Annotated in this window: 46 protein-coding genes (2 of these 46 running past the window's edge); 32 read left to right on the forward strand and 14 right to left on the reverse strand. The window is 39.2% G+C overall.

The genetic code is table 11. From position 1 onward, the window contains the following. The 15 genes from rfbB to ACLCDV_RS00825 all read left to right on the forward strand — a co-directional run. Nucleotides 1-473, forward strand: the 3' portion of a protein-coding gene (rfbB, locus tag ACLCDV_RS00755; RefSeq protein WP_411973957.1) for a dTDP-glucose 4,6-dehydratase. It extends 580 nt beyond the left edge of the window; only the last 473 of its 1,053 coding nucleotides appear in the window; its start codon lies off the left edge, out of view; the stop codon is at nt 471-473. A 13-nt stretch (nt 474-486) separates the two neighbouring features. Then, nucleotides 487-1,365 carry a glucose-1-phosphate thymidylyltransferase RfbA gene (gene rfbA / locus ACLCDV_RS00760; RefSeq protein ID WP_411972648.1) on the forward strand — a complete coding sequence of 293 codons (879 nt, stop codon included), beginning with the start codon at nt 487-489 and terminating at the stop codon, nt 1,363-1,365. After that, nucleotides 1,362-2,801 carry a lipopolysaccharide biosynthesis protein gene (locus ACLCDV_RS00765; protein WP_411972649.1) on the forward strand — a complete coding sequence of 480 codons (1,440 nt, stop codon included), beginning with the start codon at nt 1,362-1,364 and terminating at the stop codon, nt 2,799-2,801. Before rfbA ends, ACLCDV_RS00765 begins: the two co-directional genes overlap by 4 nt. After that, complete coding sequence (locus tag ACLCDV_RS00770) at nt 2,798-3,880, forward strand: DegT/DnrJ/EryC1/StrS family aminotransferase (RefSeq protein ID WP_411972650.1); 1,083 nt, start codon at nt 2,798-2,800, stop codon at nt 3,878-3,880. The genes ACLCDV_RS00765 and ACLCDV_RS00770 overlap by 4 nt, the downstream gene beginning before the upstream one ends. Before the next feature lie 153 nt (nt 3,881-4,033). Further along, nucleotides 4,034-4,921: a glycosyltransferase family 2 protein gene (locus ACLCDV_RS00775; protein WP_411972651.1), complete on the forward strand. Its 888-nt coding sequence runs from the start codon at nt 4,034-4,036 to the stop codon at nt 4,919-4,921. Nucleotides 4,922-5,022: 101 nt separating this feature from the next. After that, on the forward strand, nt 5,023-6,225 hold the full coding sequence (locus ACLCDV_RS00780; RefSeq protein WP_411972652.1) for a hypothetical protein: 1,203 nt from the start codon (nt 5,023-5,025) through the stop codon (nt 6,223-6,225). Continuing rightward, nucleotides 6,209-6,745: an acyltransferase gene (locus ACLCDV_RS00785; RefSeq protein ID WP_411972653.1), complete on the forward strand. Its 537-nt coding sequence runs from the start codon at nt 6,209-6,211 to the stop codon at nt 6,743-6,745. The genes ACLCDV_RS00780 and ACLCDV_RS00785 overlap by 17 nt, the downstream gene beginning before the upstream one ends. Before the next feature lie 2 nt (nt 6,746-6,747). Next, the gene (asnB, locus tag ACLCDV_RS00790; RefSeq protein WP_411972654.1) at nt 6,748-8,562 is read left to right on the forward strand and encodes an asparagine synthase (glutamine-hydrolyzing); all 1,815 of its coding nucleotides are present in this window, start codon (nt 6,748-6,750) and stop codon (nt 8,560-8,562) included. Nucleotides 8,563-8,570: 8 nt separating this feature from the next. Next, a complete protein-coding gene (locus tag ACLCDV_RS00795) occupies nt 8,571-9,647 on the forward strand; it encodes a glycosyltransferase (protein WP_411972655.1) in 1,077 nt (358 codons plus the stop codon). Continuing rightward, nucleotides 9,634-10,704 carry a glycosyltransferase gene (locus ACLCDV_RS00800; RefSeq protein ID WP_411972656.1) on the forward strand — a complete coding sequence of 357 codons (1,071 nt, stop codon included), beginning with the start codon at nt 9,634-9,636 and terminating at the stop codon, nt 10,702-10,704. Before ACLCDV_RS00795 ends, ACLCDV_RS00800 begins: the two co-directional genes overlap by 14 nt. A gap of 74 nt (nt 10,705-10,778) precedes the next feature. After that, nucleotides 10,779-11,828 carry a hypothetical protein gene (locus ACLCDV_RS00805; protein ID WP_411972657.1) on the forward strand — a complete coding sequence of 350 codons (1,050 nt, stop codon included), beginning with the start codon at nt 10,779-10,781 and terminating at the stop codon, nt 11,826-11,828. Nucleotides 11,829-11,909: 81 nt separating this feature from the next. After that, complete coding sequence (locus ACLCDV_RS00810) at nt 11,910-13,079, forward strand: glycosyltransferase family 4 protein (protein WP_411972658.1); 1,170 nt, start codon at nt 11,910-11,912, stop codon at nt 13,077-13,079. Next, nucleotides 13,072-13,677 carry a sugar transferase gene (locus tag ACLCDV_RS00815; RefSeq protein WP_411972659.1) on the forward strand — a complete coding sequence of 202 codons (606 nt, stop codon included), beginning with the start codon at nt 13,072-13,074 and terminating at the stop codon, nt 13,675-13,677. The genes ACLCDV_RS00810 and ACLCDV_RS00815 overlap by 8 nt, the downstream gene beginning before the upstream one ends. A gap of 11 nt (nt 13,678-13,688) precedes the next feature. Next, the gene (locus ACLCDV_RS00820; RefSeq protein WP_411972660.1) at nt 13,689-14,291 is read left to right on the forward strand and encodes an acetyltransferase; all 603 of its coding nucleotides are present in this window, start codon (nt 13,689-13,691) and stop codon (nt 14,289-14,291) included. 17 nt (nt 14,292-14,308) lie between these two features. Continuing rightward, nucleotides 14,309-15,445, forward strand: coding sequence for a DegT/DnrJ/EryC1/StrS family aminotransferase (locus ACLCDV_RS00825; protein WP_411972661.1), 1,137 nt, complete (start codon nt 14,309-14,311; stop codon nt 15,443-15,445). Between the two features lie 42 nt (nt 15,446-15,487). Here ACLCDV_RS00825 and ACLCDV_RS00830 read toward each other — a convergent pair whose 3' ends face one another. Continuing rightward, nucleotides 15,488-16,591 (reverse strand): nucleotidyltransferase family protein, encoded by a 1,104-nt coding sequence (locus ACLCDV_RS00830; RefSeq protein ID WP_411972662.1) that lies wholly within the window; start codon nt 16,589-16,591, stop codon nt 15,488-15,490. A gap of 285 nt (nt 16,592-16,876) precedes the next feature. Between ACLCDV_RS00830 and ACLCDV_RS00835 the strand changes: the two genes are divergently transcribed. The 7 genes from ACLCDV_RS00835 (at nt 16,877) to ACLCDV_RS00865 (ending at nt 26,511) form a co-directional block, all read left to right on the forward strand. Beyond that, nucleotides 16,877-17,659 (forward strand): polysaccharide biosynthesis/export family protein, encoded by a 783-nt coding sequence (locus ACLCDV_RS00835; RefSeq protein ID WP_411972663.1) that lies wholly within the window; start codon nt 16,877-16,879, stop codon nt 17,657-17,659. 8 nt (nt 17,660-17,667) lie between these two features. Then, complete coding sequence (locus tag ACLCDV_RS00840; protein ID WP_411972664.1) at nt 17,668-20,067, forward strand: GumC family protein; 2,400 nt, start codon at nt 17,668-17,670, stop codon at nt 20,065-20,067. Nucleotides 20,068-20,280: 213 nt separating this feature from the next. Continuing rightward, the gene (locus tag ACLCDV_RS00845; RefSeq protein ID WP_411972665.1) at nt 20,281-20,973 is read left to right on the forward strand and encodes an outer membrane beta-barrel protein; all 693 of its coding nucleotides are present in this window, start codon (nt 20,281-20,283) and stop codon (nt 20,971-20,973) included. 26 nt (nt 20,974-20,999) lie between these two features. Then, on the forward strand, nt 21,000-22,298 hold the full coding sequence (locus tag ACLCDV_RS00850) for an SUMF1/EgtB/PvdO family nonheme iron enzyme (RefSeq protein WP_411972666.1): 1,299 nt from the start codon (nt 21,000-21,002) through the stop codon (nt 22,296-22,298). A gap of 32 nt (nt 22,299-22,330) precedes the next feature. Next, nucleotides 22,331-23,347 carry a gliding motility protein GldN gene (gene gldN, locus ACLCDV_RS00855; RefSeq protein ID WP_411972667.1) on the forward strand — a complete coding sequence of 339 codons (1,017 nt, stop codon included), beginning with the start codon at nt 22,331-22,333 and terminating at the stop codon, nt 23,345-23,347. Between the two features lie 158 nt (nt 23,348-23,505). Continuing rightward, nucleotides 23,506-24,468 carry an NDP-sugar synthase gene (locus ACLCDV_RS00860; RefSeq protein WP_411972668.1) on the forward strand — a complete coding sequence of 321 codons (963 nt, stop codon included), beginning with the start codon at nt 23,506-23,508 and terminating at the stop codon, nt 24,466-24,468. Nucleotides 24,469-24,597: 129 nt separating this feature from the next. Continuing rightward, complete coding sequence (locus ACLCDV_RS00865) at nt 24,598-26,511, forward strand: polysaccharide biosynthesis protein (RefSeq protein ID WP_411972669.1); 1,914 nt, start codon at nt 24,598-24,600, stop codon at nt 26,509-26,511. A 62-nt stretch (nt 26,512-26,573) separates the two neighbouring features. Here ACLCDV_RS00865 and ACLCDV_RS00870 read toward each other — a convergent pair whose 3' ends face one another. From ACLCDV_RS00870 to ACLCDV_RS00910, 9 genes are all read right to left on the reverse strand, one after another. Beyond that, nucleotides 26,574-28,256 carry a RagB/SusD family nutrient uptake outer membrane protein gene (locus ACLCDV_RS00870; RefSeq protein WP_411972670.1) on the reverse strand — a complete coding sequence of 561 codons (1,683 nt, stop codon included), beginning with the start codon at nt 28,254-28,256 and terminating at the stop codon, nt 26,574-26,576. Between the two features lie 11 nt (nt 28,257-28,267). Continuing rightward, complete coding sequence (locus tag ACLCDV_RS00875) at nt 28,268-31,246, reverse strand: SusC/RagA family TonB-linked outer membrane protein (protein ID WP_411972671.1); 2,979 nt, start codon at nt 31,244-31,246, stop codon at nt 28,268-28,270. Between the two features lie 336 nt (nt 31,247-31,582). Further along, nucleotides 31,583-32,125, reverse strand: coding sequence for a DUF3347 domain-containing protein (locus ACLCDV_RS00880; RefSeq protein WP_411972672.1), 543 nt, complete (start codon nt 32,123-32,125; stop codon nt 31,583-31,585). 3 nt (nt 32,126-32,128) lie between these two features. Then, nucleotides 32,129-34,591, reverse strand: a complete 2,463-nt coding sequence (locus ACLCDV_RS00885) for a zinc-dependent metalloprotease (protein WP_411972673.1) — start codon at nt 34,589-34,591, stop codon at nt 32,129-32,131. Between the two features lie 19 nt (nt 34,592-34,610). After that, entirely contained in the window at nt 34,611-36,035 is a 1,425-nt protein-coding gene (locus tag ACLCDV_RS00890; RefSeq protein ID WP_411972674.1) for a RagB/SusD family nutrient uptake outer membrane protein, read from the reverse strand. Between the two features lie 12 nt (nt 36,036-36,047). After that, entirely contained in the window at nt 36,048-39,653 is a 3,606-nt protein-coding gene (locus tag ACLCDV_RS00895; protein ID WP_411972675.1) for a SusC/RagA family TonB-linked outer membrane protein, read from the reverse strand. Nucleotides 39,654-39,687: 34 nt separating this feature from the next. Next, nucleotides 39,688-40,833, reverse strand: a complete 1,146-nt coding sequence (locus ACLCDV_RS00900) for a FecR family protein (RefSeq protein ID WP_411972676.1) — start codon at nt 40,831-40,833, stop codon at nt 39,688-39,690. Nucleotides 40,834-40,889: 56 nt separating this feature from the next. Then, complete coding sequence (locus ACLCDV_RS00905) at nt 40,890-41,474, reverse strand: RNA polymerase sigma factor (protein WP_411972677.1); 585 nt, start codon at nt 41,472-41,474, stop codon at nt 40,890-40,892. Between the two features lie 181 nt (nt 41,475-41,655). Next, the gene (locus ACLCDV_RS00910) at nt 41,656-41,985 is read right to left on the reverse strand and encodes a helix-turn-helix domain-containing protein (protein WP_411972678.1); all 330 of its coding nucleotides are present in this window, start codon (nt 41,983-41,985) and stop codon (nt 41,656-41,658) included. Between the two features lie 121 nt (nt 41,986-42,106). Between ACLCDV_RS00910 and ACLCDV_RS00915 the strand changes: the two genes are divergently transcribed. Further along, nucleotides 42,107-43,195 carry an ATP-binding protein gene (locus ACLCDV_RS00915; protein WP_411972679.1) on the forward strand — a complete coding sequence of 363 codons (1,089 nt, stop codon included), beginning with the start codon at nt 42,107-42,109 and terminating at the stop codon, nt 43,193-43,195. A gap of 11 nt (nt 43,196-43,206) precedes the next feature. Here the strand turns inward: ACLCDV_RS00915 and ACLCDV_RS00920 are convergent, their stop codons facing one another. Then, nucleotides 43,207-43,962: a hypothetical protein gene (locus tag ACLCDV_RS00920; RefSeq protein WP_411972680.1), complete on the reverse strand. Its 756-nt coding sequence runs from the start codon at nt 43,960-43,962 to the stop codon at nt 43,207-43,209. Nucleotides 43,963-44,264: 302 nt separating this feature from the next. On the opposite strand from ACLCDV_RS00920, the gene ACLCDV_RS00925 reads away from it, so the two are divergent. Both ACLCDV_RS00925 and ACLCDV_RS00930 read left to right on the forward strand, forming a co-directional pair. Beyond that, a complete protein-coding gene (locus ACLCDV_RS00925) occupies nt 44,265-45,875 on the forward strand; it encodes a TlpA family protein disulfide reductase (protein WP_411972681.1) in 1,611 nt (536 codons plus the stop codon). 119 nt (nt 45,876-45,994) lie between these two features. After that, the gene (locus ACLCDV_RS00930) at nt 45,995-46,915 is read left to right on the forward strand and encodes a hypothetical protein (RefSeq protein ID WP_411972682.1); all 921 of its coding nucleotides are present in this window, start codon (nt 45,995-45,997) and stop codon (nt 46,913-46,915) included. A 565-nt stretch (nt 46,916-47,480) separates the two neighbouring features. Here the strand turns inward: ACLCDV_RS00930 and ACLCDV_RS00935 are convergent. After that, nucleotides 47,481-47,861 (reverse strand): hypothetical protein, encoded by a 381-nt coding sequence (locus ACLCDV_RS00935; protein ID WP_411972683.1) that lies wholly within the window; start codon nt 47,859-47,861, stop codon nt 47,481-47,483. An 857-nt stretch (nt 47,862-48,718) separates the two neighbouring features. Here ACLCDV_RS00935 and ACLCDV_RS00940 point away from each other — a divergent pair. From ACLCDV_RS00940 to ACLCDV_RS00955, 4 genes are all read left to right on the forward strand, one after another. Next, nucleotides 48,719-49,096 carry a hypothetical protein gene (locus ACLCDV_RS00940; RefSeq protein WP_411972684.1) on the forward strand — a complete coding sequence of 126 codons (378 nt, stop codon included), beginning with the start codon at nt 48,719-48,721 and terminating at the stop codon, nt 49,094-49,096. 1 nt (nt 49,097) lies between these two features. Then, nucleotides 49,098-49,766 (forward strand): TlpA family protein disulfide reductase, encoded by a 669-nt coding sequence (locus ACLCDV_RS00945; protein ID WP_411972685.1) that lies wholly within the window; start codon nt 49,098-49,100, stop codon nt 49,764-49,766. 65 nt (nt 49,767-49,831) lie between these two features. Next, nucleotides 49,832-52,954 (forward strand): SusC/RagA family TonB-linked outer membrane protein, encoded by a 3,123-nt coding sequence (locus ACLCDV_RS00950; RefSeq protein WP_411972686.1) that lies wholly within the window; start codon nt 49,832-49,834, stop codon nt 52,952-52,954. A gap of 11 nt (nt 52,955-52,965) precedes the next feature. Beyond that, complete coding sequence (locus ACLCDV_RS00955) at nt 52,966-54,384, forward strand: RagB/SusD family nutrient uptake outer membrane protein (RefSeq protein ID WP_411972687.1); 1,419 nt, start codon at nt 52,966-52,968, stop codon at nt 54,382-54,384. 70 nt (nt 54,385-54,454) lie between these two features. Here ACLCDV_RS00955 and ACLCDV_RS00960 read toward each other — a convergent pair whose 3' ends face one another. Beyond that, on the reverse strand, nt 54,455-54,859 hold the full coding sequence (locus ACLCDV_RS00960; protein WP_411972688.1) for a hypothetical protein: 405 nt from the start codon (nt 54,857-54,859) through the stop codon (nt 54,455-54,457). A gap of 109 nt (nt 54,860-54,968) precedes the next feature. Further along, nucleotides 54,969-55,631 carry a hypothetical protein gene (locus ACLCDV_RS00965; protein WP_411972689.1) on the reverse strand — a complete coding sequence of 221 codons (663 nt, stop codon included), beginning with the start codon at nt 55,629-55,631 and terminating at the stop codon, nt 54,969-54,971. 153 nt (nt 55,632-55,784) lie between these two features. On the opposite strand from ACLCDV_RS00965, the gene ACLCDV_RS00970 reads away from it, so the two are divergent. From ACLCDV_RS00970 to ACLCDV_RS00980, 3 genes are all read left to right on the forward strand, one after another. Next, on the forward strand, nt 55,785-56,027 hold the full coding sequence (locus ACLCDV_RS00970) for a hypothetical protein (protein WP_411972690.1): 243 nt from the start codon (nt 55,785-55,787) through the stop codon (nt 56,025-56,027). An 83-nt stretch (nt 56,028-56,110) separates the two neighbouring features. Next, entirely contained in the window at nt 56,111-57,034 is a 924-nt protein-coding gene (locus ACLCDV_RS00975; protein ID WP_411972691.1) for a hypothetical protein, read from the forward strand. 72 nt (nt 57,035-57,106) lie between these two features. Next, on the forward strand, nt 57,107-57,671 hold the 5' portion of the coding sequence (locus ACLCDV_RS00980) for a histidine kinase (protein WP_411972692.1). The gene runs 494 nt beyond the window's last position; only the first 565 of its 1,059 coding nucleotides appear in the window; its start codon is at nt 57,107-57,109; the stop codon falls past the right edge of the window.

A 57,671-nucleotide genomic window follows, 5' to 3' on the forward strand; every position in this document is an offset into this window, starting at 1 on the left:
CGGAAAAGTTGATCCCATTATGTATTCACAATATCTTAAATAATAAACCATTGCCGATCTATGGTGATGGAAAATTTACTAGGGATTGGTTATTTGTGATAGATCACGCTCGAGCGATAGATTTGGTTTTCCATAAAGGTAAAAATGGAGATTCATATAACGTTGGGGGATTTAACGAATGGACGAATATTGACTTGGTGAAGGAATTGTGCCGACAAATGGATAAAAAACTAAATCGGTCAGAAGGAATTTCAGCAGAATTAATTTCCTTTGTAAAGGATCGTCCCGGACATGATCTACGTTATGCAATTGATGCTACAAAAATTAATGGTGAACTAGGATATAGCCCATCTGTTACATTTGAAGAGGGGTTATCTAAAACCATTGATTGGTATCTGAATAACCAAGATTGGTTAGATACAGTAACTTCGGGGGTGTATCAAGATTACTATGAAAAGCAATATCTAAAATAGATAGAGAAGGACTATGAAGGGCATAATTTTAGCTGGAGGATCTGGCACGCGGTTACATCCATTGACGATAGCAATTTCGAAACAATTGCTTCCGGTTCATGATAAACCAATGATATATTATCCATTATCTACATTGATGTTGGCTAATATTCGTGATATTTTGATTATTTCGACACCTCAAGATTTACCATTATTCCAAAAATTACTGGGAGATGGGAAACAATTTGGAATAAATTTAAGCTACGCTGAGCAGCCTAGCCCAGATGGATTGGCACAAGCATTTATTATTGGAGAGGAATTTATTGGTAATGATGATGTTTGTTTAGTGTTGGGGGATAATTTATTTTACGGGCAAGGTTTTCCAACGTTATTAGAGAGAGCCGTTCGAATTGTTGAAGAAAAAGGTAAGGCAGCTGTTTTCGGATATTATGTAAATGATCCAGAGCGATATGGTGTTGCTGAATTTGATGAAAATAGGAATGTAATTTCGGTTGAAGAGAAACCTTTGACACCTAAATCAAATTATGCAGTTGTTGGGTTATACTTTTATCCAAATAGTGTGGTCGAGATTGCTAAGAATGTGCGGGCTTCTGAGCGAGGGGAGCTGGAAATTACATCCGTTAATCAAGAATATTTGAATAGAGAGAAATTGACGATAGAACTTTTGGGAAGAGGATTTGCATGGCTTGATACAGGAACACATGAAGCTTTAAGTGAGGCTACGCAATTTGTACATGCTATAGAAAAACGGCAAGGGCTTAAAGTTTCTTGTTTGGAGGAAATAGCATGGCGGAAAAATTGGATAAGTAGTGATTTTGTTCTCCAACAAATTCAAGATAAAAAGGGGGATTACTTCAGTTATATTAAGAAATTGATAGGGAGGACATCGTGACATTAAAAAAACAGACTTTCTTAGGAACCTTTTGGGTTTTTGTAGAAACTTTTTTTCTGCGAGGAGTCACTTTTGTAGCTTCAATTTATTTAGCTCGTCTTTTGGGACCGAAGGAATACGGTCTTGTGGGGATGGTTGCGGTCTTTATTGCTATAGGAACAACATTGGTTGATAGTGGTTTAAGTTCCTCCTTGATCAGGACAAAAAATCCCAATGATGAGGACTTTTCTACTGTTTTTTACCTTAATTTAGGGATAAGTATTGCAATTTATGCCATAATGTATCTTATAGCACCATTAATTGCTTCCTTTTATAACCAAGATATTTTGGTTGATATATTAAGGGTTTATTGTCTCAGCTTTATTTTTTCGGCATTTTCAACGATCCAATTGGCGAAGCTTGATGCGGAAATGAACTTTAGAAGAAGTACGCTGCTGGGATTACCCGGAGCAATAATAGGTGTTATTATTGGTTGTGTAATGGGTAATTACGGATATGGGGTTTGGTCAATTGTTTATATGTTTCTAGTGACTCAAGTGGTTAAATCGTTATGTCTGTGGTTATTCTCTAGTTGGAAACCCAAACTGATTTTTTCTAAATCTAGAGCGAAATATCATTACAATTTTGGTTATAAATTATTATTGTCTGGACTACTAAATACAGGGTTTACATATATCTATAATATTCTTATTGGACGATTTTATCCAGTTCAGACATTAGGCTATTATGAAAGAGCACGCTATTTTAATGAATATCCTTCTACGCTATTAACTGGAATTGTTACTAGAGTAACATATCCCCTTCTATCCAAAATTCAAGATGATAAAGAAAGATTGTTGGAAATTTATAGACGACTAAATACTTTGTTGTTTTTTTGTATAGCTCCATGTATGATGGGAATCGCCGCTATTGCAAAACCTCTTTTTTTATTGGTGCTGGGCGAGGAATGGTTAGCAGCAGTGCCTATTTTTCAAGTCTTAGCATTAGGTTATATGCTCTTCCCTATTCACATACTTAACTTAAATATTATTAAAGTTCTTGGCCGCAGTGATTTATTCTTAAGTTTAGAGATAATAAAGAAGATAGTTGTTGTGGTAAGTATTGCTCTTCTTTTTAAGTTTGGAATTATGGGTTTAATGTGGAGTAGTGTAGTTTCTTCGGTTTTGGCTTTTTTTATTAATTCACATTTTAGTGGCGGCTTGATAAACTATAAAACAAAACGACAGGTGTTAGATATAATACCAACACTTGTTCTATCATGTGTCATGTTTCTAGTTGTCATGGAAGCTTTAAAATTAGCGGGGCAGTTTGGTCTCATGATCCAAATCTTTATAGGCTCAATATCGGGAATAGTTTTCTACATAGGCACTAGCTATATTTTAAAGATATCACCATTTTTATATTTTATACAAATTGTTAAAAAAAGAAAGATATGATACCAATAACAAAACCGTTTCTTCCTCCATGTGAGGAGTATTATAAACTATTAGAAGGTGTTTGGAAGAGGCAATGGTTAACTAATATGGGACCGCTTGCTAGTGAGTTGGAAATGAAACTTAAAAATTCTTTGAATGTCTCCCATCTGCTATATGTGACAAATGGAACAGTTGCTTTACAAATGGCAATCAAAGCACTAGGACTAAAAGATGAAATCATCACTACTCCATTTTCTTTTGTAGCTACAACAAGTTCAATTGTGTGGGAAAATTGTACTCCAGTTTTTGTTGATATCGATAAAGATACATTGAATATTGATGCATCAAAAATTGAGGCTGCTATCACGGAGAAAACGTCAGCAATCCTTGCTACACATGTATATGGAAATCCTTGCGATGTAGTTGCAATACAAAAGATTGCTGATAAATATAATCTCAGAGTGATATATGATGGTGCACATGCTTTTGGTGTTAATGTGAATGGAAAGTCTATTTTTGAGTATGGGGATATTACTACCTGTTCACTCCATGCTACCAAATTATATCACACGATTGAAGGAGGCCTTGTAATTACAAAGGATTCTAATCTTTTAAAAGAGCTGGCCTATATTCGTAATTTTGGTTTTGATGGTCCTGAGGCTTTTGCATGCCTAGGATTAAACGGTAAAAATTCTGAATTTCATGCCGCTATGGGCTTAGCTAACTTGAGACATATCGAAGCAATACATGAGAAAAGAAAAGAACTGACAGAACGTTATGATGAAAAGCTTAAAGGTTTAAAAGCGTATAAACCGAGATGGCATAAAGAAGCTAATCTTAATTATGCTTATTATCCTCTCGTTTTGGAAAGTGAGGAACTTTTATTGAAAATTAAATCAGTGTTAGAATTAAATGAGATTTTTGTAAGACGATACTTTTATCCATCTTTAGCAAGTACACTACCTTATTTGGAATCTAAACATCTGGAAGTCACGGATAGAGTTTCTAAATCGGTGGTATGTCTTCCTTTGTATTTCGATCTTACACTTGAAGAAATTGATTTAATTGCTAGACTTATTTTAAGAACACAAAATAATTAAAATGCAAGGTGCAATGCGTACCATATCTAGTGATCTCGATTTATATCAAAACACTTGTATGTATAACGCCAAGATACATTTGAATATTTATTTGAAAACGGAATTGAGCATTTTTTTTGAATTTAAACTGGAGGAAAATATTACATCAAAATTATGGTAAAGCCTTTAGTAAGCGTTGTAATGATTACATACGGACACGAGGAATTTATAATTGAAGCTATTAATGGGGTCTTATTACAACAATATGACGGCGCTATTGAGTTGATAATCGCTAATGATAGATCCCCAGACAATACAGATGAGATTATAAAGTCTTTTCTTCAAAAAATAGAAATTCCGAAGAATATTGATGTGAAATATGTTTTACATGAGAAAAATAAAGGTATGCTGGCTAATTTCCTCTGGACGATTGAACAGGGGCGAGGGAAATATATCGCTATTTGTGAAGGGGATGACTTTTGGATCGACCCCTTAAAAATTCAGAAGCAGGTTGAGGTTTTAGAAAAAAATTCGGAGTATAACCTATGTGTTCATAATACAGTTGTTTTAAAAGGTAATATCGAGGAAAAAGAAGATTGGCGCTGGGATACGAAAAGACAGATTTTCGATTTGAGAGATTATATCTATAGATTATTTTTCCATACTAGTTCTGCTCTTTTTCGAAAAATGGATAATTTACCTAGTTATATATTTAGAGAGGGGACAATGCAAGCAGATATAGCTCTGTTTTTAGCTGTAATTGATGCGAAAAAGGTCTTTTTTATTTCTGAGTATATGTCCACTTATCGTATTCACACAGGAGGCATTACGAATTCCTCCTTACATAAAAATCAAAGAAAGGCTTATCAATCATTATTGTCTATATTTGAGGGATTTCTTACATATTCTAATTCCAAATATAAACGCGAAATACTTTTTAAAATGGAATTAATTAAAAGATTGATTATTGTTTTTGATGATAAATCTAATTTTTTAAAAAGGTCAAAAGCTAAGATCGAATACTATTTTTACAAGATCGCATTGCGTTTTGCCACAATATAGGACGAAAAGTATATTAGAGGAATTTAAGATTGTTTAACGTAACAAGGGAGAATGTTTATATTGCTTACTTTAATTAGTGAGCAGATAATTAGAAAAAATCTATGTTGTCAAATCTACTCAAAGGACTATTTGTCTTTTCTATCTTATATGATACAACTTTTAAAGCCATACCAATAACAACAGCAAGGTTGGGAATTTTAGGACTTTTTCTAGTTATTATGCTAACAAAAAGGATAACACTAAAAAAAGATTTATTCTCGATTATTATTCCGTTGTTAATTTTTGCTGCGTTTTCGATTTTACAGGGAGCATATTCAAATGATTTTACGCAAACATCAAGATTATTATTCTTTACCTTATACTCTGTGATTGGAGCATATTTTTTTGTACCCTACATTAGAGGAAAAGAGGAACTTTTATGGCTGTTTTTAATTGCCTGTAGTTTTCAGTCTATAATTCTCATATCTACCTTTTTTACCCCTTCGGTGAAGAGCTTTCTTGGTAGCATGATTGAGTTTGGTGGCAACTTTAAGGAGGATAATGTCTATAGGTCGTTTGGTTTAGCCAGTACAACTGGGGCTGCATTATCTGTAATACAGAGTATAGGCGTTATTTCCTCTGTCTACATTTTAAAATATTATCGTCCAAAGCGTCAAATGTTTGCTAATATAGTATTGTTGATGGGGATTTTGTGCTTCCTTAGTAGCATTACTGCGGGCAGAACAGGTGTGATAATAGGTCTTGTCTTTTTTATATTTCTTCTATTTAGAACTTTCAGCGTTAAGTCGCTCTTTGTCGGAACGATAGTTTTTTTTGCAATATTTGTTTTAGACATTGAATCCCTTGCAATAAAAATGCTGGGACAGATAGAAGGTTTTTCCACTGAATATTTTATTGACAAATGGCTAAAGGAAGGACTATCTACACAAGATAATGAGACGTTAAATGCTATAAATAGAATGAAGGTGCCACCAATTGGATGGGATACTATCATTGGAACAGGAAAGATAGTTGGCCTCTCTGGAGAAAATGCGTCAGGGAACGATTCAGGCTATATACAAACGTATTATTCATTAGGATTGATTCTATCTATCTGCTTTTATGGAGGTTTATTTTGGTATTGTTTGAATAAAATTCGAAGAGGTAGACAGAAAGATATTATGTGTTTAATAGTGTTGATTGTTTTCCTGATTGAATATAAGGAACCTTTTATATTTAAATATGCATTGCCTTTTTTCTTGTTTTCATTGTTGTATATAGAAACACAAAAAAATAATAATCTTAAAAATGAAAGCGCTATATAATACAATTAAAGACCTTTATCATAAAATAGTCAAAAACGGCGTGGAATATGCTCGTTATAAGGGCGTTGAGGTCGGTTCTGGGTGTAGAATACGTACTACTAAATTTGGCTCAGAGCCATGGATGATTACTGTCGGTGATAAGGTTACCATAACAAGCGGAGTAATACTGCTTACACATGATGGTTCGACTTGGTTGATGAACGATGAAAAAGGAAGGCGATATTTGTTTAGAAAAATTGACATCGGAAATAACGTTTTCATCGGTGTTAACTCAATTTTGATGCCAGGTGTTAAAGTCGATGATAACGTTATTATTGCTGCAGGAAGTGTAGTAACAAAATCAGTCCCCTCAGGTGTAATTGTAGGTGGGAATCCAGCAAAGATTATTGGCGCGTATGATAACTATATACGGATTGGATTAGAAAATTATTGTTCTGATAAAGATATGGATTTCTCATTACCGTATAGGGAAAGGATCGAAAAAATTATTGACAAGGATTTTAAAGATTATATAAAATAATTATGTGTGGAATATATTTGACAAATAGGAGAATAACAATAGAGGAAGCAAAACTTAAATTGGAATCTATTCGTTTTAGGGGACCAGATTATACTGGGATTAAGGAAATGAATGATATCATTTTTGGCCATCTTCGTCTTTCTATTATAGATCTAGAAGCTCGTTCTAATCAACCGATGTCCTACGAAAATTTACTGATAATTTTCAATGGTGAAATTTATAATTATTTATCAATAAAAGAAGAACTCGAGAGGCTAGGACATTCTTTTGTTACTACGAGCGATACAGAGGTACTTTTACATGGATATAAACAATGGGGTGATGAAATAGTAAACAAACTGAATGGAATGTTCGCTTTTGTCATTTATGATTCCGATAAAAATACGCTCTTTGGTTCAAGAGATCGTCTAGGAGTTAAGCCATTTTTTTATTATGCGAAAGATGGAATATTCGAAGTTTGTAGTCAGCTGAGACCAATCTCTTTTGGAAAATCAATTAATAAAGCGGCTGTCTCCATGTATTTGGACTGTACTTATGTTCCAAGCCCATTTACTATTTATGAAAATGTTTATAAATTGCCTCCTGGAAAGAATTTATATATTGATTTGAATTCTGGCAATCTTCAAATTAAGGAATACTGGAACTTGACAGAAGTAAAAGAAAGTAATATTTCTTATGAGGAAGCGAAAGATCAGGTTCATAATTTATTAAAAGATGCAGTGAAAATAAGGTTGCAGTCAGATGTACCTTTTGGTTCTTTTTTATCTGGTGGCATTGATTCTGCATTGGTATCTGCAATTGCGTCGAAAATCGCTCCTTCAAAAGTGAAAACCTTTTCCATTGGTTTCGAAGATCCGAAATATGATGAGAGTAAGATTGCGGCCCAATACGCTGAAATTTTGAATACAGAACATACTGAAACTATTTGTAAGCCTGAGGATATCCTAGAAATGATACCCAAGCTTGTAGAGGTATATGACGAACCTTTTGGTGATAGTTCAGCGTTACCTTCCCTTTTATTGAATAAGGTTACAAAACAATACGTAACTATGGCACTCTCGGGAGATGGTGGTGATGAGAGTTTTCTGGGTTACCATCATTTTGATTGGACTAAGAAATTCCAAAAACTTGTGAAGATTCCATATATATACCGAAATGTTATTTCTAATTTTCTCTTTGAGGGCATTTTTGGGAAAAGAGGTGAACTTTTTAAGAAAATTTTTCGAACTAGGACAATTGAAGATTTTATTACGGGCATATTTGTTGGCTACAATTCTTTACTTGTAACGCGAGATTTGTCTTGGCTTTCCTATTATAAAGAGTCAATTGGTTGGTCAAAAGATCCGTTTCAAAAATCAGCGGACTTGAATATTAAGCTTTGGCTAGAAAATGATAGTAATGTTAAAGTAGATCGTGCTAGTATGGCTTATTCTGTTGAGGTTAGAAGTCCATTTCTAGATTATAGAATTATAGAATACGCAAGAACTCTTCCAGTTGAGTATCGATACGCCAATGGGATAAAAAAGAAAATAACAAAGGACATATTGAAGGAGTATATTCCTGAGGAAATTTTTAATCAACCTAAACGAGGATTCGCAGTTCCAATTGGTAGTTGGATTCGTAAAGAACTTAGAGAAGAATTTGTGTCTAATCTTTCTGATGATTTTTTAAATCAAGTTCCAAACCTGAATGTGAAGAAATTCAAGAAAATGTTTGAACAACATTTAAGTGGCAAGTATGATCACTCATCTTATATTTGGCGCGTATATGTATTATCGAAGTGGTATCAAGAGTTTGGATTTTATAAAAAAGCATAAAATAATCAATGATTAAAATTCTTTTTATATTACCATCCTTAAAAGCAGGTGGCGCTGAACGGGTAATTTCATTTGTTTCGCAAAATTTAGATAAGAATGTATTTGATGTGACATTGTTGATTCAGGGACACATTAAAGATAAGGTTTTTGACACGGGTACTATAAAAACTGTTTTTCTTGAGAAAGCAAGACTCATAAAATCGATTCCTGATATTTTTAGTTATATAAAGAAAGCAGAGCCTAATATCGTTGTAGGCTCTATTGGACATGTTAATTTATTACTTGGTTTATTTTCAATCTTTCTGCCAAAGATAAGATTTGTGGGTAGGGAAGCGAGTGTAGGATCTGTCATGAATACTTTCTCTGCTAAAAAGCAATTGCCTTTTTTCGTTAGAAAGTATTTGTACAATAAGCTTTCTGCAATTATTTGTCAATCTGAAGATATGAAAAATGATTTTGATAGGTTGTATAGATCAAAAAGAAGCCTTGTAATAAATAATCCAATTACGGTTTCTCAACAGATGAATTTGATACCAACACATCAAAATGGTAAATTGAAATTTATCACAGTTGGAAGATTGTCTGGTGAAAAAGGGCACGAGAGAATATTACGAGTGTTAAAAGAAGTTAAGTTTGATTACGAATATTTGATTGTTGGTAGCGGGCCACTAAAAAAGGAAATTGAAAATCTAATCATGGAATTTGGTTTGTCGAATAAAGTTTCTTTGCTTGACCATTCCTTCAATGTTTCTGAACTTCTGTTGGCTTCAAACTTTTTTTTACAAGGATCATATGTTGAAGGTTTTCCCAATGCATTGTTAGAAGCTATTTCTTTAGGCATCCCTTGTATCGCATTTAATGCTCCGGGTGGAACAAGGGAAATCATAAAAGAAGGATTCAATGGATTCCTTGCCAATGATGAGAAGGAATTTCGTGAATTACTTTTGAGAGCTATCGCAGTAAATTGGGAAAATGTGGCAATTAGACAAGATATAAATTCAAAATTTGGTAGAAAAAATATTATTCTACAATATGAGAGTTTGTTTTATAAATTAGTAAACGACGGTTCTTATGAGCATCCCTAGTAGAATTGCTATTTTTTCCATTTCAGATAGGCTTGGAGGTGCCGAACAAGTATTATTTAAGATAGCTAAATATTATTCTGAACAAAAAGGATCTATTATTAGTGTTTATTTTTTTAAATCTCAAACCACTGAGTATTGGAAGGAAAATTTGCCTCTAAATGTCAGAATAGTTTATCTGAACAATAATATAAAAGATTTGTTTGTAGATTTAAGAGGTGAAAAATTTGAATTTGTGTTTTCATCTCACTTGATGGTAAATAGCTTATTGGGAATACTCAGAACTATTAAAATATTAAAGACTAAAAACTTAGTTGCCAGAGAATCTACCCAAGTTTTTGGAAGATATTCAGGTCTCAAATTGATGAAGTATAGAATGGCCTATTTTTTAGGATATCGATCAATCGACTTGCTTATTTGTCAAACAGAAAGAATGCTTGGTATTTTAGATAAACATATTTCTTATTTATTTAAACGGACGAATGTTAAAGTTATCCCTAATCCATTTGATTTTCCTGATAAGCAGTATATCAACGAAGAAGTTATTTTGAATGGAGGCACAATTGTTTCAGCTGGAAGGTTAATTCGAGAGAAAGGATTTGATATTTTGATCAGTGCCTTTGCTGAAATAATTAAGGAAATTCCTAGTCTTAATTTAATGATTTTAGGGGAGGGGAGCGAAAGGAAGAAGCTAGAAAAATTAATAAACGAATTGGATATCAAGGATAAGGTGATTTTAAAAGGTCATGTCAAGAATGTTTATCCTTATTTTAAGCTAGCAAATGTTTGTGTAGTTTCTTCGATAAGGGAGGGTTTTCCTAATGTACTTTTACAAATGATGTCACAAAATGATAAAGTCGTTTCAACAGATTGTGCAGGAGGTATTTTAGAAATACAAGGAGTATTTGTTGTAGCACCTGATAATGTTAAGGAATTGGTTGGTGGAATAAAAAAGGCATTAAATTATAGTTCGGAAAATAGAGCACTTTTTGATAAGGAACTGCAAAATAGAAGTATAGATTCTTTCATTCAAAAAATAGAAAGTTTATTGATTAAGTGAGTTATAATATCGACATACTGAAATTGCTCTAATGAGCGTTTGTTTTAAATTAGTTTTGTAAAAATTTTATTATTATGTCAACAAATTTAAAAAAGTACTTAGGAATATTCCTAGCCTGTTACATTGTGTTTTTTTTTACTATCGATTGTAATGGTCAAGATTATAAATATGTGAGGAGGACCGTTCCGACATCATATTTATCCCAAAAGTCTTCTTTGCCAAAACTTTCTTTGTCGGCTTTTATTGACGCTGAGAAATATTTACCTCAAGGGTATACTAAAAACGGGACAGTTGATTACACAAGTTATCTGCAAAAAGCGCTTGATGAAAATCGGAATGTGATTATGCCTAACTTTCCAATACTCATCAATATGACTGGGCTAAGCCTAAAGTCTAATTCCAAAATATATTTTAGACCCTATTCAAAGTTAATCCTACAACCCAATGGAGAAACTGTCTATCATATGATTTTAATCAGAAATGCTGTCAATGTGCAGATATTTAATCCTAGAATATTTGGTGATAAGAAGAGTCATACTGGCTCAAAAGGAGAATGGGGAATGGGGATATCTATCTATAGTAGTAAGAATGTAGATATATATAATCCTCTGGTGGAAGAGTGTTGGGGAGATGGGATTTATGTCGGAAGACAGCCCGGCAATATTAATAATCAAAATATTAATATCTATAGTGCACAACTACATGAGAATAGACGTAATGGGATTTCGATTATAAGTGGCGTAAATGTTTTGCTTGACCGACCAGTCGTTTCAAATACGAATGGAATTTTACCTATGTGTGGGATTGTTCTTGAGCCGAATGACAATAACGATCAAATCGACAATGTGACAATTAATTATGCTAAGACCTTTAACAATCGATATGGTATTGTTGTTTATCTATATGCAATGCAAGGAAAGCAAGCAAAGGATGTTAATGTTGTTATTAATTCCCCATTAGATCAGTATTCATTACATGGTTTGGAAGTTAGTGGTTTTGATTTGAAAGCAGGTTCGAAACCTATCTCAGGAACAGTTCGCGTGATAAAACCGATTTGGAAAAATAATCAAAAACAAATTACAAAATATAATAATCCTAACCTTCCTAAGGTTTTGATTCAATAAAGGAAACTCAATAAGGAAGAAGAGTAAACTTAAAAATGTATTGCGATAAAAATCGTAATACTATTATCTTGAAGCTTATATATGAATAAATTAATTCGAATAACAACTGTTCCTATTTCACTTAAAATTTTATTGAAGGGTCAATTAAAGTATATGGCCAATCATGGATTTACAGTAAAAGGAATATCTTCAAAAGGACCAGAATTAGATGATGTCAGGGAAAGTGAAGGGGTAGAAGTTAATTCCTTAGAAATGACACGTACTATATCACCAATAAAGGATTTAAAATCATTATGGGAATTTTATAAGCTCTGTAAAAGAGAAAATCCCCAAATTGTCCATTCTCACACTCCTAAGGCTGGAATAATAGGAATGTTAGGTGCTAAATTAGCAGGAGTTCCTATTAGAATGCATACGGTAGCAGGAATGCCATTAATGGAGGCTAGGGGGATGCGACGCAGTTTATTAGATTTTGTAGAGAAACTAACCTATTGGGGCGCTACTAAAATTTATCCTAACTCAAATGGTTTGAAGAATTTTATTTTAGAAAACGGTTATACGACTCCGAGTAAATTGGAGGTGATAGGCAATGGCTCTTCGAATGGCATCGACACAAGTTTTTTTTCAATAGACCAACTAGAATATTCTTCCTGTGTAAATTTAAAAAAGGATCTAGGGATTTTGGAGGATGATTTTGTTTTTGTATTCGTCGGTAGAATAGTTGGTGATAAAGGAATAAATGAATTAGTTTCGGCATTTTCCGCGTTAAATGTCTCAAATATGAAATTACTTTTGGTTGGTGCTTTAGAAACAAGCTTGGATCCTTTGAATAGACAGACTTTGGTCGAAATTGAGAATAATAAGAACATCCTTTCAGTGGGATTTCAAAAAGATGTTAGACCATATTTTGCAGTATCAGATGCTTTAGTTTTTCCAAGTTATCGAGAGGGCTTCCCAAATGTTGTTATGCAAGCTGGTGCAATGGGCCTGCCAAGCATTGTTTCTAATATTAATGGTTGCAATGAGATAATTAAAAATGGCAAAAATGGAACAATTATACCTGTTAAAGACTCTGAAGCCCTTAAAGATGCAATGTTGTTATTCGTGAAAGATAGTACTTATTATAATAAATTAAAGAATAACTCTAGACAAATGGTTACTGAGCGATATGAGCAAGGCGTCGTGTGGGATGCTCTCTTGAGCGAATATGAAAAATTATTGAAAGATAAAGGTTTGATTTCCAATGTATAAGATTTTTTTTAAAAGAATTTTTGATTTTTGCATTGCCTTAGTAGCATTCGTTCTCCTAAGTCCTATTTTCATTCTCATAACAATAGGTTTATTTTTTGCTAATAATGGAAGACCATTTTTTTTTCAAAGTCGTCCAGGTTTGAATGGAGAAATTTTTAGAATAATTAAGTTTAAAACTATGAATGAGAAAAGAGCTGCCAACGGAAGCCTACTTCCTGATGCTGAAAGGCTCACAGCACTTGGAGCATTTGTACGTAAAACGTCCTTAGATGAAATTCCTCAATTATTGAATGTGATAAAAGGAGATATGGCTATAATTGGACCTCGTCCATTATTACCTCAATATTTGACACTTTATAATTCTCAGCAGCGTCGCAGACATGAAGTTAGACCTGGCATAACGGGGTGGGCACAAGTAAATGGTAGAAATGCTATATCCTGGAAAAGAAAATTTGAACTTGATGTTTGGTATGTAGATAATGTATCATTGAAAATTGATATTAAAGTCTTCTTTATGACATTTAGAAAAGTGTTTAAAAGGGAAGGAATATCCGCAGATGGACACGTTACAATTGAACCATTTAATGGTAACAACTAACTTTTTAAATTATGTATTTATTTGGAGCAGGTGGACACAGTAAAGTGATAGCAGAAATTGCTGAAAGTAACAAACTGAAAATTGACGGGTTTTTAGTCGAGAGATTTATCGAGACCGATTTAAATAGATCAACTTTATTGGGATATGAAATTTTTAACAATTGGTCTGAAGAGGCTTTCGAGGTAATTATTGCCATTGGAGATAACGGAGTTAGAAAACGAATAGTTAATGAGAATAAAACATTCATTTATCCAAAATTAATACATCCAAATACGCATATTTCTGAACGAAGTATCTTGGGTAATGGATCGGTAATAATGGCAGGCGTAACAATTAACGTTGATGTAAATGTTGGTGAGCATTGTATTATCAATACAAATGCTTCCGTTGATCATGACTGTATTATTGAAGATTATGTCCATTTATCACCCAATGTTGCATTAGCTGGTAATGTGAGAGTAGGAGAAGGCACCCATATTGGGATTGGGGCATGTGTTATTCAGGGAGTGACAATTGGAAAATGGGTTAAGATAGGGGCTGGGGCGGTGATTATTAGAGATGTACCAGATGGATGTACTGTAGTAGGTAATCCTGGAAGAATAATAAAGAAGTAACGTTAATTTTTAATACTATGTCAGATAAAATATGGCTATCTTCTCCTCACATGGGGGGAAATGAATTAAAATACGTCCATGAAGCATTTGATCATAATTGGGTAGCACCATTAGGACCCAATGTCAATGGCTTTGAGGAGGATTTGGAGAAATTTTTAAATTCAAATGTTCAGGTGGCAGCTCTTTCAGCTGGAACTGCTGCTTTGCACCTCGCCTTGATTGAATGCGGGGTAAATTATGGTGATGAAGTGATCTGCCAGTCAATGACATTCTCCGCATCGGCTAATCCGATTGCCTATCAAGGAGCGATACCAGTATTTGTAGATTCTGAAGCAGACACCTGGAATATGTGTCCTATCGCACTGAAAGAAGCAATACGAGATCGCTTTGCCAATGGAAAGAAGCCAAAGGCAATTATTGTGGTCCATCTTTATGGGATGCCGGCAAAAATGGATGAAATATTGGCTGTGGCCAAGGAATTTGATATTCCAGTAATTGAGGATGCAGCTGAAGGATTAGGATCTACTTACAAGGGAAAAGCATGTGGTACTTTTGGTCGTTTTGGTGTATTAAGCTTTAATGGTAATAAAATTATCACAACTTCAGGTGGTGGAGCTCTGGTATGCCATACAAAAGAAGATAAAGATAAAGCCGTATTCCTTTCGACGCAAGCGCGTGATAATGCCCCGCATTATCAGCATTCACATATTGGTTATAACTATAGAATGTCTAATATTTGCGCCGGTATCGGAAGAGGGCAAATGGAAGTCTTGGTTGACCGTATTGAAGCGCGTCGGAGTATGACGAAGTTCTATTCCGATTTATTTGCTGGTATTGATGGAGTTCGCGTGTTAACAGAACCTAGCGAAGATTTTTATTCTAACCATTGGTTGGCTGCCATTACCATTGATGAAGCTGTAACAGGTGTCTCAAGTGAAGATCTGCGCCTTGCGCTGTTGGAGGATAACATTGAATCGCGGCCACTATGGAAGCCAATGCATTTACAACCTGTGTTTGAGAACTCTCCATATTATGGAAGTGATGTGGCTGAAAAATTGTTTGATACAGGGCTTTGTTTACCATCAGGATCAAACTTGACAGACGAGGAGAGAGAACGTATTCGCATCAAGATTAGACAAGTCTTTGGCAAATAAAAATAAAAAGAGCTTTTAAAGAAAAATTAAAAGCTCTTTTTATTAGTCTCTGTCTATACCGAGGAATTTGGAGTAGAAATGCATAATGGGAAAAAAGATTGCTTCTTGTGGAGCATAAGGAAAATAACGTTTAAAATTCTTCCACAATCTCCTAGCTCCATCTGGATGCACAGATACAGCACTATTTACTTTTCCTGCAGTATAACGTTCGTCGTGATATCCAAAATTGCCACCATACCATATTTCTTCCAGCATCCATGCTGAATCCGTTTGTTCTGGATATGCGAACGGGAGATGTGATTTAGGCAGTCCAATATAGTCGACTAGAATCTGGTGCAGCAAATGTGTCCATTTTAAAATCCCTGTTTTTTGATAAATCGTTTTTAAAGCTTCTGAATCAATTTGGTTACTGTACTGAGCATATAATCTTGCCGAATCACAAAATTGTCTTAGCCCCATACCAAAGGTGATTAAGTGTTTTAGTATATGGGAGTTTACTTGAAATAGCTGTAGCTCTGGGGCTAATATCCGAACCGAAACATCGTCAATTTTTAAAATACCCTGTTCTTCACAATAATCTTTAGAAATAGATCGTAAATATTTTTGTATGAGCGGGTTTCGTAGGTCAAAGAGTTGTTTGTGATGTTCAATGAACTGATTGTCCCAGTTGTAATGTAAGCTGAAGCTTTTTGTATCTTCTACAGTTATACCTTTTTCTTTTATATAATTACGTGCTATAACATAGCCATTATCCTCGAAGTGCCAATCGATATCACCACATATTCGATGTAAGGGATTAAGATAAAACTGTGCAACACCTTGGCCTTTTTGCAATATAGGTTTTATACCGAGCTCTGTAAAAGATTCATATTGAGAAGCGATTACTTTATTCATCTCAATATTATGACGTTCAATTTGGTCAATTCGTATGGCCCATTTAAAACGTAATGATTGTGGCGGAAGTTGATCTTCATTTAAAAAAGCAAAGCTGTCAAAAATTATTCCCTCCACAGTATGCGGGATTGCCCAAGCAAATATTTGGGACCACTCTTGTTCTTTTAGTTGTGTAAAGGCTGGCAGCTCACCTTTTCCCCACAGACCAATCCGTAATAACTGAAAAAAAATATTCCTTAATTGGGTATTCATCAATACATTTGATTAGCAAAATTCAAATATAATAATTTTATATTTGGGAAGAATTAATATAGGTGTTAGAGTTTACTTAAATTTAAAAGTAACTGCCGAAAGTCTCGTATATTAAACGGAGTATTTGTTTTAATTAAGATAAGAAAACCTCGAACTTGAAATTTAGGCATAAATCTTGCTAGCATGAGGAAGTTCCAAAATAAACCATTATTAAATGGTATTCTTGGAAAAATAAATTATTTTTGTCGTTAAATCAAGATATCAATTTTTAAATATAAATAACGCATGGGGTTAAGTTCAAAGTATGGTTTTGTATTAGCACTGTTTGCAGTGGTTCTAATAATGTTTAGTTCTTGTGGCACACGCAAGAGTATGGTTTATTTACAGACAGATTCATCTCAAATTAATACCTTATATGAGCAATATGTTCCCAAAATTCAGATCAATGATATCTTAACTATTGTGGTAACAGCAGCTGATCCCAAAGTAACAGCACCCTTTAATCCAATGAGTACTATGATGGGAGCGAATATGACCCAACAAACGGATATGGCATTGCGCCCGACATATACAGTGGATGACAATGGAGATATTAACTTACCCATGCTTGGTAAGATGCATGTTGCTGGTTTGACACGGATGCAAGCAATCGACAAAATTCGAGGCGACTTAGGGCAGTATATCAAGGATCCTGGTGTAAATATTAACTTCAATAACTTCCGTGTATCAGTATTAGGCGAGGTAGCAAGGCCTGGATCCTTTATTATGCCAACAGAACGAGTAACATTATTAGAAGCATTGGGAATGGCTGGTGATCTAACAATCAGAGGTGTGCGAGAAAACGTAATGGTTATTAGAGAGGTTGATGGAAAAAAAAATATTCAACGACTAGATTTAACACAACAAAATGTAGTTAATTCTCCATATTACTATTTAGCTCAAAATGATGTTATTTATGTCGAACCTAATAAATCACAAATAAATAACTCTAAATTAGGCGCCAATACAAATGTTATTATTTCTATTGCTAGCCTATTAATAACCGTAATTTCAGTATTGACTCGTTAATAAATTTCATGGAACAACAATCTACACAAGTAAAGGGAAACCAAGAAGAAGAAATAAACTTGAGACAACTCTTTGAACAATATGCATTTTATTGGAAGTGGTTTGTGCTTGCCGTGTTATTAGCCTTAGCGGCTGCAGTAGTGTACTTGCGTTATGCGCAGCGAACATTTAATACCACGGCCAAAATCTTGCTGAAAGATGAAAGGAGTGCTTCTGCTGGTGAGCTTGCAGGAATTGCGGAATTGAGTAGTAATATGGGGTTTGGAGGAACGCGTTCTGCGTTTGTGAGTGACCAAATCCAAGTATTGTCTTCCCGAAGATTAATGCGAAAAGTTGTGGATCAACACCACCTAAATATTATTTATTCTACTCAAGGAAAGATTCGTTCTTCAGAAATTTTGGAAAAAGATATGCCTTTTTCTGTTCATCCTCAAGGTAATCAAGATAGTATAGTGGTCAAGTTAACAATCAAGATAAGAGATGGTCAACATTTAGTTGTTACCAATTTGTTGTCTGGGGAGAAATTGACTACTAGTTTTGACAAATCTATAAGATTAGGGCGAAACAATATTGTAATTCGACGGACAAATGGAAATAGAATTGATTCTGATACAGAGTATGTTGTGAATATAATTCCTAGAGATTGGGCGGTTGATGCGAATTTATCTTCAATGAACATTTCACCAAGTAAAGAGGCACAGTCATACATCGTTAATTTTGCAATGACTTCCACTTTGGGAAAAAAAGCTGAGATGATTTTAAATGCGTTAGTTGATGTTTATAACAACGACTTGACAAATGATAAGTTAAGGACGACTAGAGCAACATCTGATTTTATCAATAAGCGATTGATGTTGATATCGAAAGATCTATCTGGCGCAGATGAGGAAGCAGCTAATTTTAAGTCATCTAATTCTATGGTCGATATGGCTACCGAAGCAGGTGTGTTTTTAAATACTGCTTCAGACAATGACAAAAAAGTCTTAGAGATCAAAACTCAATTGCAATTGGTTGATCATATGAATGATTACCTGAAAAATCAAGAGGAGGGGAAACTGCTTCCCTCAAATATAGGTTTACAAGATGCATCGATTGTGGAAGCAATAACAGCATATAATAAATTGGTTTTGGAACGTGATGACTTATTAAAATCTGCTTCAAATCAAAATCCCGCAGTGATCGCTTTAAATGAAAATATATCTGAAAGTAACACTAATATTCGGCAGTCTCTCCAGAATTACCAGCGAGTAACAAAGTTGGCTTTGAATAGTATTCAACAAAAATCAAACGAGATTAAAGGTCGCATCAGCTCTATTCCTAACCAAGAACAGGGCTTCAAAAAAATCTCACGTCAACAGCAAATTGTTGAATCGCTTTATCTCTTATTATTGCAAAAGCGAGAAGAAAGCGAAGTAAAAGCTGCGGCTACACCAGATAACCTTAAAGTAATTGATACTGCTTATAGTAATGGAGTTCCAGTTTCTCCTAAAAAGCCTATTATCCTTTTAGGGGCAATACTACTAGGTTTACTTGTTCCATTTGTTGTTCTTTATCTTAAGTTTTTATTGGATAATAAAATACATTCCCGAAAAGATATTGAGGACCTTGTTAAAATTCCAGTTCTTGGGGAGATACCAACAGCAGAAGACACCATAGTACATTTAAATGATCGTTCTTCTTTAGCCGAGGCATTTCGCATTTTGCGTACCAATATGAATTTTATGTTTGGCGCGGATAAAAAAGAAGCATCTAAAGTGGTATTCGTTACTTCGACCATTTCTGGAGAAGGTAAGTCATTTGTGACTACCAATCTAGCTCAAATTTTATCCATGTCGGGTAAGAAAGTATTATTAATAGGTGCAGATATTCGGAGCCCGAAAGTTTTGGATTATTTAGGTCTATCGCATTTACAACATACCAATGTTGGGATTACTCAATTCTTAATTAACCCAGATATGGATGTGAATAACATCATTATCAAAAAGCCGGGCAACTATGACTTTGATGTAGTTTATTCAGGTTATATCGCGCCCAATCCAGCGGAGCTGTTGATGAATGGACATTTCGATGATGTAATCAAATATGCACGCGAACACTATGATTATATTTTGGTAGATACAGCGCCAGTAAGTTTGGTAACAGATACACTATTAATTGCGCATAATGCTGATTTAACGTTATATGTATCTCGTGTCAATTACCTCGATAAGCGTTTATTACAGGTGCCAAGAGAATTGTATACAGAAGGTAAGCTGAAAAATCTTGCGGCCGTTGTAAATGATGTTGACTTTGCTCGTGGTTATGGTTATGGCTATGGTTACGGCTACGGCTACGGCGACAAAGGGAAAAAGAAAACGGGATTAGCAAAGGTATGGCAGGATCTTAAAGATCGATTAAATATAAAATAAAGCTAAGATAATCTAGATTTTGGCCTTATTGTTGTGTAATCCCAAATCGACACCTCGGTTTGGGATTATTTAATTTATACTAATTAACAGGATCAGGCGTTTTGAATTACATGCGGCTAATCAATACAAATTTGAATCATGCACGTAAATGGTTATTTGAATTACGAAATGATTCGTGATACATTAAACACAAGCTCTTTAAATATTTTATCTATGAAAAAACAATTTCTATACACGTTTTTTGTGGCCCTCTTGCTAACAATTGGTTCAGTATCGGCGCAGTTTTCTCGTCCTGTTAGTATCGGGGCTGGGGCAGGTGCGACATTCAATCTAACGGACTTAGCAAAAGTAGAATCAAAATTCGCTTTTTATGGTGAGGTTGATTATCTGATCACACCATACATCTCCGTAGGGTTGCATGGCGAAAAGGGGACTTTGGCGGGAAATGGTTATGAAAGTGATTTTAAGAACCTTTATTTTGCAGGAAATGTCAATGGGAAAATTCGTTTAGGCCAGTTTTTGGGAAATGCCGATAATTATAGCTATTATACTTTGGAAGCAAATACCTTTTCTCGTATTCTTTCCAACTTTTATGCTGGAGCTGGGGCCGGATTGGTGAAAAATCGAATTCAAAGAAACATTTCAGCACTCTATGCGAATTATTTGGAATCTGTTGGAGGGGAAATTTCAAAAGATAACGGGGAAATTCATTTTGTTCTTCCTTTAAATGTAGGCTTGGATATTCCCTTTGGTAGAACCTTATATGGGCCGCAGTGGGCAATCAATGTGAACTATCAGCATACCTTGACATTCAATGATAATCTGGACGGTATCATCAATAAAAATAATGACCAATATGGTCTTATTTCGGTGGGTGTGAAATATGGATTATTTAACCGTAAATAAGCAAATCAAAATTTTAATAAAACAAAATGATGAATATACTAAAAAGGTTCTATAGCGGTCGTCAACTTGGGTTTTTATCTTTGGCTATTTTAATTGGTTTTGCTGCATGTAAATCCAATTCGGCAATTTATAAAGCTCCAAAAGTAAATGCTTTTAGAGGGGGAAAACTTCCGCCTCCTCCAGGAATGGTTTATATTCCATCGGGTACAATATTGTTCAAAGGGTCATTAGATAGCGGTAATGTGGGTAAAAATGTGAGCGTAAGTGCATTCTTTATTGATGAAGCCGAAGTGACGAATAAGCAATATCGCGAATTTGTGAACTGGGTTGCGGATTCCGTTGCCGTAACCGATTATTTAAATGATGATCAGTATTTCTTGGATATTGCCGGTGAGCAGGTTGGTCAAAAGCGTATCAATTGGGCAAAGGTCAAAAAAGTATCGCCGATATGGAAAAGCAACGATCCAAGCATACAGGAGCGCATTGCTCCAATGCTCGAAATGCAAGGCAATAGACGTGCACTCAATTCTGAAGTGATTAGATACCGGTTTTCTTATCTTCAATCCAAAGGGAATGTGAAAAAGAAATATGTGACAGATACAGTCGCGGTAATGCCAGTTGAGGATATCTGGACAAAAGATTTTCCGAATGCGCAGCTTGCCTCTTTAGATGCTAATTATTTTACACATCCTTCTTTTGACTATTACCCTGTCGTGGGTGTTACCTGGAGACAGGCGCGTGCCTTTACAGACTGGCGGGCAAACGAAATGGCTGCGACGGTATTAAGAAATTCTTATCTAAACGGTTATCAGTTGAGCTTGAGTTTGCCAACAGAGGCTCAATGGCAATATGCAGCTTCGGGTAAATTAGATCCCCAAGATACAATCGCTGGCTCACGGATGACAATTGATGGAACGGAAGGTAAAAAGAAATTAGCCGTCAACTTCAAACAAGGCGAGGGAACTTACTCGCGTGATGGTGCTACCTTTACTCTTCCCGTGAAATCTTATATGCCAAATGCTTTTGGTGTTTATAATATGGCGGGTAATGTCTCCGAATGGACCCTGGATGCCTATAGCCCATCTGCGGTTGTATTTGTGAACGACTTAAATCCTGCGTTGCTTTATGATGCAGATGCTAAAGATGGTGACGCATTGAAACGGAAAGTGGTCCGCGGGGGATCATGGAAAGATAATGGAGAGCAGTTAAATAGCGAAACGCGTAATTATTCGGTAGACTATGAACCGCATTCGTACATCGGTTTCCGTTGTGTCATGTCGGCCTTTGAAATGCCTACTGTACAAAGCAAAACGCGTAAGTATTAATCTGCTGTTTTAAAATCCAAAAATCGAGAACAATGAAAACAAAAATAGTATTGATAGCGGCGATGACTTTCGGAGTTGGGTCATTGTTTGCGCAGCAAGAGACAAAAATTGATACTTTACCTAAGAATCAACATATTTTAACTAATAGTGGTGCAGCTATTCCTGCTAGCTCAGGAGAAATCCTTCAAGATACAATACCATTGACCGATGGGTTCTATCAAGCAAACAATATGGAAGACGCAGTGCCCTTTGCTTATCCTGAAGTTAATAAGAAAAATATCCGCTTTTACAAACGTGTATGGCGAGATATTGATTTAAAAGACGAAAAAAACAATATTCTTGCTATTCCTGGAAATTCTTTGATTGAGGTTGTCATGAAGGCGATTGAAAAAGGAAAACTTTCCCTTTATAGTCCCGATGATGATTCTTTTAAGGGCCGATTAAGTGCGCAGGAAGGAATGGCCCGTTTCGCAGACAGTGTGCTTGTCCCTATCTTTGATGGAGAAGGAAATCAGATTGACTCCAAAATGGCTTTGAATGAGTTTGATCCTGCACGTGTAACCAAATTTAGGATTAAAGAGGATATCTTTTTTGATAAGCAACGGAGCCGGCTGGAAACGCGGATTATTGGTGTAGCTCCTTTAATGAACATTACAACCTCCGCTGATCTGGCCGAATCAGTAGGTGCAACACCTGCCTTCTGGCTTTATTTCCCACAGTTACGCTATAGCCTTATCCAGGTAGATATTTCGGATCCGGATAAGGGTCTATATGACATGACCATGGATGATTTTTTTGTGCAGAATAAATTTGCCAGTACCATCGTACGTGAATCTTCGCCAGGCATGTTGCAGAACCTCAAAGAAACCGAAAATGGCGGACAGCAGTTAGATGGGAAAAAAGTAGAAGAGAAACTGGATGCGTACAAGAAGAAATTATGGAGTAATCCAAAAGGGGTAAAAGCCGAGGAATTGGAGGGGAACCAGTCTAATGATGGTAAAGTTCAACCGAACCAAAACCAACAAAGAGAATCTGAACAGAAATTGTAAAGCTATAGAAAATGTTCTGTTCAAAGCGAGCTTTTCGATTTATCGGAAAGCTCGCTTTTGTTTAATAATTCATTATTTATTAATGTGGAGAATTATGAAGCTGGTATTAAAATTGCTATTGGTTGCAAACGCAAGGGAAAAATCACATTAAAATAGAAATGAAGAACAGCATTGAGAATATACAAAAGCCTATTCTAGTTATTTTGGCCGCGGGTATGGCGAGCCGTTATGGATCGGCTAAGCAAGTGGAAAGCTTTGGACCATTTGATGAAAAGATAATCGATTATTCCATTTATGATGCAATCCGTGCAGGCTTCGGAAAGATCGTATTTGTCATCCGTGAAGAATTTTTAGAAATCATGAAATCAAATGTTGGTGCAAAACTCCCTGAATCTGTCGAGGTTGCTTATGCCTACCAGGATTTTGACCTAAAAAAATTCGGAATTGATAGGGTCGTAGAGCGGCAAAAACCATGGGGAACGGGACATGCGGTGATGAGTGCCGAGCATGAAGTGGATAGACCATTTTGTGTGATCAATGCGGACGATTTCTATGGCTATGATGCTTTTCAAAAGATGGCTGATTTTCTAACACAACGAGCGGATGATCAAGAGATGGCGCTGGTCGGTTTTGAAGTTGGTAATACCCTTTCAGACTTTGGCTATGTCTCACGGGGTGTGTGTGAAGTCAACGACATGAGTCACTTGCAGAGTGTTACGGAAAGAACCAACATCTATCGGAAAGACCAAGATATTGTCTATGCGCAGGAAGAAACAGAAACAGTCATACCGAGTGAAACAAGAGTTTCAATGAATTTCTGGGGATTTACACCCAAGATATTTGAGATTGCACAAAGTTTGTTCCCTGATTTTGTAGAGAAAAACCATGAGAATCCCAAAGCGGAATTCTTTATCCCTGATTTACCGGATTATATGGTCAAGCAGGGTATTGCCAATTTTTCGGTGCTTCCTACCGATGCGAAATGGTTTGGTGTAACCTATAAAGAGGATAAGGAAGAGGTGAAGCAGAATATTCATCGATTAATAAAGGAAGGTCATTATCCGCAACGATTATGGCCCGAGAAAAAGATCGTTGATGAAAGTATTTATCTGGATTTTTAGGAAATAGCATATCTTGATCAATAAGTTAAAAGTTCGTCCGCTTATAGGAGAACTTTTAACTTATTTATAGCTATTAATTTGGTACTTTTGCAGTTACTTAAACCTTGAAAGGGAATATAATATTTTTTAATGAGTAATGTATGGAAAGAGGGCTTGTCAATTAACAAGCCACGTTGGGTCATTCTGTTGTTGGATATGATTATTGTAGGAGTAGCATTTTTGATTAGCTACATACTCATTTTTAAGCACAGGGGCGGGGTTGAGGTCAATGCCTTGCGTTTGCAGCTCATATTGGTATCTACCATTTATCTAATCTGTTTTATTTCGCTGGGAACATTTAAAGGCGTTATTCACAAAACCGGAATCCGTGAATTACAACGTATGGCATTAGCGATTGTAATGGCCTATTTTTTATCAGTTATTGTATGTAAAATATTAGAGTGGACACAACCTTCGTTCTTACATGCCGCTTTTCCTTTCTCTGATACACAGCTTCTTTTTCATGCATTGATTGTAGGTTTCGGTATGACCTTTAGCCGCGTGCTTTATCGGGCGCTCTACCACGAGCTGATGTGGGGTAATAAAGACAACCGTATTCCTGTTATCTTATTTGGTGCAGGAAATATGGGCAATACAACCTTCCACTTTATCCATACGACTTCGCGGAACAAATACCGTATTGTAGCGATCATGGACGATAATCCGCATCGTATTGGTAATCGAATTCAAGGCTTTAGAATCCATGATATTAATAAATTGAATAAAGAATTTGTCGATAGGCATGGAAATGCAGCCGAGCTAATAGTCGCAGTCGATAATAGGTCTCCCGAGCGATTAAGCAAGGTCTTTAAATTGGCCGAACCGATTCCATTAATCGTCAAGATTATACCAGATACGGCGCGTTTAATGGCTGGAGAGGTGGCGACAAGACAGATACGCAGCTTACGCATAGAGGATTTGCTGGGACGCAAAGCAATCGACCTGGACAATCCTGCTATCGCTGCGGAGATGAAGGGACAGATCGTATTGGTGACGGGGGGAGCAGGCTCTATTGGTGGAGAACTGGTGCGTCAGCTTGCACATACTGATCTCAAACAGCTCATCGTGGTCGACCAGGCGGAATCCTCTTTGTATGATATTCAACAGGAGTTGAGCTCATCTGCAAATTTTGGACGTTGTGTATTTATGGTCGGCAATGTTCGGGATGCCTTATTTATGGATACGCTGTTTCAGGTTTACCGGCCGACTTATGTTTTTCACGCGGCCGCTTATAAGCATGTGCCTTTGATGGAAGCGAATCCGTATGAATCCATTCTAACGAATGTATGGGGTTCCTATAATGTGGCGAAGCTGGCGGATAAATATGGTGTATCTAAATTTGTCATGGTCTCCACCGATAAGGCAGTCAATCCGACAAATGTCATGGGGGCTACCAAACGAGTCGCTGAGATTGCTATATCGACGGTGAATATAAACTCCAAAACCAATTTTATTGTAACTCGTTTTGGAAATGTTTTAGGCTCAAATGGTTCCGTCATTCCCCTGTTTGAAAAGCAGATGTTGAAAGGTGGGCCGCTGACAATTACCGATCCAAATATCACTCGTTATTTTATGACGATACCCGAAGCCTGTCAACTCGTACAGGAGGCCGCAGTAATGGGTAAAGGTGGTGAAATATTTGTCTTCGATATGGGCGAACCTGTTAAGATTATGGATCTCGCCAAACAGATGATCCGCTTAAAAGGTTACAATTATCCTGAAGATATCGATATTAAGATTGTTGGCCTCCGTCCCGGTGAAAAGATTTTTGAGGAACTTTTAGCAAATGGGGAGAATACGGAAAAGACCTATCATGAAAAGATTATGATTGCAAAGGTCAATACCCCAGATTTAGCGTTGCAAAAGACAAGAATTGAACAATTATGTGGACTGGCGAAAACAGCCGATCCGAATGAGGATAAAATGAAATTAGTGCAGCTGGTTAAAGATATTGTACCGGAATTTCGTTCTCAGAATTCTGTTTTTATAGCATTGGACAAGTAAGTCTAGCACAAAAAAGCCAGCCTTCGAGAGAAATCGGAGGCTGGCTTTTTTTATTATCAATTTTAATAACCCGGATTTTGTGCCAGGCTGCTGTTACCAGCGATGGCCTGATTGGGAACTGGGAAACGATTCAGATGTGCGGAGGTACTTGGATTATGATCCCACCACTTTTCCGTAGTAAAAGCTTTCCATCGGATCAGATCTGTACGTCGCCGACCTTCTCCTAAAAACTCAATACTCCATTCATCCAAAATACGGTATTTGTCAATATTGGCGCTAGTCACGGGATTAGGATCAGCGGCATTGGCAAAGTTTCGTTTTCGGACGGTATTGAACAGTTCTGCTGCCTTTTCCTTGTTCCCTAATCTGAAATCACATTCGGCTAGCATATAGTAAACTTCAGCCAGTCGGATAATCGGCATATCGGCCCCCCAGCGTAAGGTATTGTTGGCCAGATTTGGGATCGGCACCTTCACCAGGCGTACGCCTGTGTTTTCCTCTCCTTCAGACATTTTAGAGGGCAGCTGATCGATGGAACTGTATTTTTTTCCTGGTCCAACTTCCGAAAAACGACCCACTTGATCTACAAAGTTCAAAGGCTTGTCCTTGTATTCTTCACCACCAAGAATAGCCTCACCAGTAGGTGTTTTATGTGGACCAACAATAAACATACCCTCATATTGGTCCGAACCGTGATAGACGTAAGGTGCTTTGCGTAGATCGCCTTGGTCGAAGGTTTCAAAGGGTGAACCTAATTTGAAGTCCATACCGTAGCTTGAGCCATTGGGTTTCTTGGAGGGTGTCAGGTGAGCGCCATTATTCCCGCCCATATCCTGTGCAAAAAACTGCTTTGTGTTGTAATGATAGAAGTCTGCGTAAAACCAATTGTACTCCAGCATCTTGAATTCGGAAGGCATAGACCAGATAATCTCGGGTGATTCATTATTTTTAAACCCGTGCACTCCGTTCCATTTGGTATCTAAGGCATAATCACCATAGACCTTATTGACAATGTCCTGTGCCAATTTTTGGCTCTCAGCATACATCGCTTTACCAATATAAGCCTCTGCATTGAAGTAGAGCTGTGCCAGCATGGCTGCAGCGGCAGCTTTTCGGATAGCCCCCTCTTCCTTGTCGCCAGCTTTCTTTGCAGGAAGATTCTCAATAGCAGCTTTGAGCAGTTTTTCGATATGGGCAAAAAGTTCCTGATCGCTATTACGTGGTAGGGACTCTTGATCTAATGACTCGAAAATAGGCATACCGCCGAAATAATCTAATCCACGTAGATAAAAGTAGGCGATCAAGGCATCTAATTGTGCGAGATCTGCTGCTTTCCGCTCGTCGCTCAGTGCAAATTTGCCGTAATCCAATTTGCTCAGATCACTCTTTGTATCCAGTGCGAGGGCAACCCCCATCAGGGTTCCGCGCCAGCTTCCCCAAATCCAGTTGTCATCCGCCGTCCAACGGTGGTAATGATACCGCTCATTCTCACCACCGTTATACCAATGCCGGCCCTTGGTGGTAATGGCAAAATTGTCGGCTGTATATTCCTGAAGGCGCCAACGGTCTTCGCCCATATACCATTTAGCATGGGTAAATGGTCTAAATAGGGCTGCCTTGATGTCTTTCTCACTTTTGAAAAAGGTGTCCGGCGTGACCGAACTATAAAATTCCTGATCCAATTTGGTACATCCTGATAGCAATAATGCTACGGATAATGTTGCTATGGAAATGTATTTTTTCATGTTTGCTCGCTTTAAAAATTTACTTGTAAACCCATCATAAACGTCCTGGTCTTTGGATAGACATTGCGCTCTTCAAATCCCGGTTCTAGGCCATTGATATTGACTTCCGGATCCAGGCCACTGTAGTTGGTAAAGACAAAGAGGTCGCGTGCAGTCGCATAGATTCGCATCGACTTCAATGGTTTGATCCAATTTTGGTTAAAACGATAACCGATATTCAGGGCGTCAACCTTCAAAAAAGTACCTTTTTCCAACCAGTAATCGCTAAGCTCTTTTTCCCCTTTGATATTTTTATGCTTGTCGTATGCCTCTTCCAGCACATTCTGTCCTTTTACATTGGGGAGGCTGTAGTACATATTGATCATATTGAATACATCGTGGCCGATCCAGCTACGCATATAGATACTTGCATCCCAGTTTTTATAGGTAAATTGGTTGTTCCAGGAGAGTTGTAGAGTAGGGATGGCATTGCCAACAAAAGACTTGTCGCCCACAGTCTTGTTGCGGTCCCGCACATCAAAAGCATTCCCATCCTTATCGTAAAGCTTCCAATAGCCGTCATCTGTAAAGCCTGCAAATTTCCAGAGGAAAAACTGGCCAATATCCTCGCCCGGATATAACCTCACTGCCGAGCCTGGCGAACCGGGTGCCGGGAAATCCTTTCGGTCAGTAAATGTTTGGCTGCCCCATAAGGTATTGAGCCTACTTTTATTATGTGAAGCAACAATGCTGGTGGTATAACTGAAATGATCATTGTCTACGGCTTTAAAATTCAGTTCAAATTCATATCCGGTATTTTGCATGCTGCCCACATTCATGGTAGTTTTATCGTGGATCGCCGGTGGTTGGGAAACCCTGATGTCATAAATCAGATCGTCGATCTTCCGTTTGTAGATATCAAAACGGCCACTTAAACGGTTGTTCAGTACAGTGAAATCTAAACCAAGGTTGTATTCTTTTTTGACTTCCCACTTGATATTTGGATTTTGGTTGTGCATCACACCGTAGGTTCTAAACCATTTTCCATCCTGCAAAAACCAGGTGTCGGCGCTATACATCCGCGTGGCAACTTTGGCATCAAAACCTTCATTGCCCGTTTCTCCGTAGCCCGCACGTAATTTTAGGTCATTGATAAATGTGACATCCCGTAGGAAAGGTTCCTGGGAAACCCGCCAGCCTGCGGAAAGTCCGGGAAAAAATCCCCATCTGTTTTTAGGCGCAAATTTGCTGGATCCTTCATAACGTGCCGTTGCGGTCAGGATATAGCGGTCTAAATAGGAGTAGTTGACACGGCCGAAAAAGGCGGCAAGTTTAACCCAAGGATTTTTCCAGGACCCGATACCTGCACGTCCGTCGGGCAAATAAGTGCCTGTACCCATATCGTTTTCGCCGATGCCATCGACGGGGAAATTAGAGTTTTCGGCAGAAAATCCCTGTCCGTTAAAATCCTGGTAGCTATAGCCAGCTACAGCATTCAAGGAATGCGCGGCCCAGCGGTTTGTATAGGTGGCGGTCCATTCAAAGACGCGGTCATTGAACCGGCTATAATATTGCTTGGCAAATCCGTCCACATTGTTCTCTCGCGAAATGCGATGTTGTGCCGATCGGTAATAATTGCCATGTTCGCTGTTATTCTTTATTCCGATGGTGGCACTTGTAGTCAGATGTTCTGTGAGGTTTAACTTTAAGGTCGCATTGGCCAACAGGTATTTAAATTGCTTTTCATCGCTGCGGAGGCGAGCTTCGGCAACAGGGTTCCAGGTATCATACCCACCTTCCAAGACGTTGTAACCGCTGACATCATTGGCATCATAAGGTGTTTCCGTAGGATTCATCACCAAAGCCATATTAAAAATGTCATTGTTGTTAAAGATGTCTCCGTTGGAGCCAAACGCTTTCACCTGGTTGTAGCTTACATTGGTATTCAACTCCGCAAAGCCGTCGAAAAATTTAAAGGCACTATTGATCCGTCCACCGATTTCATCCCGCTTGGAGGTGATCGCCATTCCTTTGGCGTCGCGTTTGGTAAAGGTGGTATAGACATTGGCATTTTCGGAACCACCACTGATGTTTGCGACTTGCCGATGGCTGAAGGGATTATTGTTGGTAACCTCATCATACCAATCGGTGCGATGTCCAAGGTCTTCACCGAGACCATACTCCACAAATTTCTCTGCCGATAGGACTTTGGGACGTTTGCGGATGGATTCGACAAAGTATTCCGAAGTAAAATTTACCTGTGCTTTTCCGACCTGTGGTCTTTTTGTGGTGATCAGGATCACGCCACCAGAGGCCCGTGTTCCGTAAATCGCGGCAGCGGAGGCATCCCGTAGTACGTTGATAGATTCGATATCTTCTTTCGCCACGGAGTTGATATCACCACCGGGAACGCCGTCAATAACCACGAGCGGACCCTGTGAGGCGTTTACCGAATTGACACCGCGCAATTGCAAAGAGATACCGGCATTAGGATCGGTTCCATTGGTGGATATGACACTCAGTCCCGGTACTTTTCCCTGGATCGCCAAAAGGGGAGAGACAGCTCCTGCGACCATGTCTTTCTGTTTGATGCTCGAAACGGCGCTGGTCAATTCTTTTTTGTCAAGTGAACCATAACCGACCACAACAGCTTCCTCGAGCTGCTGCGTGTCAGATACCAGTTGTACGTTTACGTTGGTACCGCCAGCATAAGTAATTTCCTTGGCGCTAAAGCCGATCATTCGAATGACGAGGACAGCATTTTCCGCTACATTGGCTAGTGTAAACACGCCGTTGGCGTCCGTTGAAGTCCGTAGATTGCTGCCCTTCACAGAGACTGTGGCACCCACTAAGGGATTGCCTTGCTCGTCTTTTACACTGCCCTTGACTGTGGTCTGAACCTCCTGCACATAGGGTGCATGCGGTAGTGCGTAAGCGGCTCCAGCAAAAAAACTGCTGCTGAATAGCAATAATTTAGTAGCCACTTTAAAACTGTTGATTTTAAAATTCATGTGCTAATGTTTATTAAAGAATATTGGTTGTTTATGATAGAAAGGCTTGACAGGCTTTTTTGGGTATATTTAGGGTCAGCTGTCGGCTCCAGATCAAATGGATATGTTCAAATTCAAGATACTGCATATAATTGGTGTGATTTGAACATTAAATGTACGGCATTAGCCTTATAGGTTTAATTGCTTGAGACAATATGAGGATACTTTGAGACGATTTGTGGGAAAACAAAAAAGGAGCCGCCCGTTTGCAGTGCCCCCAAAAAGTTAGACACTTTCTGGGGGCACTGCATTTGGACAGCTCCTGATTTAAATACTATTATTACGTTAGCGTACCAACTAATGGCAGGCCACGGGCTCCGGGTAATCCGCTGTAGCCATTCCCTTGACCAATTGGCCACAGTGCCGCATCGATGCTGCGTAAGGATTTTCAATCGCCTTGTCGTAACTTAACCAATAGCCTTTTTCCATTGGGCAGTATTGTAAATACACCGTTTCATCTGTACATTTCATGGTCTCCATAATGGTGAATAAGGATTGTGTGACGGCAGAAAAGGACTGCTTCATAACCTTCATGTCCGTTGCAGATTTCAAGCCTATAGCATCGGTCTTCATTGCCTGGCTTACCTTTTTCAGACGCATCATGTCATCGATCTGCAAGCCTTTTAGCCGAAAATTCTGTACTTCCTTTTCGAATTGAACGGAGTGTGCTTTACTGGCAGCAAAATTTTCCTCCATGATGTCTTTTTTTACTTCCATGTAGGCATTAAATAACCGGTCGCGTTGTTCCTGTGCAGCATCCTGTCCGTGACTTGATTGACAGGAGATCATCATCAGGCCGATTAAACAGCTGATGTAAAGTGCTTTGAAGTTATTTTTCATCTTTTAGTCTTTATTTATTTGATTTTGAATGCGTTTAATTTCTGACAGCATGAGGGCAAGATGTTGTTTATTTAATGGATCTGTCTGTTGTGTGGAAAGTTGATTGATTGCTGCTACTAATGCGCCCAGGTAATTTCTGACATACAGCTGTACATCGCTACGTTGCGCCTGTGATATGATATCGGATCCTGGTGCTATTTTGGGGTTGATGATCTGATTTACTTTTTCTAGAAAAAAACGCTGTTGTGCACGTTTAAAAGCATTTATTCGAACGTCTCCTCCCGGCAAAGTCCATATCGTTCCCCCGATATCGTTCAGATATTCATCAAGTCCGTAAGGTCTTTGATTGGTCAGCGATTTCATATAGATATTATAGAGCATTCCTGGGCTCATCAACATATTAAGCATCTGCTCTTGTTGATCACTTATTTCCTTGTTTGCATCTTTTCCGATCAAATCCTGAATATCTTTGGGATACAGCCACAGGGGTGGGGTTAATACGTTGTCGCTCACATACTGCATGGCAGCTTTTACCTTTTCTCGTGGAATTGCGGCATATACAGGACCTTCTTGACCACGCACTTTTTTTGTAATCTCCTGACTGCCGATGTTTTTCAATACGTGGTAGAGATAACGGTCGAACTGTGCGCGCACCGCTTTATGCATATCCTTTAGGTTACTGTAATCATCTCCTGGCTCATACGTCCATTCCACTAAATTGGAAACCACTCGTTTCAGATTTTTGATCCCATAGGAGCTTGCCAACACCGCATCATCACCCAAATCTTCCTTTTGACCACGTGGATCCTCATCGTTTCCCTCCCCGCCAAACCACAGCTTAGGGTTGGCTGTCAGGCTATCGGTTACTTGTCTGCTGAGGTAAATCTGTTCATCTTCTCCACTTGAAAATTGTGGAAGATACTGATAACCCCATTGAATGGCCCATTTATCATAACTTCCAATACGCGGATATATACCCGCGAGCCCCACCTTATCCTCCGGTTGCGCGACATAATTGAAACGAGCATAGTCCATGATCGATACCGTATGACCATTTTTTTCGACCCACTTTTTGTCGCGCAATTTCTCTACGGGCGTTTGGCTGCTTGCTCCCATGTTGTGACGGAGACCTAAACTGTGCCCCACCTCGTGCGAGGAGACAAAACGAATTAATTGGCCCATCACCTCGTCATCCAACTGCATTTTTTGTGCAGCCTTATTTAAGGGCCCAACCTGCACCATAAACCATTGCTGCACGAGTTTCATCACATTATGATACCAGCCCACATGGGCTTCGATAATCTCGCCACTTCTGGGATCTGAAATTCGCGGTCCGTAGGCATTGGCTTTTTCGGAGGCAAAATAACGGATCACAGAGAACCGTGCATCCTCCAAGCTCATCGTCGAATCCTGTTCAGGCCATTCCTTGCCGACAATGGCGTTTTTAAATCCAGCCTGTTCAAATGCCTTGTTCCAGTCATTGATTCCGGCAATCAGATACGGACGCCATTTTTTTGGCGTTGCTGGATCAATATAATAGACAATTTGCTTTTGAGGTTCTACAAGCTCTCCTTTTAAATAACGTTTTACATCCTTCGCGTGGGGTTCAAGACGATAGCGCTGTATAAAATTTAAGGCTTTGGACCGTTGATCTTTATCGGTAAAGAGGATATACTTGTTGGCAAAGTAGCCTACCCGGTCATCGTATATCCGTTTTTTCATCGGCTCTTTTGGCAACAGCACCATGGAGGTGTTGGTTGTAAAAGTTAAGGATCCTGTCAACATAGCTGCAGGAGTACCTGATGTTGAGGAATATGTTTTTGTCGTTTTTACTTCGAGGTTGATCGGAAATACCTTCATGTCGGTAATGAAAGATCGATCGTCGGCCAGAGCGGATAGCTTATTTTCGCTTTTTAGCTTGCTATCAAAGGAAACTGCAGCATTGTCTTTTCGAAAAAGATCAGTTACCTCCACTAAATAGCTGTTTTTACCTGCGTTAAGTCCTTTGATATCCATAATAGCAATAATTGGATCTTCTTGAGACTGTACCAATGCAGTCCGAATGGCATCGTTTTCCGGTGCATCCTGCTTATAAATTGCTGCTCGAAGCTGTATGCGGTCGCCCATTCCTTTCTCAAAGTAAAGTGTCTGCTCATTTAGCTTCTCGCCACCATACATCGGAAACCCCTGTGGAGCCGATACCAAGCGGGTTACGGTCAGAAAATAACGGTTTAATAAACTGTCGGGTATCTCCAGATACCACTTCTTTTCCGACTCGATGACGTTGAAAACGCCTGAGCGAGCAATTTTTTGCTTATTTACAATCTTATTATAAGCCTCATAAAGGTCATTTTTTGATTTTAGCGTATCTGTTTTAGCCGCTGTCTTATTCGGGGTCTGCTGCGCTTGAACCAGAGCTCCAGACAAAAGCAAGGCGAGGGTACTAAAGATAATTTTGTTTTTCATGTGTTTGTTATAGCATCTATTAAAACGGTACAGCTTCGTCTGTATTTAACCGCAAGTTTGGGTTTAACTTCATGACATCCAATGGAAATGGAATAATGTACATTCTGGAGTTTGGCGCCAGTGTGTAGGTCTTTTGTTCGACAGTCTTATTGACAATCGGGAATACGCGGACAAGTGTTTTCGCATATTCTTTTTCAAGATTCAAACGTTTCAGATCAAAGAAACGATGGAATCCGATAGGTAGCTCCCGCCGGCGTTCGTTAATGACCAGATCCATGGTTTCCTTTCGTGTCGTTGGAACAGCTAGGGTTGCTTTTTTTCCTTCGATGCGGGTTTTACGTAAGGTATTCAACATCTTAATGGCATTTGCATATTGATCCTGACGTGCATAACATTCGGCCAACATCAGGTAGATCTCCGGTGTTTTCAGCCCCACAGTAGGAAAGAAAAAGGAGGTATACTTTACATTGTAATAACTTGCTCCGGCGCCAATATCCAGAAAACTAGCATTGGACTTGGTATAAAATAAACTAAAGCGCTTATCCTCCTGATCAAACATGCTCGTCAATTCTGGACTTAAGATATAACTGTAGCCAAAGTTCATTTCCGTGTAGCCGTTCACATACATATAGCTTAATACCTCGGGGTTGTTTTCGGCGAGGATAGGGGTTTTGCTTGGCCCGCCTAACTTCTCATACTGCACCAGGTCGATGAGCTGGCCATTCAGCTGCATGGCTTTTTCGGCAGCGGCTTGAGCTTCCTGAATTTCTCGTTTGAAAAGATGCACCTTCGCTTTCAATGCATAAGCAAAGGCCAGCGAGGGGTGATAGGGGTTGGTGGGTTTCTCCTGCAGATGAGGTATAGCATCGTCTATATCTTTTTGGATAAAATCGTATACCTGCTGCACGGTTGATTTTGTGGGTTTGGCCTCCAGGTCATATTTATCCATAATGCAGACACCGCCGTCCTGGGCTGCTGTGCTGGCATCATAGGCTTTGGCGTAGACATTGATCAGGTGGAAATAATCAAAGGCCCGAAACATCTTTGCCTCGGCTTTGGCGAGGGTCTTTAATTGGCCATCACCTGTACTTTGGTCGACCAAAGAAATAATCATGTTCCACTGTGCAATGTATTTGTAGCACTGGTTGTAAAAGCTTGATGCGGTGAGTTGGCTAACCCGGTCTTCCTGTTCCTGAAATAGAAAGTTGATGGTATTGATATTGGGCGTCAAACCAATGACATTGGATTCTTTGAGGTATTGGTCATCGACCAGATACTGAAAGTTGTTGATCGGATAACCTCTATTCGGATAGGCGACCAAATCGTAATAATCTTGAGCTGTACGCACCAATTGTGAGCCTTTGGGTGTTATATCAAGGTATTTATCGCAGGCAGTAAAGACCACTAGAGTCACACATGCTGCCATTAAGGTTTTTATAGTCATCGTAGATTCGGGTTAAAAAGTGAGTGAAAGTCCCATCAGGAATGATTTGGCCAAGGGCAGATAGCGCGTTCCGCTATTGAGCGAATAGGATTCTGGATCGATATCATTGCCGGCGGCGCTCCATGTCCATAAATTATTGACCTGCGCCGTTAATCTGACGTTTTGCATCCCAGCTTTATGGGCCAATTGTTTGGGCAATTGATAACCTACGGCTATGTTCCGCAGTTTCACATAATCTGCCGAAACAATCTGCTGATCGCTATAGCGCCATAATTTTGATAAGGTGCTCGCCCCACTCCGTAGGTTGTCTGGATAATCGACCATCAATCGGGGATAATCGTTAGTGGCTCCTGCTGCCCAGCGGTTCACCAGACCCGCGTTAGTCAGTTTATCGCTTGCGAAGTCAATGGCATCTTTACGTAATTTATGTCCGCCGGAGAAGACAAACATGGCCGAAAGATCAAATGCTTTATAGCGAAGACGCTGATTGATGGATCCTGTATATTTTGGAAACAGTGTCCCTAAGTAGACCAATGCATCGGGTGAATTGATATCATTGATTTTTGTAGGGGTGCCATTTTCATCAAAAACAACATTGGAGTCGCCGTTTTGATCCAGAAAATAGGGGTAACCATTCAACATGCCGGCATAGCGATAGGCCATGATGGAGTTGTAGCTGTTGCCTTCAAAAAAGTAATTGCTTGGCGAGCCAACATAGGACTGCGCGGTAGCGGTTAAGCCGTTGACTTTCTCGACCTTGTTTTTATTAAAGGAAAATACCAGCTGGGTGCTTGCTGTTAAATCTTTTCTTTTAAGCCACACAGTATTGATATTAAACTCAATCCCTTTGTTGCGTAATGCACCATTGTTGATAACACGCGAATTGGCACCTACGGTTGGGTCGAGAACAGCACCGATCAACAAATCGGAGCTGTAGCGATTATAGGCATCAATACTAGCTGACAGGCGGTTGTCGAAAATCGAAAAATCTACACCGAGGTTTGTCGTTGTTGTTTTTTCCCAGCGCAGCATGGGGTTTGGTAATGATTTTTGTTCCAGATATTGCAGGTAGGGGAAAAGTTTATCGGATTTCCAGGTAGCCGTACCATAGCTTGAGCTTTCTTGGTCCACATTACCGGTAATACCGTATGTTGCCCGTAGTTTGAGGGAATTCAACCAGTCTTTATTTTTCATAAATTCTTCGTTGCTGACATTCCAGCCTGCTCCGACAGACCATAACGGACGGTACTTAAACTTCGGATCTACCCCAAAGAGATCGGCCTGATCCACCCGTATGCTTCCCGTGAGGTTGTATTTGTTGCTATAAGTATATCCGGCATTGGCGTAAAGCGAGGTGAAGCGGTGTAAGGTTTCCTTTTGTGCGACGCCATTCAGGTCGCCCAGGCGGACATTCCCCCCGTAGATATAGCTGGTGATACCAGATTTACTCAATGTGGCCCAGTCGATGGTTGTGGAGGTCAATGTGACGGGATTGTAGCCCACAAGTAATTGTTGGATAGGGCGCGGTACATGCGACTGGCGCATCTCGAAGCCGGCTAGGGCGGTTAGCTGATGTTGGCCATATTGGCCAAAGGTATTATCATAATTAAATTGATTCCGGAAGGTATAGTTGTACCGTTTGGATTCGAATTGATAGTAGCGGCCTCCTGCTGGTAGGTTTTTCGTGTATACTCCTGTGGCAGCATTATAGCTCACCATCGCGTTTGAGGCAACACGCATCATGTAGCTATCTTCGTCGTAGAAACTTTCACGGGATGCTTGTCCCAATTCATAGGAAAACTGCGTTTGAAAAGAGAGGCCTTTGTAAATAGTGGCCCGCAACGATGTAAATGCGCGAAGATTTAAACTCTTGTTACTCTCGATACCTTCGCCTAAGGCTTCAAGGACATTAAAGGATGTACTTTTTAAATTTCCGTTTGCAGCGATCTGTTCTGCTGTCTCGCCGTTTATGGCCGACCCGGGCCCGATAGAACTTGAAAGATCAACGTAAGGCGCATAGACTAGGTTGCCATTTTCATCTTTAATGCGTGTATAACGAGGCTGTAAGAAAAGATCATTGTAAATGCCATCCGTTTCTTTATTTACGGAATATGTGCCGTTCAATCCCACTGTTGCATTCAACCATTTGGTTATATTAAAGGCCGATTTTAGATACAGGTTAAATTTCTCGTTTTTTTCGTGGACAACCTGTCCTTTTCCTTTGTCGTAGTTGAAGGATACAAAGGTGTTGCTTTTGGACGAATTCTGGGAAATACTTGCATTATACCTTTGGCGTGTTTCATTTTGCCAGACATTGTCAGTAAACTCCTTGATGTAATCGTTGTTCCGCCAAGTATTTATCGTTGCATCTCGTTCTTGCTGATTAATTGTCCCGATGGACTCTTTACGAAATAGATCGTACAGCGGTGAATAGTATTTTAAGCTTCCACTACCCAACTTTCCATAGTAATTGAACAAAGATTCGGTATTTGCATAGCGCGAACGCTCTTTGTTGAAAACATCAATTTCGTAGTCGATCAGATCGGACGTACTGGCATAATGCATTTTGGCGATATCCGGTTTCTGTGTAATGAATTGATCGACATTAAAGTTGACGGAGACGCCTTGCCCTTTTCCTTTTTTTGTGGTTACGACAATAACTCCATTGGCTGCCCTGGCTCCGTAAATCGATGCAGCTGTTGCGTCTTTCAGCACGGTCACAGACTCTACGTCATAGGGGTTGATATCGTTTAAGGTGAGCTCGGTGGGTAAGTCGTCAATGACGATGAGCGGATTGGTGGTCACGTCACTGGAATAGGTACCGATTCCGCGAAGTACGGGATTGTCTGCAGCAACGCGCGCGGGGTTTTTGATATAGGTCAACCCAGCTACTTGGCCTTCCAGGGCGGAAGCCAAATCGACATTAATCTGTTTGTTTAACTGGTCATTATTGATCATGGAATAAGCTCCGGGACTACGTTCTTTACTGATTCGTTGATAGCCCGTGATCATAATTTCGTTGAGCATAGACTCCTTTGTGCTCAACATCACGCGGACCGGTCTTGTTACTTGCTCGGGACTGAAACGCATGACTTTTTCATTAAAAGAGACATGTCTAAACGACAATTGGATCTCCGGGCTTGTCACGTTCAGCTCAAAATCACCATCGCCCGAACTCATCGCCTGGCTATTGTCCTGCAGGTTATGGATCGACACACCGGCAATGGTATTGCCCAGACTGTCGATTACTTTTCCGCGTACAAGCTGACTATTGGTCGATACAGTTTTACGATAGAGAATAATCCGTTTATTCTCAAGGCGGTAGCTGAAAGGTTGATCCTTAAACAAAATGGATAAGGCATCTTCAATGCTTGATAGTTTGAGGTTGACACTGATGGGACGGGCGGTTTTTAATAGGTTCCCGTCGAACACAAATTCATAGCCATAGTGATCCGATAGGCTCGTAATGACCTCTTTGACATTGGCGTTTTTAAAGTTCAATTCGACCTGCTGTGCATGTAATTCATAGGGGTCGATCATGCTCATCAGGGCAATTCCAGCGGCCAAACTCAGGTATTTCCGCAAAAATACCGGTCGCTTTTTGGTTAGGTGTGACATGGTAGATGAAGGTAAATGTACTATTTAGTTGTTTTTATTTTTTGATGGTTGTTTTTAAAACGATCTTTTTATTGTTCAATTGAAAATCTAAGGCGCTCGCTTCATTTAAGAGCCGTAACATTTCCTGTAGGGAGATATTTTTCCGGACCTTCATATAAATCGACCGATCTGTCGGTAGCGCGATGGTATCAACATCAACACCGTACCATCTAGACAGATCAGACAGAATTACGCGAAGTGACTGATCCCGGTAATCAAAGTAGCCGGCCGTCCATGCGACAGCTTGTTTTGGCGTTAGATGTTGGATATGTATTCCTTTTTGATCGGTTACAGCTGTTTCCCCTGGACGAAGTATCATCCTTTCAGCTGTGCCCGATTTACTTAAAGCGATCCGTCCAGACAGGAGGGAAGTGGTAACATGGCCATCGCTTGCATAATTGCGGACGTTAAATACGGTTCCGAGCACTTCGACTTTTGCAGCACCAGCAGTTACTGTAAATGGCCTCCGGGCATCATGAGTGACCTCAAAATATCCTTCACCGTCTAAGGATACGTCTCTTTTGACGGCATCAAAAGGAACCTGAAATTTAAGGGTGGACGCGGCATTCATTGTGATCTTAGTACCATCTTCCAGAACAAGCCTAAAGTCCGAATTGGGGGTATAGATCGTTTGCAAGCTTGGATTTTTGCCTATCGCCATTACTTTTACGGTTTGACTGTCGATACGGGAAAATGCAATGTCCCCTATCTGCCATACAGAATCAGTCTTGGGCAATATGGCAATTTCTTTTCCGGACTTATCTTTAACATACAATGTGGGTGCTGAAGGCGCAGTGACATCGGTAGTTTTTGGGCCTTGTCCCAAATAAAACCAAGTCGCCAATCCCGCTACCAACAAGATCGAAGCTGCTGCCCACCATTGCAGTCTTTGTCTTAATCGGATCGGCTGGTTCTTGGGTTTGTTTAGCCTGTCTTTCAAACGTTGCTTTACAAGTGCAATATGCGGAGCAAAGGATTGTTCGGTTTGATCCTCCTCAAAGACATTCGAAGCAATCGAAGTTAGACGTTCCAATTCTTCGTCGCTGGCATATTCAAAATAATGCAGCAACCAATCGAGATCCACCCGATTAATACGTCCCTCTAAATAGCGCTTGTAAATATTATCTATTTTTTTTGCCATATCTATAAGTTAATACGCAACTTATTAGCAAAAACACTATCGTAATCTTGATTTTTTTAAAAAAAATAGAATGTTATAAGAATCGCTAAAATTTCATCATAATGGTCTTGTACAAATTGGCGGATATGTTGATTGGATTTGACCATCGCGTTGCTTACCGTGGATACAGAAATATTCAATTTTTGGGCAACTTCTTCGTAGCTTTTCTGCTCTAATTTACATAAGACAAATATTTCTTTTCTACGCTCGCTTAAGGTATTGAGTGCTCTTTCTAATAACGCGGCCTGTTTCTCATGTATATCACCCTCTTTTTCCATGACGTAGAGCTGCTCGAAATGTTGGTATAAGTTTTCCTGCATCGCGGTTTCTTTCGCTAATTTTCTATACCAAGAAATAACATCATTTTTAGCTATGGTAAAAATCCACGATTTAAAGCTTCGGTTTGGATCGATGCTGGCTCTTTTTTGCCAAACTTTCAGAAATACATCTTGCACGATCTCTTCACTGACCTGCTTATCTTTAACCATTCGAAAAATAGTGGAAAATAAGGCTTGACTATACCGGTCATATAAAGCAAAAAAAGACTGTTCGTTTCCATTGGAGAGCGAAATCAATAGCTTATTTTCTGCAGTATAGTCCATTGTAGAATTTTCAAAAGGCCAGATGGTATGCTGTTTAAACAGCTAATCAGCGATCAAATTTACAAATTTCAACGTAATATTAAGAGCAATAGCTTTCATACGGATATCCATATACAGTTAGCGTTTTAAGATTAAAATGATATATGATTTGAATGCCTGTGTAGAGAATCCACGGGAAGTTTCAATCCTTATACAGCTGACTATAGAGATCGATAACTTTTTTCTGAAGCTGGATTATTTCCTCTTCCCGTTCTTTCAACTTTTGCTGAATTGAAGTTATTCCGTCAACATAATTATTTACGTCATCTGTTTCAGAAAAAGATAAAAGCTGTACCGCTGTAAAATTAAATAACTTGGCGATCTGGATTAATCTGGAGAGGTTAAGATCTGTAATGCCTGTTTCCATTTTTGAAAATGCGGGGATGGAAATCCCCAGTTTTTTTGCTACATCCTGTTGGCTCCAACCTTTTTGGTGCCGAAGTAATCTGATTTTTTTTCCTACTTTATTCATATAAAACTTTCTTAAAGGTTAAGATACAAAAATGGTTGCAAAGAATGGCATCATTTCTGTTGCATTAATTTGTTAGAGTTCCCTATATCTATACATTCACGATTGCTAAATTTCTTTCTGTATGCCTTTTGATGAGCACTTTTTGTTGTCTGTTCTGGAGCGGTCTCCTTTAGCCACGGCTATCTATGATAGTGAGGACCTCAATATTGCCTTTGCCAACCAGGCGATGCTGGATACATGGCATGCAAGCAGCTCAATTTTAGGACATACTTTGTGTGCCTGTTTTCCCAGCTTTGAAAAAGAGGGGTTTTCATCTATTTTGAAAAATGTTTGGAAGACAGGGATTACCTATCGTGCCAAGGATACCCCGGCAGATATCGTATCCGGGAGAAATATTATCAAACGGTACTTTGATTTCGAATACAAAGCATTATTGGACGAAAAGGGAAATACTTATGCTATTTTACATTCCTCATGGGATGTGACGGAAAGAAAACTTGCCTATGATAAAGCTGAAAGCCAAAAAGAGCAAATATCTTTTAATAGAAAGCTGGATCTATTATCCAATACCCTTTCACATGATTTAAAAAACCCATTATCCATTCTAAAGATGGGAAATGATATGCTGCGTAAAAATATAAGTCTGCCTAAAGATGTTCAGCAAAAATGGTTCGACAATATGCAAGCTGCCATAGAAAATATTCAGTCTATTATCAACCAAACCCTTCAGCTAAATAAAATACGTGCTGTCAATCCGGTTAGGGAATGTTTAGATATGGATAAAAAGATCGCTGAATGGATAGATGAGGTAAAGCTTCTTTATCCAGCATCACAGTTGGAGTTTAGATTGGGAAATCTCTACAAGCTTGAGGTAGATTGTAGTGTCGCTTATCAGATTTTTTTTAATCTGATTTCCAATGCTGTGAAATATGCTAAAGATACCGAGCAGGATTATCTTGCGATCTATAGTGAAAAGACAAGCAAAGGGATTGTATACTATTTGGAAGATAATGGGATCGGTATTCCAGATGAAGACCTAGATGTTGTATTTAAAGCCCATGAGCGCGCAAAAAATGCGCTTGCAGCACAGGGCTCAGGGATAGGACTCTCCTTAGTAAAGGAGTTGATGGAACGTCTGGACGGTAACGTTAATCTCTCCAGTAAGTTGGGTAAGGGAACGATTATTCGCTTGTTCTTTCCGAATAATTAGGTATTGTTTCGTTATTGTCCGTTAAAAGGCAGTTTGCTAATATAAATGATTGCTGTATCTGTGGAAGTTGGATAAGTACGCTCATTCCCTTTGACAGTCCACTCAAAACGTGTTCCTTCCGCACCAATGTAAAGTCGATTTTTCTTGTCGTGGTAAATATAATTCAGTCGTCGACGGAAAGGAAAATCAAGCAATTGTTCGCCTTTATCAGTAACCCTTGCTAGCTTGTCGGGCTGGGCTAAAGGGCGTCCATATTCTTTGTCGATGATTTCTTTCGGCTGTGGGATGATTTTGTAGGATTCATTTTCACTGATTTTTGTTTCTTTTCGATTGACCCATATTTTATCATAGACTTCATACCCAGATTTGCCCTTTCTGCTCCAATTTTTACCCTGGTCCAACGAGAATAAAGTCGGACTTGTCGAATGGTCTTGGAAATTACTTAAAGCCATCAGTTCTCCCTGATACATACTGAAGCTAGGTATGCCAAATCCAGCATCGTTGACCATTTGCCACGAAACTCCTTTATCCGTAGTCATATAAATCTTGTACATGGTAGCCACAACCAGGGTGTCGTCGATATTGCCGTAAATAGCCGATGTGCCTCTGAGCTGTCCCGGGATACTCAATTTTGTCCAAGTAGCATCTCTCGTTTCAATATCGATAAGATCCTTCTGCTCAGAAGGGCCGTCCTTTTGACAAGAACTAAACAACAGGCCGATGGCGCAGATAAAAAGCAGAGGGCGGAGAGGTGTTTTAAATTGCATATTTTTTGCGATTAGAGTAAGCAAGCTGTGTGATTTTTAAGTTTTGTATAATTTTAAAGATAGTTATAATAACTGAAAGTTGTTGCATGATTCAAATTTTATTTCTCTAGCAGTTAGGATATTATATGCGGTTGCTCATAAGTCTTCCTATCGAAAATTTATCTAATTGGATGAATAATCAATCTATTGTATCTATTCAAAAATTGGTTTATTCCTATGGGAAGGGAAATTTAAATTATAACCATTTTATTCGTTGTTGTCTAAATGAAATGATTAACTTTATGGAAACCAATAGCCTAGTTATGAAGTTATCATTACTTTCTTTATTTACTTTCTTCTTGTTGTCATTTGCTATAGCGCAATCATCTGCTGAAAAACCGTTTAAAATCGATCCAAATGACTGGATAAAGCAAAAGCTGGCGGATGCTAAAGTGAAAAAAAATCTAGTATCGTATAAAGACAAATTTTTCCAATTTGATACGGTACGTTTAGTTGGATTTATCGAAGGTTATAGTCCTGCATTAGAGTTTACAAGTGGTATTATTTATAGCAGTAATGAGCTGACTCGTGAAGATTATCCGACTACCGTACAGGTTTATCCTGATGGCCGTTTTGAGGCGAGCTTCTTGGCCACGAATCCGAAAACTAGTTACATTATTTTTAAAAACAACCATTTTAAATTTTATATCGAACCGGGACAGACGCTAGCATTGCGATTTCGTGTTGCCGCGGATCAAAATTTAGCGTTAATGGGTTTTGATGGCCCTCTTGCTGCCGAGAATCAGCAGTTCAGAGGCTTTGATTGGGAAGATAATCAACGAGCCTTTTATCAGGGCATGGAAAGGCGTTTGAAAGAGCAACCAATTTCAGCAATAAAAAAGCAACTCTTGACAGCTTGGGATTCGGTACAAAATGAAGTAAACGGACGGTTAAAGAAAACAGATTTTTCACCAAAAGTAAAAAATCTGGTCCATACGCAAGTTGCGCTCATGTATGCAGTACAATTAATGGATCTGCAAATGTATCGAAAGAATTATCTAGGGAATAATCCTACAAATGCTTATCTAAAGGAACCACTGCCCGATGATTATTTTAATTTTATAGCTCGCTTAGACCTCAATGATCCGGCTATTTTGGTACAAAATGAATTTTCGACCTTTATCAACCGATTCGAGTATTCTAAACTATTTAGCCTGGATGCTTATTATGATGCCCTCAATAGTCAACGTAAAGGGAATTTATATTTGGTATTAGATTCGGCAAATCTAAAGTCTAATCCTACGATCGCTAATACATTGGTTTCTGAGGTTGCGAAACTACGTACCTTGCAGTTTGCATTAAATGGTGCGGCTGATACAGTTGGGATAACTAAAACTACAGAACAATTATTGGCCGTGTTAAAAAATAGAGATTTAAGGTATGAAGCGCTCCAACTGGCTGAACGGGTGAAGAAATCCAAAAATGGCTATTTGCTACCCCCTACTGATGCTGCAGCTATTTTTAAGAGCATGACTGATAAATACCGTGGTAAAGTCGTTGTTGTGGACTTTTGGGCACAGTGGTGCGGCCCATGCCGCTCTGGTATTGAATCGTCGCAAGGGAAACGCTTAAAACTCAAAGATAATCCGAATTTGGCGTTTGTTTTTGTGACGGACGTCGATGGAACTCCAGATATGGAGTTTTATAAGGATTATATCGTTAAAAATAGCATGTTTGAATCCTATCGGGTTTCTGCCGATGAATATAGAGCATTGCGCGAATTATTTAAATTTAACGGAATTCCGAGGTATGTACTGATGGATCCCGATGGTAGAATTAGAAGTGATAATTTTCAAATGCATAACCTGACAACTGAACTTCCAAAAAATTACCCGCAGCTTTTTACGTATCAACAGATGCAAGGAATTAACTAATTCGGTGTGAAGTAATAACTTTACTTTTTAAACAAAAATACTAATTATATTAGTATTTTATTTTGTTGTTACCTATCTTTGTACTGTTAACCAATTAATAAATAATTAAGACTCAAATTATGGGCGTACAGCACGGGTCTATGCCTTCAAAGAAGAGCGATGAACTTCTGAAGGCTATCTTTGAAGATAACTTTCCCGACTTTCTGCGGTTTATGTATCCCGAAGCAGAGGCGATCTTTGATTTCGATCGGGGATTGACGTTTATGGACAAAGAGTTATTGGAGATCATCCCCGACCGTGAGCGTAAAAAAGGCAAGCGTATGGCGGATCTATTGGTGAAGGTGTTTTTGCGAGATGGTACGGAGAAATGGATCTTGATGCATACGGAAATAGAGGGAGGCAATGATCCGGGATTTTCACATCGGATATTTCAGTACCATTATCGTCTATTGGACCGATATCGAGTTCCAGTAGAGACGATAGCTGTTTTTACGGGCGATCGTAGCCAGAGGCGGCCCGCTATCTACAGTTATACATTATTCCGAACATCGTTGGAATTCCGTTATCTTAATTATCAGATCTTCGATCATAGTGAGGATGAGCTTCTTGTTATGGACAATATTTTTGCGTATATTGTATTAGCTTGTCAGAAATCCTTACAGGAAGATAAAGTTCCTGAAGAAGAGCTGGCGGAGCAGCGGAGTATGATTGCACGTACACTGATTCAGACGAATCGATACAGTAAAGATCGTATAATGAGCTTTTTAGTTTTTTTAAAGAGTTTTCTATTTATACGAGATAAAGAAATAAATAGTAAATTTGACCAATACATTTATCAAGTGACAGGAGGCACAATTGAAATGGGAGTAATTGAAACAATAAAAAAACAGGAAAGGGAAAAAGGTCTTAAGACTGGCATTGAAAAAGGTAAGCGTGAAGAAGCTATTGCCATTGCACTGGAGTTTAAGAAAATGGGTTTACCTATTGCTGATATTGCTAAAGGTACCGGTCTTTCTATCGAAGAAATCGAAAAACTGTAATCAAATACTTTTAAAGTTTATAGATATTTATTTTGAGCCATTTCCGAAAGGGAGTGGCTTTTTGATTTAAACTGTGTTATTCTTTAAAAAACTCCACTTTCATTGCTGATAAAAGAGGAGTGCCTTTTTAAACTAAATATATGAAAAAATCTTATCGTTAATAATAAAGCGTCCTAATAGATTAAGCCGCTTCGCTAAATTTTGGTATATTTCAACCAGCTTATTCAATATAGAAATATTTTTTTGAAATTGAAAAAATTAAAAATATCTTTCTGATGTTTGTTTTTCCTTTTTTTGTGAAGAGCTTTCTTAGTTTAATCCAATTACTGGACGCTTGCCAGCACCGTAAAAGTATTCAAAAGTTGACTCGGTTTTATTTGTGATATTTTTGCTAAAGCACGCACCAGTTAGGCGCAAAAATCGGTTTCATCATTTGTATTTCGGATACGATCTCACCGTCGGTAAGGCTAATATCTGAGATAAATTTTGAAAATCTCATCTGATCCTTTTTCGGAGGCTTAATACCTTGATACGTATAGTCGTGGAATTAGTTTTTACAATGCTATTATTTACTGGACTGAATTTCAATTAACGCTTTTTGCGTGGAAATCAATTCTTTTTGTGTTTTTATGGTTTCTTCTTGGATTGCGATCATTTGTTTTGCCTGATTCAATTGCTCTTTCAAAGATTCGATCTCATGCAAAGATGTGTTAGTCTCATTTTCATAGAACGATTTAAATGGTTCGAGATCAGTATAATATTTAAGAAAGTTATGGTTTAATGCAGAAGTATATAGGGCTAGTTTCTGTATTGATAATGTTTCTTGTCTTAAGTCATATTCAATGTTTTGGGAATTTTTTACTTTTATTTCTTCCATCAAGCGAGCATTACTAACACCTTGATTCTTTGCTTCTCTTTTAATTATATCGCCAATATGAATTTCCATAAAATTACCTCAAGATTTAACAAAAATATTTTGTGTAAAAACAAAATATTTTTGGTTGTTAAACTGCGTTTACGTATATTTGTATCATAATCAGTTCGCTGATTACAGTCTCGTCAACTAAAACCAGCAATTTTAAAGACGCGAGACCTTTAGGAGCATATTGTCCCAATTTTGTATATTTGTACAATTTTTGGGAGAAGCTCCTACTGGAAACCGTGTCTGGTCCTTGCTGGTACCATGTTGGCGGTGGAAAGTAGGAGCTTTTCCTTTTTAGGTGTCACACTTTCCCCCTAGAGACTCTTGTTGATAACCCGACTATTAAATTATGAGACAAAAAGAGTCATTAACCACAACAGTACGACGGCAGATCAAGGATCAGCTTAGTCAGCTTGAAGTATCACTGCTTATCAAGAACAAATATTGTCCGCCAGAATAGCCTTCCAAAAGCTTAAAATCAGCAATGGCCCTTGCCCTTATGGACAAAGAAATATGCATACATAAACAGCACCGCCACTGTCGATTTTGCCGACTTAGTTTTTTAAAGCCTATGCCCCGACAATTGCACTTTCCTTATTCTTTTATTGTAGCACCTTAAAAGTAGGGAATTTGAATTTCAAAAGCAAAGATTTTAGAAAAATACTATTATAGAATTTCTATAAAAAAGGTCGGTTTTTTATTTTACCAACGGACGCGGTATCGTCTCTATCAAATTACGTGTAACTGTCCTGCACCGCGCCCGATAACCTATTTCTTATTTTTTCACCGCTGTGACCTGAGTTCATTCAGGTTCCCGCAAAAAGCTGATTTCGGTCGGATAGGGAGAGCTATGCGCTATGGTCACAGCCAAAACTAAACACATGAAAGCAATTTATGAAGATCTCCTGCCTCTCGACAGGCCATTCTACGAGATTCATGAAGACAGTTACGATCCATTGAAATGTATCGAAAGCTTTTGGGATAATTATCCGCTAGTCAAGATACGCGAGTACCTCTATGCATTGGACCTCAAATGCAAAACCCTCGGCGAAGCTACCGAAAGCAAATTAGAGGCTGTACAGCAAACGCTGTTTTTGGCCGACATTCTGCGTGCTCTGATGGCGTATTTCCTCACGCATAGCCGTCATTTAGATACAACCCAATTAAAACTGTCAACTCTGGAAGCCAATAGGAAGGAACTCCAGCTGACCAAAAAAATCAACGATTTTTTTCAATCTATTAACCAACCAAAACCTTAAGATGATGAAAACAATACTATATAATTTACACAAGGCTTTTAAGAGCAAACGAGCACGAGCGATACTGCTGTGTTTGGTTTCTATGTTTAGTTTATCTGCTCAGACGCCCCGCAAGGACAGCGGGGCGGATGGGTTAACTGAGCTAATGCACGATGATAGACTCCCAAAATTGCTTATTGGAGATCGCTTACCTGCTGAATTTTGGAGCCAAAAATTAGACTTTCACTATACGGATGGATCCAGTAAATCCGTCCTATTGGATACCCTGAAAGATCGACTTATCGTTATCGACTTTTGGGCTACCTATTGTTCGCCCTGTGTCAAATCGCTGGATAAATGGGACGCTTGGCAGAAAAAATTTCCCGGGGTGCAGATCATTCCTATTCATCTCTATGATTTCAGCTCCAAAGCCTTGCCTTTTGCTAAAAAAAGAAACTGGAGTCTTCCTTTGGTGTTTGACAATGCTGTAGATACCGCCATCAATAAACTCTTTTACTATGACCGAAGTTATGGTCAGATATGGATCCGCGATGGAAGGCTGTTTGCAATACCTGTTTCCTGGGAGGTGGCAGAGCAGGACATCCAAAATGCCTTACAGGGGATTCCTCCAAAGATGAACTTATTGCTGACACATGGCGAGAAAAGAAAAGAAAGGGGGACGCAGCCATGATACGTCTGATGACTTTTATTTTTTTGTTTAATGCTTGTATTAACATCGCTTTTCCTCAAAGCACAATGTTATGTAAGGGCACAATAGTCGATGAGTATGACCGTCCAATGTCAGCTGTGCTAATCTCGCGCACCGCTGATCGGAAACCGCTAGCACGTTCAGATGAAAAAGGTAATTTCCAGATCAATGTCCTTATAACAGACTCCTTGCGGTTCAGTCACGTAGGCTATGGTACTGTTATAATGGCCGTTTCAAATAAATCAAAACAGGCAATGGTCGTGCGTATGAAACAGTTATCGAATGTCATGGAAGAGGTTCTGATCAATACAGGCTACTATGCCATTCCCAAAGAAAGAGCTACTGGGGCTTTTTCGCATATCGATCAGGAACTCCTCAACAGGACCAACAGCACGAATATCCTCGATAGACTTGAAGGGGTAGCCGGCAGTATGTTATTTGATCGGCGTAACCTCGAAGGGGAGAATGTGAGCGGCCGCCCCGAAATCCGAGTGCGTGGACTGAACAGCATTGATTCGGATAGCTCGCCATTGATTGTGCTTGACAATTTTCCCTATGATGGAAATATCAGTACGATCAATCCAAATGATATAGAAAGTGTAACCGTGTTAAAAGATGCAGCGGCGGCTTCCATCTGGGGAGCAAAGGCGGGCAATGGTGTCATTGTGATCAATACAAAGCAAGGGAAGTACAATAAACCAACTGCCATCAATTTTACCACAAATCATACTTTTGGAAATAAACCTGATCTTTTTTATAATCAAAAATACCTGCCCTCCGCTACGGTAATGGCTATCCAAAAAGAATTATTTGAACGGGGCACTTACCTTGAACAGAACCAGACCCGTATTCCGGCCTATGTGGAGCTGCTGATTGCCCAAAGGGACGGAAAGATCACAGACCAGGAGTTTGCCGGCCAAGAGGCCTTATTTGCTGCCACAGACCTGCGTGAGCAGTCGCTTAAATACCTTTATAGAACGCAGTATACAGGTCAATATAGTGTAGGAATTAATGGTGGAACAGCTAAGCATCGCTATTCGTTTAACACCGGATATGATAAAGGCCGTGCAAGTATCATCGGAAATGAAAACAGACGGATAAACCTAAGTTTTCAGAATGCTTTTAAAATAGGTGATAATCTGGAACTCAGTGGGGGGCTTTGGTATACGTCGCAGTATGCTGCTGCAAATGGTCTGGGCTACAGCAATGCGCTCAATACGGACATTTATCTGCCTTTAGTGGATATGGATGGCAATCCAAGTTACCTGACCAAATCGTATCGCCTGCGCTATCAACAACAGGCTCCTCAGATTGGCCTACTGGACTGGTTGTATCGTCCTATTCAAGAGGTTAGTTTGACCGATAACCAAAATCGTGAAATGGAATGGCGCATCAATACCGCGGTTAATTATAATTTTCCATTGGGAATCCAGCTACAGGCATTTTATCAGTATACCCAGGGTACAGGCAAGGAGCAGACTTACCATGATAAAGATTCATACTTCGCACGTAACCTCGTAAACAGGTTTACCCAGAGTAATGGTACGAAAGTGATACCTTATGGCGGGATCATGGAGTACGAGCAGCCCCGCGAGCATCAGACGCATTCGGGAAGATTGCAGGTTAATTTTAACAGAACGATGGCAGGCCTTCATGTACTATCTGCTCTGGCAGGGACAGAAATAAGACAGACGGTTTTTCAGACAATACCAGGCCTGACCCTGTATAATTTTAATCCCGAAACATGGAGCGCAGACTTTATGACCGATTATAAAACCTTAAATCCCACTCGGCCGACGGGAAATAGCCGTATCCCTTCTAAAACTCTTTCACCAAGCAAAAATAATGGCCGTAATCTTTCTTACTATGGTAATGCAAGTTATGGATATGACAACCGCTACCTTTGGAGTGGAAGCATACGATGGGATGGAAGTAATCTACTCGGAGTCAAATCAAATCAGCGAGGTACCGTGCTATGGTCTACAGGGCTCAGTTGGAATATGGGCAATGAGCAATTTTTTAAGAATGAGGTGATGAACCAATTGCGATTGCGTGTCACTTATGGTTCTGCCGGTAATATTGATAAGTCGCAAAGCCATTACCCAACAATTGCGTATACGGTAGATCCTGTTACGGGGTTGCCTGCTGCCAATTTAAATCATCCGGGTAACCCAGCGCTCAAATGGGAGCAGGTGAGTACCTTCAATGTAGGTGTGGATGCAGGCTTTATGGCTGATAGGATAACGCTCTCGTTCGATCTATACCGAAAAAAAGCGAAGGATCTGCTTGGCAACCGCATACTTGATCCTTCAACCGGTGTAACCGGCGTTTTCAAACTGAATTATGCAGGAATGGAAACTGAAGGGATTGATGTCCAGTTATCCAGCAAAAATATCAAAGGTGTGTTTAACTGGAATACGGATCTCTTGCTGAATTATACGTCCAATAAAATAACAGATTTTAAAAATATCCCGATTACAAACATTACGGAATATATTAATAACCCGCCACCGATGGAGGGAAAGTCGTTCGATAATATTTATGCCTACCGGTGGAATGGCTTGAGCAGTACCACTGGCTATCCTATTGTGTACATCGATGGTAAGGAGAGCTCAGACTATATTGCCTATATAAATCAATTGACATTTGATGACTTGATTGAGGGGGGCTCAACAGTGCCCAAACTGTTCGGCTCGCTACGCAATACTTGGTCATGGAAAGGCTGGCAATTGAGTACATTATTGTCTTTCAAATCGGGTTTTGTATTTAGGAGGTCGTCTATGGGCTCGGGACAGGAATATGCCTCAACGCCATATTATCATATGGATTATTTTAAACGTTGGACGCAGCCCGGGGATGAGCTTTTTACGGATGTGCCGGCCTGGTCCAAGACAACATCTTCAAGTACAGGATGGACACTCTACCGGGATTCTGAAGCCTTGATCACTAATGGTGCTTCTATTCGGATGCAGGACATTCAAGCCAGTTACCTACTGCCACTCAGATGGCATCGTACAACATCGCGCAAAGTGGACTTAAGAATCTTTGCGGGCATCAAAAATGTCGGGATTATCTGGCGCGCCAACAAAGTCGGAATAGATCCTGATTATCCGATGGCTTCTTACCCGCCACCACGTATAATCAACATGGGGATGAATTTGAACTTTTAATTTGAACAAGGATGAAACAACAGTTTAAAGGACAATGGCTATTGCTAACAATAGCTGTATTGTTAATGCAGGGGTGCGGTAAGAATTTTTTGGAGTTAAAACCCAATCAACAGCAGAAAGTGCCTAGTACAATAGCAGATTATCGGGCTATACTGGATAATGCAACAGGTTATATCAATCCGATGAATAATAGGAGCTCGCATACTCTTGGGATTATCGGGGCAGATGAATATGAAATTCCACCTGCTGTCTATGGCACTTTTCCTGTGGGCCTGACGTTCGATTATCAGAAGAATGCCTATGGTTGGAATGAACGTATATACCAAGGCGGTGAAGGTGGAATCGTTGTGCCTACCGATTTTGATACGGGCTACCAACGTATTTTGCTGGCGAATCTGGTATTGGAAGGGTTAGGGAATATAACGCCCCATCTAACTGAAACAGAAGAATGGAATGAAACAAGAGGGGCAGCTCTTTTTCATCGCGCCTGGAATTATTTTTGTTTGTTGCAGTTATATGCACCGGTCTTTAATGCGGCTACGGCAGACAGCGACCTTGGGGTACCACTGCGGCTGGAATCAGATCCGACAGCAAAGGTATTACGAGAATCAGTAGAGGATTGTTATGAGTTGTTGATTGCAGATCTCAAAAGTGCTATCAACTTGTTGCCAGATAAAGATATAGTTAAATTCCGGCCAACGAAACAGGCGACATGGGCTTTATTGTCCCGTGTTTATTTGCAAATGGATGACTATGGTAAAGCAGCTGAATATGCATCAAATTGTATTGCTGTAGCAGGTGGATTGTTAGATTATAATAAAGTGGCTGCTCAGCCCTATCCTTTCCCTGTTTATGGTACGGAGAATCCCGAGGTGATCTTCGTGATGACGGCTTATGATGCATTAGCTTATACGGGTGAATATCTGGCGGTCCCTAATGATTTCTACCAGCACTATGAGAATGCAGATTTGAGAAAGACTTTATTTTTTGAGCAGGATAGAAATAGTATGATACGCTATCGTGGAAGTTATTATGGTAGTTCATTGTTATTTACCGGGCTAGCTTTGGATGAAGTGTATTTAACGCGGGCAGAAAGCAATACGAGGTTGGGGAACCTAGCTGAAGCTCTTTCGGATCTGAATACGCTGCTCAGAAATAGATATAAAAAAGAAGCATTTGTCAATCTAACAACTCAAAATCAAGAGGAGCTTCTGTGGTGGATTTTAAAGGAACGTAAAAAAGAACTGCTTTTGCGAGGGATTCGTTGGGAAGACTTACGACGCCTCAATAAGAATCCGAAGACTGCTACGAATCTTAAGCGTAATATCGCTGGTACAGAGGTGGAGTTGCTGTCCAATAGCCCACGGTTTATATGGCCTTTCCCTGACGAAGCAATTAGTGTAGGTGGATACCCTCAAAATCCGCGTTAAAAATAAAAAGGAGCCGTTCGCATTTTGCAAACGGCCCTTCTATTAAATTATGATACATGCAATTGAAGCCTTAGGGTTTATGAGATGTTGAACCAGCTGTAGCTCCTGCTGCAACAAATTCCTGTATGGTGGGAATATCATCACCCGCCTCAACTCTTGCCAAAAGATTTTGGATGTCTGTATCATTTTCATCGTAGGTCAATTGTCTGGCACATAGTTCGCCTGATGGCTGTGTGCAAGGTGCTGATGGACTCGACGATAACTGTGCAGTGACATTCTGTTCACTGTTACTTGGATTGCTCGGATTGGAAGCACCCGATGCATCAACGGAAAACCACATTGTCGTTGTTAATTTACGTGCTGAAATGGGGTTGACTTCTTCCTTTTCTGTGAAACTTTGCGCTCCATAAGCGAGCCCCAATCCTAATACTGCTAATGTGCCGGCACGTAGCCAGCTGTTTCTTTTTGTTGCCATGGCAAAAAAATTTAGTTTATAAAATGTTTATTCAAGCCAGCACCTTTCGCTAGCTCCTTATACAAAGTTGCATGCAAAATAAGTCTGATATAGGCCTGTACTATAGGAGCTAATTTTGAGCATATTTGCCCGTGAGCAGAAAATACTGGGCCTGCTGCACCGTGTGTCGGGAAATGCCGAGCAGATCTGCCTGCTCGATTTGAGTGGTCGCAGCTTTAATTTCGGGCAACAGTCGGGTAAAGTTAAGGTAGCGCTCAAAAGGAGAATAGCCCAATGTGGCCTGCCTTAGCAAAACCAGCTGCCTCTTCTTTTTATTGCCCAATACGTCAATAAATGTATCGATGGATTTTTCGTGTTCCTGAAACTGCCGAAGTACCGAATGCGGGATCGCGATAATAATTCCGGAACGGAGTGCCACTATATGCCCGCTGTGTAGATGATGTGTATAGAGGTGATTGGTCGTCATTAAAGCCATGTTTGGAATAGCGAGGCTCATAATCCTGCGCTTGCCGGTTTCAGTATTTTCTTCGACCCGAGCCAGGAGGCCTTTCGCGACAAAAAAAGTCATCTCCGAATGACGGTCAGCTGAACTGAGTTGTTCGCCTCGTTTGACAATCTTGACTTTGAGGTTGTCCTTTGCCCACTGATAGTGAAAATGATCTATTGTGTGATATTTCCCCCAAAAATCAAATAATAGTTTGAATCCCGCCTTGGTGTTATGCTTAATTGACATATTAAAGTTTTTTCGGTTTATCTGGCTAACTGACAGCAATATATGTTGCTTTAACAAAACTACGACGATTGAAAATCATTGACGAAACTACCCTTATAATATCTTTTGATCCTGGTAAAACCTCTTTTGCCCCCCAAGTTATCGACAAAATGGAAAGTTTAGGAACCAAATGGTAGATGAAGGCAATGTCCTTTGGCTCTCCAATTATTAGTTGAATTTTTACTCCCGATCGATCCACAGTCTTCAGTGCCTGAAGCCGTAAAGCTGTTGCGAGAACAGCCTATGGTTTTACTTTTTACGAGAAACAACGTGGAGATAAAAACACTATTGGCCCAATTTGGTCTATACAATCCGCAACCTCTGAGCATCAACGACCTGATGTTAGGTATTGATGAAGAGGACGATGGAGGAAAATGCAATATCGTTTTCCCTTAAGAACATGATAATAATTGAGTATGCTGTGCCTTATTCCTTAAGGTATGGCATATTCCCAATGTTAAACCTAACGTATTTTTTATATGCAATTTACTTGGAAAGCCGCCATGAACGGGTACACCGAAAAGGATTGGCGGGACTTTGTTTTTTTCTCGGCCAATGTGCAGCATCTTTTGGGTATCCATCAGCTCGATATCCAGCAAAATCTACACCGCGCGGCGATCAATTTCTCAAGGCGACAGGCAGAAACGGACGCCACTAAATTTCAGTTCGAGGGCAAAACCTATTGGATTTCTCCAGAATGCGCTCAATTTATCTTAAGTTTTCATTTTGGCTACTATCGGGCTGTTCCTGCCTTTCTGGTTCAGCGCGGCTATAAACTTTGCATTCCTGTGGCTAAAGAGGTTATGTTACAGCAGTCACAGCATTACGCAGCTTTGCTCGGTGACCGTTGGCAAAAACAAGTTGTATTTCTAGACGCTGAGGATCCTTATCTTTTCTTTAAGTTAAGGCAGCAGATGGATCTTGGCTTTCATATATTCTGCTACCTCGATGGAGGGGTAAGTACCGCAAAGGATTTACAGGCGCAAAAATTAAGCGAAATCCCTTTTCTAAATGGCAGCATTAAGATAAAGCATGGGATTCTACATATGGCTTTTTTACTTCAAAAAAATATAACAGTTTTAATTGCCAAAATAGCGGCAGAAAATGAGCCCATTGTTATTTGTGAATTGAGTCATTGGTTTGAAAACTGGTTTCCGAACGGCAGGCAGTTTACGGACTATTTTAGCCGCGTTATTTATGAGGATTTTGAGGAAGCCTTATTAGAATATCCGGAGGCCTGGGAGGCCTGGTTTTACCTACACAAAATCATGTCACCAAGCTCGGATGTAGCAACCTGGCCCGCAAAAACTAGTCGTATAATTTCATTTAGCATAAAAGAGAAACAGCTGCTGTTTGATAAGTTTACTTACCTAAGTTATCTCTTGCCTGGAACTATTTTTTGAAAAATTGATCTAGATACTTGTTTAAACATGATGTTATAATTATCTTTAGATTATCAATTATAAACCAATAATATGAATAGGTTCTTTAAAAGAAAGTGGTTGTCGCACTGCTACTTCTGGATAGGATATAATTTTTATTTTTTTGTGGTAAATGCACTGGGCAATTCCAGACTGAATCTGGGAGCTTCCTTCATCACCGTATTTTATTGTGCGATTATCTTCTATGCAGTGTATCTGATCTTGAAGTATGTTTACGATCGGGGACATATACTGGGAACTATAGTGTTGATGATAGGCTTTTATTTACTCTCCGCCCTGATTGTGTACTATGAATTGTATGGAAGATTTGGACTGGAGATAATAAATAATAGGTATGTCATCACTAAACACGCTTTTAGTTGGGCGAAGTATATCCAGACCTTTCTCGTCATGCACAGTAATTATACGGTCATGGCGGTGGGCTATTATTACTATAAGAGTAAGCTTCGCGAGTCAAATGATAAGCTTGAAGCTGTAAACGCACGTTTCGCCGCAGAGTCAACGATGAAATCCTTTCAATACACGACCTTATCTGCGCAGGTGCATCCGCATATGATGGCGAATATCTTTAGCCATTTAAAGAATAAGGTGGACCCAT

It is taken from the genome of Sphingobacterium sp. Lzh-3, from assembly GCF_046764375.1.
GTDB lineage: Bacteria > Bacteroidota > Bacteroidia > Sphingobacteriales > Sphingobacteriaceae > Sphingobacterium.

Bases quoted from the DNA above. Each gene is read 5' to 3' on its own strand.
- ACLCDV_RS00870 (WP_411972670.1), bottom strand. From the start codon at position 28,256: ATGAAAAAATACATTTCCATAGCAACATTATCCGTAGCATTATTGCTA.
- rfbA (WP_411972648.1), top strand. From the start codon at position 487: ATGAAGGGCATAATTTTAGCTGGAGGATCTGGCACGCGGTTACATCCA.
- ACLCDV_RS00885 (WP_411972673.1), bottom strand. From the start codon at position 34,591: ATGAAAAACAAAATTATCTTTAGTACCCTCGCCTTGCTTTTGTCTGGA.
- ACLCDV_RS00930 (WP_411972682.1), top strand. From the start codon at position 45,995: ATGGGCGTACAGCACGGGTCTATGCCTTCAAAGAAGAGCGATGAACTT.
- ACLCDV_RS00845 (WP_411972665.1), top strand. From the start codon at position 20,281: ATGAAAAAACAATTTCTATACACGTTTTTTGTGGCCCTCTTGCTAACA.
- ACLCDV_RS00935 (WP_411972683.1), bottom strand. From the start codon at position 47,861: ATGGAAATTCATATTGGCGATATAATTAAAAGAGAAGCAAAGAATCAA.
- ACLCDV_RS00830 (WP_411972662.1), bottom strand. From the start codon at position 16,591: ATGAATACCCAATTAAGGAATATTTTTTTTCAGTTATTACGGATTGGT.
- ACLCDV_RS00920 (WP_411972680.1), bottom strand. From the start codon at position 43,962: ATGCAATTTAAAACACCTCTCCGCCCTCTGCTTTTTATCTGCGCCATC.
- ACLCDV_RS00800 (WP_411972656.1), top strand. From the start codon at position 9,634: ATGAGCATCCCTAGTAGAATTGCTATTTTTTCCATTTCAGATAGGCTT.
- ACLCDV_RS00775 (WP_411972651.1), top strand. From the start codon at position 4,034: ATGGTAAAGCCTTTAGTAAGCGTTGTAATGATTACATACGGACACGAG.
- ACLCDV_RS00880 (WP_411972672.1), bottom strand. From the start codon at position 32,125: ATGAAAAATAACTTCAAAGCACTTTACATCAGCTGTTTAATCGGCCTG.
- ACLCDV_RS00905 (WP_411972677.1), bottom strand. From the start codon at position 41,474: ATGGACTATACTGCAGAAAATAAGCTATTGATTTCGCTCTCCAATGGA.
- ACLCDV_RS00975 (WP_411972691.1), top strand. From the start codon at position 56,111: ATGCAATTTACTTGGAAAGCCGCCATGAACGGGTACACCGAAAAGGAT.
- ACLCDV_RS00795 (WP_411972655.1), top strand. From the start codon at position 8,571: ATGATTAAAATTCTTTTTATATTACCATCCTTAAAAGCAGGTGGCGCT.
- ACLCDV_RS00925 (WP_411972681.1), top strand. From the start codon at position 44,265: ATGAAGTTATCATTACTTTCTTTATTTACTTTCTTCTTGTTGTCATTT.
- asnB (WP_411972654.1), top strand. From the start codon at position 6,748: ATGTGTGGAATATATTTGACAAATAGGAGAATAACAATAGAGGAAGCA.
- ACLCDV_RS00900 (WP_411972676.1), bottom strand. From the start codon at position 40,833: ATGGCAAAAAAAATAGATAATATTTACAAGCGCTATTTAGAGGGACGT.
- ACLCDV_RS00950 (WP_411972686.1), top strand. From the start codon at position 49,832: ATGTTATGTAAGGGCACAATAGTCGATGAGTATGACCGTCCAATGTCA.
- ACLCDV_RS00955 (WP_411972687.1), top strand. From the start codon at position 52,966: ATGAAACAACAGTTTAAAGGACAATGGCTATTGCTAACAATAGCTGTA.
- ACLCDV_RS00835 (WP_411972663.1), top strand. From the start codon at position 16,877: ATGGGGTTAAGTTCAAAGTATGGTTTTGTATTAGCACTGTTTGCAGTG.
- ACLCDV_RS00865 (WP_411972669.1), top strand. From the start codon at position 24,598: ATGAGTAATGTATGGAAAGAGGGCTTGTCAATTAACAAGCCACGTTGG.
- ACLCDV_RS00815 (WP_411972659.1), top strand. From the start codon at position 13,072: ATGTATAAGATTTTTTTTAAAAGAATTTTTGATTTTTGCATTGCCTTA.
- ACLCDV_RS00820 (WP_411972660.1), top strand. From the start codon at position 13,689: ATGTATTTATTTGGAGCAGGTGGACACAGTAAAGTGATAGCAGAAATT.
- ACLCDV_RS00780 (WP_411972652.1), top strand. From the start codon at position 5,023: ATGTTGTCAAATCTACTCAAAGGACTATTTGTCTTTTCTATCTTATAT.
- ACLCDV_RS00840 (WP_411972664.1), top strand. From the start codon at position 17,668: ATGGAACAACAATCTACACAAGTAAAGGGAAACCAAGAAGAAGAAATA.
- ACLCDV_RS00825 (WP_411972661.1), top strand. From the start codon at position 14,309: ATGTCAGATAAAATATGGCTATCTTCTCCTCACATGGGGGGAAATGAA.
- ACLCDV_RS00860 (WP_411972668.1), top strand. From the start codon at position 23,506: ATGAAGAACAGCATTGAGAATATACAAAAGCCTATTCTAGTTATTTTG.
- ACLCDV_RS00810 (WP_411972658.1), top strand. From the start codon at position 11,910: ATGAATAAATTAATTCGAATAACAACTGTTCCTATTTCACTTAAAATT.
- ACLCDV_RS00895 (WP_411972675.1), bottom strand. From the start codon at position 39,653: ATGTCACACCTAACCAAAAAGCGACCGGTATTTTTGCGGAAATACCTG.
- ACLCDV_RS00910 (WP_411972678.1), bottom strand. From the start codon at position 41,985: ATGAATAAAGTAGGAAAAAAAATCAGATTACTTCGGCACCAAAAAGGT.
- ACLCDV_RS00915 (WP_411972679.1), top strand. From the start codon at position 42,107: ATGCCTTTTGATGAGCACTTTTTGTTGTCTGTTCTGGAGCGGTCTCCT.
- ACLCDV_RS00940 (WP_411972684.1), top strand. From the start codon at position 48,719: ATGAAAGCAATTTATGAAGATCTCCTGCCTCTCGACAGGCCATTCTAC.
- ACLCDV_RS00850 (WP_411972666.1), top strand. From the start codon at position 21,000: ATGATGAATATACTAAAAAGGTTCTATAGCGGTCGTCAACTTGGGTTT.
- ACLCDV_RS00785 (WP_411972653.1), top strand. From the start codon at position 6,209: ATGAAAGCGCTATATAATACAATTAAAGACCTTTATCATAAAATAGTC.
- ACLCDV_RS00890 (WP_411972674.1), bottom strand. From the start codon at position 36,035: ATGACTATAAAAACCTTAATGGCAGCATGTGTGACTCTAGTGGTCTTT.
- ACLCDV_RS00770 (WP_411972650.1), top strand. From the start codon at position 2,798: ATGATACCAATAACAAAACCGTTTCTTCCTCCATGTGAGGAGTATTAT.
- ACLCDV_RS00875 (WP_411972671.1), bottom strand. From the start codon at position 31,246: ATGAATTTTAAAATCAACAGTTTTAAAGTGGCTACTAAATTATTGCTA.
- gldN (WP_411972667.1), top strand. From the start codon at position 22,331: ATGAAAACAAAAATAGTATTGATAGCGGCGATGACTTTCGGAGTTGGG.
- ACLCDV_RS00805 (WP_411972657.1), top strand. From the start codon at position 10,779: ATGTCAACAAATTTAAAAAAGTACTTAGGAATATTCCTAGCCTGTTAC.
- ACLCDV_RS00960 (WP_411972688.1), bottom strand. From the start codon at position 54,859: ATGGCAACAAAAAGAAACAGCTGGCTACGTGCCGGCACATTAGCAGTA.
- ACLCDV_RS00945 (WP_411972685.1), top strand. From the start codon at position 49,098: ATGATGAAAACAATACTATATAATTTACACAAGGCTTTTAAGAGCAAA.